At 69.1% G+C, this 57671-nt stretch carries 47 protein-coding genes and 1 tRNA gene (2 of these 48 running past the window's edge); 7 read left to right on the forward strand and 41 right to left on the reverse strand.

Going from position 1 to position 57671, the window contains the following annotated elements:
* From tssM to efp, 22 genes are all read right to left on the reverse strand, one after another.
* Nucleotides 1-745 carry the 5' end (the start) of a type VI secretion system membrane subunit TssM gene (tssM, locus tag ACGTNF_RS14135; protein ID WP_394602224.1) on the reverse strand. The gene continues 2909 nt to the left of window position 1, outside the view, so the window shows 745 of its 3654 coding nt (coding positions 1-745); its start codon is at nt 743-745; its stop codon lies off the left edge, out of view.
* Between the two features lie 46 nt (nt 746-791).
* Nucleotides 792-2240, reverse strand: coding sequence for a type VI secretion system protein TssA (tssA, locus tag ACGTNF_RS14140; protein ID WP_394602225.1), 1449 nt, complete (start codon nt 2238-2240; stop codon nt 792-794).
* 13 nt (nt 2241-2253) lie between these two features.
* Nucleotides 2254-2946, reverse strand: coding sequence for a type VI secretion system-associated protein VasI (vasI, locus tag ACGTNF_RS14145; RefSeq protein WP_394602226.1), 693 nt, complete (start codon nt 2944-2946; stop codon nt 2254-2256).
* The gene (locus ACGTNF_RS14150) at nt 2943-4529 is read right to left on the reverse strand and encodes a sigma-54 interaction domain-containing protein (RefSeq protein WP_394602227.1); all 1587 of its coding nucleotides are present in this window, start codon (nt 4527-4529) and stop codon (nt 2943-2945) included. The genes vasI and ACGTNF_RS14150 overlap by 4 nt, the downstream gene beginning before the upstream one ends.
* A 1-nt stretch (nt 4530) precedes the next feature.
* Complete coding sequence (gene tssH, locus ACGTNF_RS14155; protein ID WP_394602228.1) at nt 4531-7191, reverse strand: type VI secretion system ATPase TssH; 2661 nt, start codon at nt 7189-7191, stop codon at nt 4531-4533.
* 50 nt (nt 7192-7241) lie between these two features.
* Nucleotides 7242-8054, reverse strand: coding sequence for a type IVB secretion system protein IcmH/DotU (icmH, locus tag ACGTNF_RS14160; RefSeq protein WP_394602229.1), 813 nt, complete (start codon nt 8052-8054; stop codon nt 7242-7244).
* 3 nt (nt 8055-8057) lie between these two features.
* Nucleotides 8058-9392: a type VI secretion system baseplate subunit TssK gene (gene tssK, locus ACGTNF_RS14165; RefSeq protein ID WP_394602230.1), complete on the reverse strand. Its 1335-nt coding sequence runs from the start codon at nt 9390-9392 to the stop codon at nt 8058-8060.
* Complete coding sequence (gene tssJ / locus ACGTNF_RS14170; RefSeq protein WP_394602231.1) at nt 9392-9946, reverse strand: type VI secretion system lipoprotein TssJ; 555 nt, start codon at nt 9944-9946, stop codon at nt 9392-9394. The genes tssK and tssJ overlap by 1 nt, the downstream gene beginning before the upstream one ends.
* Nucleotides 9943-11265, reverse strand: a complete 1323-nt coding sequence (gene tagH, locus ACGTNF_RS14175; RefSeq protein ID WP_394602232.1) for a type VI secretion system-associated FHA domain protein TagH — start codon at nt 11263-11265, stop codon at nt 9943-9945. Before tagH ends, tssJ begins: the two co-directional genes overlap by 4 nt.
* 4 nt (nt 11266-11269) lie before the next feature.
* The gene (gene tssG, locus ACGTNF_RS14180) at nt 11270-12289 is read right to left on the reverse strand and encodes a type VI secretion system baseplate subunit TssG (protein ID WP_394602233.1); all 1020 of its coding nucleotides are present in this window, start codon (nt 12287-12289) and stop codon (nt 11270-11272) included.
* On the reverse strand, nt 12253-14016 hold the full coding sequence (tssF, locus tag ACGTNF_RS14185) for a type VI secretion system baseplate subunit TssF (RefSeq protein WP_035594085.1): 1764 nt from the start codon (nt 14014-14016) through the stop codon (nt 12253-12255). Before tssF ends, tssG begins: the two co-directional genes overlap by 37 nt.
* 7 nt (nt 14017-14023) lie before the next feature.
* On the reverse strand, nt 14024-14458 hold the full coding sequence (gene tssE, locus ACGTNF_RS14190) for a type VI secretion system baseplate subunit TssE (protein WP_394602234.1): 435 nt from the start codon (nt 14456-14458) through the stop codon (nt 14024-14026).
* Nucleotides 14459-14462: 4 nt separating this feature from the next.
* The gene (tssC, locus tag ACGTNF_RS14195) at nt 14463-15947 is read right to left on the reverse strand and encodes a type VI secretion system contractile sheath large subunit (protein ID WP_394602235.1); all 1485 of its coding nucleotides are present in this window, start codon (nt 15945-15947) and stop codon (nt 14463-14465) included.
* Between the two features lie 28 nt (nt 15948-15975).
* Nucleotides 15976-16494 carry a type VI secretion system contractile sheath small subunit gene (gene tssB / locus ACGTNF_RS14200; protein WP_394602236.1) on the reverse strand — a complete coding sequence of 173 codons (519 nt, stop codon included), beginning with the start codon at nt 16492-16494 and terminating at the stop codon, nt 15976-15978.
* A 754-nt stretch (nt 16495-17248) separates the two neighbouring features.
* Nucleotides 17249-18238 (reverse strand): IS481 family transposase, encoded by a 990-nt coding sequence (locus ACGTNF_RS14205; protein ID WP_394602237.1) that lies wholly within the window; start codon nt 18236-18238, stop codon nt 17249-17251.
* A 325-nt stretch (nt 18239-18563) separates the two neighbouring features.
* Nucleotides 18564-19556, reverse strand: coding sequence for a tetratricopeptide repeat protein (locus ACGTNF_RS14210; protein ID WP_394602238.1), 993 nt, complete (start codon nt 19554-19556; stop codon nt 18564-18566).
* Between the two features lie 2 nt (nt 19557-19558).
* Nucleotides 19559-22909 carry a hypothetical protein gene (locus ACGTNF_RS14215; protein ID WP_394602239.1) on the reverse strand — a complete coding sequence of 1117 codons (3351 nt, stop codon included), beginning with the start codon at nt 22907-22909 and terminating at the stop codon, nt 19559-19561.
* Complete coding sequence (locus ACGTNF_RS14220; protein ID WP_394602240.1) at nt 22897-23769, reverse strand: DUF4123 domain-containing protein; 873 nt, start codon at nt 23767-23769, stop codon at nt 22897-22899. The genes ACGTNF_RS14215 and ACGTNF_RS14220 overlap by 13 nt, the downstream gene beginning before the upstream one ends.
* Complete coding sequence (locus ACGTNF_RS14225) at nt 23754-25886, reverse strand: type VI secretion system Vgr family protein (protein ID WP_394602241.1); 2133 nt, start codon at nt 25884-25886, stop codon at nt 23754-23756. Before ACGTNF_RS14225 ends, ACGTNF_RS14220 begins: the two co-directional genes overlap by 16 nt.
* A 240-nt stretch (nt 25887-26126) precedes the next feature.
* A complete protein-coding gene (locus ACGTNF_RS14230) occupies nt 26127-26645 on the reverse strand; it encodes an Hcp family type VI secretion system effector (RefSeq protein ID WP_152478323.1) in 519 nt (172 codons plus the stop codon).
* A 215-nt stretch (nt 26646-26860) separates the two neighbouring features.
* Nucleotides 26861-27835, reverse strand: a complete 975-nt coding sequence (epmA, locus tag ACGTNF_RS14235) for an EF-P lysine aminoacylase EpmA (protein ID WP_394602242.1) — start codon at nt 27833-27835, stop codon at nt 26861-26863.
* A 211-nt stretch (nt 27836-28046) separates the two neighbouring features.
* Nucleotides 28047-28613, reverse strand: a complete 567-nt coding sequence (gene efp / locus ACGTNF_RS14240; RefSeq protein ID WP_016856108.1) for an elongation factor P — start codon at nt 28611-28613, stop codon at nt 28047-28049.
* Between the two features lie 108 nt (nt 28614-28721).
* Between efp and epmB the strand changes: the two genes are divergently transcribed.
* A complete protein-coding gene (gene epmB, locus ACGTNF_RS14245) occupies nt 28722-29747 on the forward strand; it encodes an EF-P beta-lysylation protein EpmB (RefSeq protein ID WP_394602243.1) in 1026 nt (341 codons plus the stop codon).
* Between the two features lie 15 nt (nt 29748-29762).
* Here the strand turns inward: epmB and ACGTNF_RS14250 are convergent, their stop codons facing one another.
* Together ACGTNF_RS14250 and ACGTNF_RS14255 are read right to left on the reverse strand one after the other, a co-directional pair.
* Nucleotides 29763-30719, reverse strand: coding sequence for an alpha/beta hydrolase (locus ACGTNF_RS14250; protein WP_394602244.1), 957 nt, complete (start codon nt 30717-30719; stop codon nt 29763-29765).
* Complete coding sequence (locus ACGTNF_RS14255) at nt 30709-32874, reverse strand: TonB-dependent siderophore receptor (RefSeq protein ID WP_394602245.1); 2166 nt, start codon at nt 32872-32874, stop codon at nt 30709-30711. The genes ACGTNF_RS14250 and ACGTNF_RS14255 overlap by 11 nt, the downstream gene beginning before the upstream one ends.
* Nucleotides 32875-33066: 192 nt before the next feature.
* On the opposite strand from ACGTNF_RS14255, the gene ACGTNF_RS14260 reads away from it, so the two are divergent.
* Nucleotides 33067-34062 carry a helix-turn-helix transcriptional regulator gene (locus ACGTNF_RS14260; protein ID WP_394602246.1) on the forward strand — a complete coding sequence of 332 codons (996 nt, stop codon included), beginning with the start codon at nt 33067-33069 and terminating at the stop codon, nt 34060-34062.
* A gap of 92 nt (nt 34063-34154) precedes the next feature.
* On the opposite strand, the gene leuA is transcribed toward ACGTNF_RS14260, so the two are convergent.
* The 7 genes from leuA to pgi form a co-directional block, all read right to left on the reverse strand.
* The gene (gene leuA, locus ACGTNF_RS14265; RefSeq protein ID WP_394602247.1) at nt 34155-35861 is read right to left on the reverse strand and encodes a 2-isopropylmalate synthase; all 1707 of its coding nucleotides are present in this window, start codon (nt 35859-35861) and stop codon (nt 34155-34157) included.
* 312 nt (nt 35862-36173) lie between these two features.
* A complete protein-coding gene (locus tag ACGTNF_RS14270) occupies nt 36174-37028 on the reverse strand; it encodes an ion transporter (protein WP_394602248.1) in 855 nt (284 codons plus the stop codon).
* Nucleotides 37018-38253, reverse strand: coding sequence for a phosphoserine phosphatase SerB (serB, locus tag ACGTNF_RS14275; protein ID WP_152478317.1), 1236 nt, complete (start codon nt 38251-38253; stop codon nt 37018-37020). Before serB ends, ACGTNF_RS14270 begins: the two co-directional genes overlap by 11 nt.
* An 83-nt stretch (nt 38254-38336) precedes the next feature.
* The gene (gene parC / locus ACGTNF_RS14280; RefSeq protein ID WP_152478316.1) at nt 38337-40595 is read right to left on the reverse strand and encodes a DNA topoisomerase IV subunit A; all 2259 of its coding nucleotides are present in this window, start codon (nt 40593-40595) and stop codon (nt 38337-38339) included.
* Nucleotides 40596-40839: 244 nt separating this feature from the next.
* A complete protein-coding gene (parE, locus tag ACGTNF_RS14285) occupies nt 40840-42720 on the reverse strand; it encodes a DNA topoisomerase IV subunit B (RefSeq protein ID WP_016856114.1) in 1881 nt (626 codons plus the stop codon).
* 39 nt (nt 42721-42759) lie between these two features.
* Complete coding sequence (locus ACGTNF_RS14290) at nt 42760-43386, reverse strand: YqiA/YcfP family alpha/beta fold hydrolase (RefSeq protein ID WP_016856115.1); 627 nt, start codon at nt 43384-43386, stop codon at nt 42760-42762.
* Between the two features lie 55 nt (nt 43387-43441).
* On the reverse strand, nt 43442-45130 hold the full coding sequence (pgi, locus tag ACGTNF_RS14295; protein ID WP_394602249.1) for a glucose-6-phosphate isomerase: 1689 nt from the start codon (nt 45128-45130) through the stop codon (nt 43442-43444).
* 82 nt (nt 45131-45212) lie between these two features.
* Between pgi and cmoA the strand changes: the two genes are divergently transcribed.
* A complete protein-coding gene (gene cmoA, locus ACGTNF_RS14300) occupies nt 45213-45956 on the forward strand; it encodes a carboxy-S-adenosyl-L-methionine synthase CmoA (RefSeq protein WP_394602250.1) in 744 nt (247 codons plus the stop codon).
* 1 nt (nt 45957) lies between these two features.
* A complete protein-coding gene (gene cmoB, locus ACGTNF_RS14305; RefSeq protein WP_394602251.1) occupies nt 45958-46950 on the forward strand; it encodes a tRNA 5-methoxyuridine(34)/uridine 5-oxyacetic acid(34) synthase CmoB in 993 nt (330 codons plus the stop codon).
* A 133-nt stretch (nt 46951-47083) separates the two neighbouring features.
* Here the strand turns inward: cmoB and cysN are convergent, their stop codons facing one another.
* The 6 genes from cysN to ACGTNF_RS14335 form a co-directional block, all read right to left on the reverse strand.
* On the reverse strand, nt 47084-48511 hold the full coding sequence (gene cysN / locus ACGTNF_RS14310; RefSeq protein ID WP_394602252.1) for a sulfate adenylyltransferase subunit CysN: 1428 nt from the start codon (nt 48509-48511) through the stop codon (nt 47084-47086).
* Nucleotides 48512-48513: 2 nt separating this feature from the next.
* Entirely contained in the window at nt 48514-49491 is a 978-nt protein-coding gene (cysD, locus tag ACGTNF_RS14315; RefSeq protein WP_152478312.1) for a sulfate adenylyltransferase subunit CysD, read from the reverse strand.
* Between the two features lie 139 nt (nt 49492-49630).
* On the reverse strand, nt 49631-50365 hold the full coding sequence (locus ACGTNF_RS14320; RefSeq protein WP_394602253.1) for a metallophosphoesterase: 735 nt from the start codon (nt 50363-50365) through the stop codon (nt 49631-49633).
* Between the two features lie 67 nt (nt 50366-50432).
* Nucleotides 50433-50879 (reverse strand): DUF1249 domain-containing protein, encoded by a 447-nt coding sequence (locus tag ACGTNF_RS14325; protein WP_016856122.1) that lies wholly within the window; start codon nt 50877-50879, stop codon nt 50433-50435.
* Nucleotide 50880: 1 nt separating this feature from the next.
* A complete protein-coding gene (locus ACGTNF_RS14330; RefSeq protein ID WP_152478310.1) occupies nt 50881-51528 on the reverse strand; it encodes an NUDIX domain-containing protein in 648 nt (215 codons plus the stop codon).
* A gap of 98 nt (nt 51529-51626) precedes the next feature.
* Nucleotides 51627-52280 (reverse strand): hypothetical protein, encoded by a 654-nt coding sequence (locus ACGTNF_RS14335; RefSeq protein ID WP_394602254.1) that lies wholly within the window; start codon nt 52278-52280, stop codon nt 51627-51629.
* A 150-nt stretch (nt 52281-52430) separates the two neighbouring features.
* Here ACGTNF_RS14335 and greB point away from each other — a divergent pair, with 150 nt between their 5' ends.
* The gene (greB, locus tag ACGTNF_RS14340) at nt 52431-52964 is read left to right on the forward strand and encodes a transcription elongation factor GreB (RefSeq protein WP_394602255.1); all 534 of its coding nucleotides are present in this window, start codon (nt 52431-52433) and stop codon (nt 52962-52964) included.
* 295 nt (nt 52965-53259) lie between these two features.
* Nucleotides 53260-53682 (forward strand): EF-hand domain-containing protein, encoded by a 423-nt coding sequence (locus ACGTNF_RS14345; RefSeq protein ID WP_394602256.1) that lies wholly within the window; start codon nt 53260-53262, stop codon nt 53680-53682.
* Nucleotides 53683-53769: 87 nt separating this feature from the next.
* On the opposite strand, the gene ACGTNF_RS14350 is transcribed toward ACGTNF_RS14345, so the two are convergent.
* The gene (locus ACGTNF_RS14350) at nt 53770-54786 is read right to left on the reverse strand and encodes a methyltransferase (RefSeq protein ID WP_394602257.1); all 1017 of its coding nucleotides are present in this window, start codon (nt 54784-54786) and stop codon (nt 53770-53772) included.
* Entirely contained in the window at nt 54783-55580 is a 798-nt protein-coding gene (locus tag ACGTNF_RS14355; protein WP_394602258.1) for a methyltransferase domain-containing protein, read from the reverse strand. Before ACGTNF_RS14355 ends, ACGTNF_RS14350 begins: the two co-directional genes overlap by 4 nt.
* 112 nt (nt 55581-55692) lie before the next feature.
* On the opposite strand from ACGTNF_RS14355, the gene ACGTNF_RS14360 reads away from it, so the two are divergent.
* Nucleotides 55693-55769: transfer RNA gene (locus ACGTNF_RS14360), tRNA-Arg, on the forward strand.
* 136 nt (nt 55770-55905) lie between these two features.
* On the opposite strand, the gene ACGTNF_RS14365 is transcribed toward ACGTNF_RS14360, so the two are convergent.
* Both ACGTNF_RS14365 and ACGTNF_RS14370 read right to left on the reverse strand, forming a co-directional pair.
* Complete coding sequence (locus ACGTNF_RS14365) at nt 55906-57033, reverse strand: alkene reductase (RefSeq protein WP_394602259.1); 1128 nt, start codon at nt 57031-57033, stop codon at nt 55906-55908.
* 137 nt (nt 57034-57170) lie between these two features.
* Nucleotides 57171-57671: the final stretch of a diguanylate cyclase gene (locus ACGTNF_RS14370; RefSeq protein WP_394602260.1), read on the reverse strand. The gene runs 1506 nt beyond the window's last position; 501 of the gene's 2007 nt are visible here — the last part of the coding sequence; the start codon falls outside the window, past its right edge; it ends in the stop codon at nt 57171-57173.

Here is a 57671-nt window from a genome sequence, read left to right on the forward strand (position 1 = left end):
GCACCACGCCGTCCAGCGGCCGACGCGAGCGATGCCGCTCGAGCCAGTCGACGAAGTGATCCCACAGCCGGCTCTCGAGCTCGGCCGGCTCGCCGCCCTGCAGCGCGCCCTGGGTCAAGAGTTCGCCGTCAGGGTCGATCAGCACCGCCTTGTCGCCGATCCACCAGTCGAAGCCCAGGCGGCTGCGCTTGCCCTGGCCGGACGCCTTCATCACGTGGGTCAGGGCGAAGTTCTGCCCCGAGCGGTTGATCAGGCTGGTCTTGCCGGCGTTCTCGACGCCCATCACCAGGTACCAGGGCAGCTTGTAGCGGGCGTTGGCGCCGCCGCCGAGGCTGTCGGTGAGCTCATGCAGGGTGGCGTCCAGGCTCTCCTCCTGACGCTCGACCTGGCCGAGCACCGGGTCCTGCTGACGCTGCGACTCGTGGCGGCGCTCCTCGTCGAGGGCGCGCAGGCGCCGCGCCAGGCGGATGCCCCATACCACCGCCACCACGCCCAGCAGCGCCAGGCTGGCCAGCAGGCGATTGGGCCAGGGCGCCAGCGGGCGGCTGTCGAAGACCTCCCACTGCGGCCCCAGCCACCAGATCGCCACCAGCAGGGCGACCACCAGCAGCGCCCACAGCCAGGCCCCGAGCCGCTTCAGGCCCCTGGCCTTGTTGGCGTGTCCCCGCGCCTGGTTGAGCTGGCTGTCGGCCCGGGACATGCCCGGCACCCAGCGGCTCAGCCCGGCCTTCACTTGTTTCCACATGAGCCTTGCTCCCTCATCCCTGTCGATTCCGTCGGATCGCCGCGTGTCATGCCTCGAGTGCCGCCGCCAGGCGGGCCGGCAGCGCCGGCTCCCAGCCTTCCAGCGCGAGGTTCGCCACGGCGTCCTGCAATGCCTGGTAGTGCTGCCGGGCCAGCGCGGCGAGGCCGGCCTCGTGCAGCAGATCGGCGCTGGCCAGGCGCCAGTAGACGCCCTCGCGGGGCGACGCCGCCGCCGCGAGGCCTTCGTCGAGCACCGCCAGCGCCGGCGCCAGCCCCTCCTCGGCGAGCCGCTCGCGGGCCGTCTCGAGGCCGGCCTGCCAGGGATCGCCGCCGGCCATGGCCGCCGCCGGCGCCCCGGGCCCGGCCACGTCCGTCAGCCAGGTCTGCGTCTCGCCGTCGAGGAAGGCGGTGCCGTCGCTGAAGGTCAGCGCCTCGATGCCCGGCAGGCGGTCGACGAAGCGCGCCGTCTCGTCGCGGATCGCCTCGGCGCAGCGCGGCTGCTCGAGCCGCCGCGCCACCTCGGCGCTCAGCCGATGGCCCTCGAGCCAGTAGGGGCTGAGCGCCAGGCTGTTCTCGATGCGCCGCCAGTCCTCCGGCGTCGGCCGGCCCGCGGCGGCCTCGCGGTACTCGGCGACCCGGTCGGCGGAGACCGGCGCCAGCTCGGTGCGCTGGCCGTCGCGGGTCATCGGCAGGCCCTGGATCGCGTGCCACACCGCGTGGCGACGCAGCCGATAGCCGAGCGCCTCGCCCGGCGACTGCTCGTTGAGGAAGTCGGCCATCTTGAGCAGCGCCTGGCGGTTGCCGCGATCGTTGCCGGACTCGAGCCGTGCCTCCGGGGCCTTCGCCGCGGCGGGCTCGGCCTCGGCGGCCGGCGTGGCCGGCGTGGCCGGCCGGCTCGGCTCGCCACCGCCCTCGGGCGCCGCCGAGGCGCCTACCGCCGACGGCGCCTCGGCGCTGGGCGTGGCCTGATCGAGCAGCCGCGCGAGGTCCGCCAGCGCCTCGTCCGCCAGCTCATGGCCGGCGGCCCGCTCGCGCAGCCGGTCCAGCGCCGCGCGGCAAGCGGCGTGATCCTCGGCGGCGCCGAGGAACTCCAGGCTCCCGGCCAGCGACAGCGCGCGCTGGGTGAACTGCTGGAACAGCTTGGGCCGGGCCCGCTTGCCGCGCGCCCCGGCGAAGGGATAGGCGGCCTCCCACCAGGCGTCCAGCGCGCCGGCCAGCAGCTCCAGCGACAGCGCGAAGCGCGCCGGGTCGCCGTCGTGCTGCAGGCAGTGCAGCAGGTGGCCGAGCACCTTGAGGTCCTTGCCGGTCTCGGACAGCAGCCGCGCGGCGCGGGTCTCGGCGCCGCTCCAGTCGACCGCGCCGTGCTGCAGCGAGCCGACCTTCATCATCTGCTCGTCGAGCCAGTCGAAGTCCTCGTGGTCGGCCACCGGTTCGCCGACGTCCTCGGCGAGGGGCGCGAGCAGCGGCTCGAGCTGATGGGGCTGGGTGATGCGCATGTCGTTGCTCTCCCTACCAGCGGCACATGGCGCGCAGCGGCTCGATCGCCGTGCGCCAGCCATCGAGATCGAAGCGCAGGCCGTCGACGACCGCGGTGTCGCTCGACAGCCGCAGGCGTTCGCCGCCCAGCAGGCGCTTCAGGGTGCCGATGGCCGGCAGCCCGCGCCCGCCGCTGATCACGTGGCCGCCGTCGAGCACCCGCCAGGTCTGGTCGAGGGCGACGCCCTCGCCCTCCAGCCTGAGCGACGCCCGCGAGCCCTCGAGCGGCTCGTGGAGGTGCAGCTGGAAGCGGGTGATGGCGTCGTCGCAGCTGATCACCAGCAGCGGGCGCGGCGGCACCGTGCCCAGCGCCGGGGCGCTCATCAGCACGGTGTCGGCGGTCTCGCGGGTCATCACGCCGACGTCATCGGCGTCGCGCTCGGCCTCCTGGGCGGCCACGGCGCGCCACAGCGGCGAGCGGGTATCCTCCGTCACCGCCACGGGGCGGTCGCGGAACAGGCCGTCGTAGCATTCGAGCCGACCCAGCCGCGAGGGCCGTTCGGCGCAGGCCTCGGCGGCCTGCAGGCGCGACGCCGAGGGGCTGTCCTCGACATCGCCCTGGGCCTGGGTCGCGGCCGGCGCCAGCCCGGCGGCCAGCAGCAGGGCCAGGCCGGCCAGCCGCCGGCACCCGGCGGGCCGAGCGAGGAATCGATCGTTCACGTTCATGGGCTATCCAGTTGCAGCTGTCGGCACTTGTGGGCCAGGGTCCGCTTGGGCAGGCCCAGGCTCTCGGCGGCCAGGGTGCGGTTGCCGTCGAAGCGCGCCAGGCGCTGGCGGATCAGCGTCGCCTCGTAGTCGCGCAGCGCCCGGCGCAGGTCGAAGACGTCGTCCTGCTCGGCCGCCGGCGCGACGGCGTCGGCGGCCTCAGCGTCGAGCGGCATCGCAGGCGCCTCGTCGGGCAGCGCCTCGGGGGCGATGTCCTCGCCGTCGCGGGTCATGACGCAGGCGTAGTCGATCAGGTTCCTGAGCTCTCGCACGTTGCCGGGGAAGTCCCGCGCCTCGAGGGCGCGCAGCACCGCGCGCCCCAGGCCGATGTCCTCGCGGCCCTCGCGCTGGCAGAAATCGTCGACGAAGGCCCGGGCCAGGGCCGGAATGTCCTGGCGGCGCTCGCGCAGCGCCGGCAGCGTGAGCGGGAACTGGCCGAGGCGGTAGTAGAGATCGGCGCGGAAGGCGCCCTCGCGGATGCGCCGATGCAGGGGCTGGTGCGTCGCCGCCACCAGGCGCAGATCGACCCGCCGCTCGCTGTCGCCGCCGAGGGGGCGATAGCGTCCCGACTCCAGCACCCGAAGCAGCTTGGCCTGCAGCGCCAGCGGCATGTCGCCGATCTCGTCGAGGAACAGGGTGCCGCCGTCGGCCTGGCCGAACAGCCCCTCGCGGCTGCGCTCGGCGCCCGAGAAGGCGCCCTTCACGTGGCCGAACAGCTCGGCCTCGAGCAGGCTCTCGGGGATGGCCGCGCAGTTGATCGCCATGAAGGGCCCGTCGCTGCGCGCCGAGACCTCGTGCACGCCGCGCGCCACCAGCTCCTTGCCGGTGCCGGTCTCGCCCTGCAGCAGCACCGCCAGGTGGGTCTCGGCGGCGCGCACCAGCTGCTCGCGCAGCGCGCCGATGGCCGGCGAGTCGCCGAGGATCCGCTGGGCGAGGCGCTCGCCGAGGGTACGGCGCCGCGCGCCGTCGTTGGCCTCGGCCAGCGAGTCGCGCAGCCGCGCCTGGTGGCGACGCTCGTCGCTCTGGCGAGCCAGCCAGGCCCAGAGGCGGCACAGCAGCGCCTCGAAGGCCAGGAAGTCGTCGCACTCGGCCAGCGGCGCGAGGCGCTCGGCGGGGCCCGCCAGGGCCAGCACCCCGAGCCACTCGCGCTTGCCGTCCCGCGCGCGAAGCGGACGCACCGACAGCCGCCAGGCCCCCGGCAGCCCGGCAGTGGCCGCCTGGAAGGCGGGATGATCGAGCCGCAGCCGCGCCTCGCCGAGCCCCAGGTCCATCGGCTCGCCGCGGCGGATGGCGTGGGCATAGGGATGGCGGAAGTCGTCGCAGGCCAGCCAGGCGTCGTCATCGTCCTCGCCCAGCCAGCGGCCGCTGGCGTCGAGGAACAGGCAGCGTGCCCAGGACAGCCCCAGCCGCTCGCGCAGCAGCGCGAGCCCGCGCCGGCGCAGTTCCGCCGGCGAGTGGCCCTCGACCAGCCGCAGCGCCTCGGCCATGCCGGCCAGCGCCGGGGCCTCGGCAGGCGCCGCGTCGAGCACGCCGTGATCGCTCACCTCAGCCGACCTCCGCGGTGAAGCCGTGCTCGTCCACGCCCAGCGCCACGCGGCTCACCGGCTCGCGGCGCGCCATGCGCTCGAGCAGCGCCCGGGACACCGGCGGCAGGAGCTCGCCGTCGATCACCGACTCGAGCATCCGTGCGCCGTTCTCGCTGCGGGTGGCGCGCTCGCAGATCGCCTCGGCCAGCGCCGGTGCCAGCACCACCTCGGCCTGGCGGTGGCGATCGCGGATGCGGCTGGCCAGGGTCTCGAGCTTGGCGCCGACGATGTCGTGGAGGATGTCCCGCGACAGCGGCAGATAGGGCACCACCTCCATGCGCGCCAGCAGCGCCGGCTTGAAGAAGTCGGACAGCACCGGGTAGAGCGCCTCGTCCATCGCCGCGCGGTCGTCGGCGTGGCGTACGATGGCGTCATAGCCGAGGTTCGAGGTCATGAAGAACAGCACGTTGCGGCAGTCGATGGCGCGCCCTTCCCCGTCGGCCAGCTCGCCCTTGTCGAACGCCTGGTAGAACAGGTTGAGCACGTCCGGGTGGGCCTTTTCGACCTCGTCGAGCAGCACCACCGAGTAGGGCCGCTGGCGGATCGCCTCGGTCAAGAGGCCGCCCTCGCCGAAGCCCACATAGCCGGGCGGCGAGCCGATCAGCCGCGAGACGGTGTGCTTCTCCTGGTACTCGGACATGTTGATGGTGGTCAGGAACTGGCGGCCGCCGTAGAGGCTCTCGGCGATCTGCACCACGGTCTCGGTCTTGCCCACGCCGCTGGGGCCGACCAGCAGGAAGGCGCCCAGCGGACGCCCGGGGCGACGCAGGTCGGCGCGGGCGGTGAGCAGGTGGCGGTGCAGGCGCTCGACGGCCAGGTCCTGGCCCTTGATCAGCCGGCCCAGCTCCTCGGGCAGCTCGGTGAGGCGCGCCAGCTCGTCGCGGGTCATGCGCTCCACCGGCACCCCGGTCCAGTCGCCGATCACCTGGGCGATCTGGGCCTCCTCGACGCTGGGATTGACCAGCGAGAACTCGCGCTGCAGCGCCTCGAGGCGGGCCTCGTGCTCGGCCAGCGCGGCGGTGCGGCGAGCGCGCGCCTGGTCGGCGCTCTCGCCAGCCTCGTTCTCGACTCTCGTCTCGTGGTTCTCTCCGTCGCTGGCGCCGTCGAGCAGCTCGCGATGCAGGGCCAGGATGGCATCGACGCACTCGCGCTGTTCGCGCCAGGCGGCCTCCAGGGTCTCGCGCTCCTCGTCCAGCCGCGCCAGCCGCTCGGCCAGGGCGTCGCGATGGGCGGCGTCGGGATGGCGGCCGAGCAGCGCCTCGCGCTCGAGCTGGTCGTGCTCGCGCCGGGCGGCCAGCTGCTCGCTCATCAGGTGGCTGAGGCGGCGCGGCGGCGTGTCCAGGGCCTGGGCCAGCCGGGTGCCGGCGGTGTCGAGCACGTCGATGGCCTTGTCGGGCAGCTGGCGGCCGGCCAGGTAGCGGGCCGAGAGCTCGGCGGCGGCGCGCAGGCCGCTGTCGCCGATCAGCACGCCGTGGGTCGATTCGTAGACGTCGCGCAGGCCGCGCAGGATCATCAGCGCCTGCTCCACGTCCGGCTCGCCCAGGGCCACCGGCTGGAAGCGCCGCGACAGCGCCGGGTCCTTCTCGATGTGCTTCTTGTACTCGCGCCAGGTGGTGGCGGCGATGGTGCGCAGCTCGCCGCGGGCCAGCGCCGGCTTGAGCAGGTTGGCGGCGTCGGCGCCGCCCTCGGCGTTGCCGGCGCCGATCAGGGTGTGGGCCTCGTCGATGAACAGCAGCGTCGGCACGGCCGCGTCCTTGACCTCCTCGATCACCGCCTTGAGGCGCTTCTCGAACTCGCCCTTGACCGAGGCCCCGGCCTGTAGCGCGCCGAGGTCGAGCGACATCAGCTCCACGCCGGAAAGCGCCGCGGGCACGCGGCCCTCGACGATGCGCGCCGCCAGGCCCTCGACCACGGCGCTCTTGCCGACGCCGGCCTCGCCCACCACGATCGGGTTGTTCTTGCGCCGGCGCCCGAGGATATCGAGCATCTGGTCGATCTCGGGGTCGCGGCACAGCACCGGGTCGAGCTCGCCGCGGCGCGCCTGCTCGGTGAGCGAGGTGGCGAAGCGCGAAAGCGCGCTGTCGTCGCCGCTTGCGCCGCGGGCCGCCGCCGGCCGCTCGCTCTCGCCCTCGGCGGCACTGGCGGCCTCGGCGGACTCGCGGGTCAGGCGGGCGAAGTCGCGGCGCAGCCGTTCGCGGTTGATGCCGGCCAGCAGCCGCTCGCCGCGGGGGCCCAGGTAGCGCCCGGCGTGATGCAGCAGGGCGGTGAAGATCACCCCGGTGCGCAGCTCGCGGTGCCCGAACTCGGTGCTGGCCAACAGCCAGGCGTCCTGCAGCAGCTCGACCAGCAGCGGCGAGAAGCTCGGCGTGGCCACCTCCAGGTCGCGCGGCGGCCGGGCGTCCTCGGTGAGCGCGCGGCGCAGCGCCTCGGGCTCGATGTCCTCGGCCTCGAGCAGCACCCGCAGGTCGCACAGCGGCTGGTCGAGGCCGGCCAGCAGCAGGTGGGACACGCCCACCTCCGGCGCCTGCTGCTCGGCGCACAGCGTCGCGGCCCCTTCCAGGGCCTGGCGGGCGATGGCGTTGAGTCGGCCGATCAGTGCCGGTAGCTCTACCCTGAGCATGGTGTCTCCCTCGATATCGTAAGCAAGCGGTGATTCGACCCGCCCGGCGGCTAGTCGATGATGCGTTCCAGCAGCAGGCCGACCTGGTCGGCCTGCTCGCCCAGCGTCCACGAGAAGCCGATGTAGACCAGCGCCATGGCCAGCGCGAAGAGCGCGAAGATGCCCCACAGCGGCAGGCCGTCGCCCTGGCGGCGCGCCGCGGCGAGCACGTTGTCCAGCGGGCGGGTCAGGCTGTCCTCGCCGGGCTCGTCGAGGGCCACCAGCTGGTCGCCCAGCTCGCGCAGGATCTGCTCGTATTCCTCGCGGCCGTGGGGCATGACCTTGTAGCGGCCCTCGAAGCCGAGGCACAGGCACAAGTAGATGAAGGCCAGCAGGTCGCGATAGCGGCGCGGCTCCTGGCGCAGCCGGGAGAGGATCGAGAAGACCTTCTCGCCGCCCCAGGTCTCGTTGTGGAAGCGCGCCAGCAGCGAGTGGCCGGCCCACTGGCTCTGCTGGCCCCAGCCGGTGCTCATCACCGCCTCGTCGATGAACGAGCACAGCACGTAGCGATAGGCCAGCAGCGTCGGCCGGTCGTAGCCCTGCTCGGTGAGCTCGACCTCGATGGCGACGATCTCGTCGACCACCTGGCGGTAGAGCTGGTCGATGTCATCGAGCCGGTCGAGCTGGCGGACCCGCACCACCATGCCCAGCAGCGAGCTGGCGGCGTCCACCAGCGGGTTGAGGCTGTGGCCGCGCAGCCGGAACCAGTAGTCCTCGTCGGCGTCCAGGTGGTTGGCATGGCTGTGGATCAGCCGCTCGAGGCCCTGGACGTCGATGCTGTCTTCGTGGCGACGCGCGTCGTCGCGAGTGGCGAGATCGTTCATGGCTTAGCTCCTGATCGCCCAGAACTGCATTTCCAGCCCCGGGAAGTCGCCGGCGACGTGGAAGGCGAAGCCGCTGGCGCCGTTGAGCATGCTCCAGGCCTCGCTCTGACGGTCGAGGCGGAAGTAGGTGTAGCCGGCATGGAACGGCAGCTGGCGCGGCGCCACCGGCAGCGGCTCGAGCGGAATGCCCGGCAGCTGCAGGCTGATGAGGTCGCGGATGCGCTCGACGCTGGCGACCTTGGTCTGCTGCACGAACAGCTTGCGCAGGCGCTCCGGCGGCAGGTCGGCGCGCACCGCGAGGATGAAGTCGGCGTCCTCGAGCAGGCTGCGGTCGGCCACGGTGGCGACCTTGAGCCCGTAGCGCCGCGACTGCAGCTGGATGGCCATGGCGCGCGGCTCGAGCACCGTGGACAGCGACTGGCGCAGGCTCTGCATCAGCGGCCGGAAGGCGGCCTCCGGGCGGTCGTGGTCGTAGGCCGGAAACTCCGGCGGCAGCCGCGACTCGGCGGTGAAGGTGGTCAGCTCGCAGCAGGTCTCGTGCATGTCGGCGTAGAGCCGTTCGGGATGCAGATGGCCGAGCCGGGCCAGGTGCTGGAAGCGCGGCTGGGCGCGGTTGAGCGACTGCAGCAGCATGAAGTCGGCGACGTCGGCGACGCCGGACTGGTTCGGCGTCGACAGGCGCTGGGCCAGGTTGCGCGCGCGCTCGCGCATCAGCCCGGCCATCTCGCCGACGAAGCGCTGCAGCACCGGCGCGGCCTGGACGTTGAGCAGGGTCGGCAGGAAGGCCTCGTCGAGCACCAGGCTGCCGTCGGGGCGCCGCTCGAGGATGCGCGCCACCGCCAGGCAGGCGTAGGCGCTGCGGTCTTCCTGCTCGAGCAGCAGCCGCGGGGCGACACGGGCCAGGTCCAGGTCGGCGATGTCGCCGACCCGGGAATGCAGGTCGCGCACGCCGCGGGGCTCGGCGCGATAGCGCGAGGCCAGCGACGAGGCCTCCCAGCTCACCTCGGCCACGCCGTCGGTGGCCAGCGGCACGCCCAGGTAGACCACCTGGTTGGCCACCGAGGCGTCGTCGATCTCCAGCGCCGGCGGCTCCAGGTCGTCGTCGGGCAGGTGGAAGGGCGTGCCGTCCGGCATCACGCCGCTGGCCCGGCTCAGGGCGATGCGCCCGAAGCTCAGGTACTCGGCGTTGAGCTCGAGGGTCAGGAAGCCGTGCAGGTAGCCGCCGACGCCGCGCAGGCGGGTGTCGACCAGCCCCTGCAGGCTGCGCTGCTGCTGCTGGAAATGCTGGGGCTTGATGAACAGTCCCTCGCTCCAGACCACGGGATTGCGACTGGCCATCAGGTCTCCTTCCTCAGCGCGGCCTCGCGCTCCATCAGTTGCACCAGCAGGTGGTAGTCGCGCCCCTGGGCGTCGATCTTCACGACCTTCTTCCACTGCGCCTGGTTGGGGTCGGCGTAGAAGGCGATGATGCCGATGTAGCGGGTGTCTTCCTCGACCTCGAAGGGCTCGTAGAACTTGAACTGGCCGGGCAACAGGGTGAAGTCGTCATGGGCCAGGTAGTTGGTGCCGAGCGCCTGCTCGAGGTCCTCCTGCAGCTGGCGATGGTCGGCCGACATCAGCATCGAGTCGTCCTTGAGCTGCAGGATCTGGAAGCGCAGCGGCGTGCCCGCGCCCTCGACGTTGGGGTTCATGTCGTCGGTCGCCAGCATGCTCAGGTCGACCCGCGACGGACGATCCTCCGGATAGCCGACCGGGATCGAGGGATCCTTGATCACCTCGTAGGTCTTGCCGGCGGCCTCGAAGGTGGAGGCGCAGCCGGTCAGCATCGCCAGCGCAGCGACCAGCGCCAGGCCCCGCGCCAGCGGCGCGACCCCGGCCGTGCGGGGGATCATGCTCCCTCCCGCTGCTGGCGGCGCACCGACTGGTCGTAGGCCTGCTCGAAGACCTCCCAGAACAGCTTCTCGAAGCCCTGCTGGCGACCGGAGTTGAGCTCCTGGTAGTAGTGGCGATACATCTCCCAGGCCCAGCCGTCCTCGTCCTCGCCCTGGCGGCCGGCGCCGCGGTAGGCCTGGAAGCGACGCAGCAGCGCATCCGGCGAGAAGGCGTCGAGGATCGAGCGCAGCGCGCTGCCGATGGCCTCTTCCACCGCCGCCTGGTGCTGCTGCTGGTGCTCGAGGCACTCGGCCACCGCCGCCGGCGCGGACAGGTGCACGGGGCTGCGCTGGGCGGCGAACAGGGTGGTCAGGGTCTGCTCGTAGGACTGGCCGAGGCGCAGCGGGTTGTCCTCGATCGGCTGCAGGCGCCGGTCGCGCAGCGGATAGCGGCTGCCGTCATGGACCCGGTGCAGCGCCAGCAGGCCATCCACCGTGGCCTTGAGCGTGCGCCCGGCCTCCTCGAGGAAGGCGTGCTGCTCGGCGCTGTCGCGGAAGCGCAGCTCGCCGCCGAGGGTGGTGAGCAGCGGCGAGGCGCCGACGTGGCCGACCTCCCCCGCCGCCGGTTCCTGCCAGCGATCCTCGAGCTGCTCGCCGACCGAGCGTTCCAGATCGTTCAACAGCCGTTCGTCCATGTCGGGTTCCTCGTTGCGTCGGTTACTCGGCGCGGCCGTCAGGCCCGCCGCGCCGCCCTGCCCGTCCAGGGCATCGAGCAGTTGGTGATGATCGTCCGCGCCGACCATGGGGTCGTCGGCCAGCGCGGCCATGGGGTCCTGGTGGCGCCGCGCGGGAGAGGCCTCGCCCAGCGCCTCGAGCGGATCGTGCTGGGCCCGCGGCGCGGCGGCCTCGGCGGGCAGGATCTCGGTGGCCTCGAGGGTCTCGTGCTCGTCGTCGACCAGGGTCGCCAGCGGCTGCACGCCGGCGGCGTCGGCCTGGCGGTCGCCCAGGTGCACGCGCAGGTGGTACTCGCCCACCTGCAGCTCGTCGCCGTCGCGCAGGGCCACCCGGCGCTCGCGACCGATCGGCAGCGTGGCGTGGTTGACGAAGGTCTGGCCGCTGCGGTCGATCAGGCAGAAGCGACCGTCCAGGCGCTGGATCTCGGCGTGGCCGGGCCGCACCCTGCCGGCGTGGTCCTGCAGCAGCCAGTCGTCGGCCGTCGCACTGCCCAGGGTGCCGCCGGCCGCCGGGAAGACATGACTGCTGGTGGAACGGCCCTCGAGCCGTTCGCTGTTGGTGACCACCAGGGTGATGGCCTGCTGCTGGGAGAGCGTCGCGTTCATGGGTTCACCGTGTCATCTGAATGCGTACCCGACGGCGCCGGGCCGTGGCGTGGGCCTCGGGCTGCACGAAGGTGGTCCAGCCCAGCTGGCAGCTGCCCCCCTCCCCCAGGCGCATGGGTGTGACTTCGCTTTCCAGGAGCTCGAGCTCCAGGTCGTAGGCCAGGGGCTCGCGCAGCACGAACTCCATCAGGGTGCGCAGCGCCTGGTGGTCGCGGCCGTCGGGCAGGAAGTCGCGGAAGCGCTCCAGGTCGAGGCCGTGCAGGCGCAGCGCGAACTTGCCGCTGATATCGTCGACCCGACTGCCGGCGATCATGTCCTGGCCCAGGGTCGAGGCCCCCAGGCCGGTGCGGGTGCGCTGGTCGGGGGGGATCTCGACCCGCCGATGCACCCAGCTCTCGACCTCGACGCCGTCGAGGTCGAAGCAGTGGCCGACGATGCCCGCGACCACGTCCGGCGAACGCGAGCGACCGGCCAGCAGGCCGGCGTAGGCCAGCATCTTGCTCCAGTTGATCGGCGTCTCGCCGCGCAGGCGGTCGTCGGCCAGGCCGACCAGGGCGAAGATCGCCGCCGAGAAGCCGTCCGCCGCGCCGTCCTGGTAGCGCACGTGGTGGCGATACTTGCGCCAGCCGCGATGCAGCAGCGACAGCACCCGGTGGTTGAACAGGTTCAGGAAGTCGCCGGCCGCGCCCTCGCGATGCGCCTCGGCATGGGCCATCGCCTCGAGGTAGTAGCCCGGCAGCGGCGACTGGGCGCCCTGCAGCCCCAGGAAGCTGACGCGCATGTCGTAGTGGCCGGCCGGGCTCGGCGTCAGCGAGAGGATGTCGCTGCCCGGGAAGCCCAGCGAGGCCGAGGCCTGGAAGCGCACGCGCTCGCCGGCCGGGTCGGCCTCGCGGTCGCCCTCGAGGTCGTCGCCGTGATGCCGGTGGAGCAGCTCCACCAGCTGATAGAAGTCGTAGCGCCGGGCCCCGTCGACCAGGGGAGCGAGCGCTACATCAGGGGCTGCTGGCCCGGCTGCAAGGTCCATGCGTAGCGCTCGCGGTTATGAAGATTGATGACGTGCAGCTCGTGGAACGAGTTGATGCTGGCGTACAGCGAGAAGAACCGGGCCAGCACGCTGGCGAACAAAAACAGGCTGCCCTCGTCGCCGAAGGCCTCCTGGTCCAGGGTCATCTCGGAGCGCAGCCCGCGCACCGGCAGGCCGCGATGCAGCCGGTCCACCGGCTGGGTCTGGATGTCGACGATGCCGGCCAGGCGCTTCTGGGCGATGCGCTCGGCCTGGCGGTCGACCAGGGCGCGGAAGTCGTAGACCCGCAGCACCGAACACAGGGCGTCGCGGTCGAGCAGCGACAGGTAGTTCAGCGACAGGTTGGAGATCAGCGTCCACAGCAGGCTGCCGTCCAGGGTCGGCCGCATGGCCGGGGTCGGCCGGGTGATGTTGCGAAACTCGGCGAAGGCCGGGCTGTCCTCGGTGGGCACGCAGACGTCGCCCACGGTCAGCCGCTCGGGCAGCTCGCGGTTGCTGCAGGTGAGGCTCAGCGAGATGGTCTCGCGCAGCCCCAGGCAGGCCTGCTCGTCGCCGCGCACGAAGGAAATGTCGTGATCGAAGCCGTCGCCGCGCAGGCTGTCGCGGACCCGCACCCGGTAGTAGCGGGCCTCGCGGCCGCGATCGCGCTCGATCTGGTGCTCGAAGCTCTCGAACGGCACGTAGCGGCGCGGCTCGCCGCGGATGCGGCCGGTCTCGCTCTCCAGCCAGCCGTCCACGGCATCGACGCTGAACACCTCGTAATGGGCGGGGAAGCGGCTGCTGGGGCGGATGCGATAGGCGCTGTGCTCGCCGCCGAGATCGACCGGGTCGGCGTCGTGCTCGAACAGGTTGATCGCCGGCGTGCAGTACAGCGCCAGGCTCTCGTCGCCGACCCGGGCATCCGCCGGCAGGGTGCGCGAGAAGGTGAAGCGCAGCGTGAGGCGCTGGGCCGGGCGCGACGGCAGGAAGTCGCCGAGCCGCTGCAGGTCGAAGAACTGGAAGGCCTCGGGGAAGCACAGGTATTCCTGCAGGATCCGGTAGCCCTGGTAGACGTTGCGCGGGTACGGCAGCAGGGCATCCTCGGCGGCGAAGCCCACCGGCGCCATCAGCCGCGTGGGCAGCGCCATCGGCTGGCCGTCGACCTCGAGCTCGATGCCGGCCAGATAGTGGCTCAGCCACAGGTAGAGGGTGCGCGCCGTGTAGCCGCTGCCGCCGAGGTGCAGGCGCAGGTCGCCCACGCCCAGGGCGTCGAGCGGCTGGTCGCTGTGCACCGCCAGGTCCAGCTCGACCACCGAGGCCTCGCGGGAGTGACGCGCCGCGACGCCGTCGTGGGCCAGCGGATAGAGCGTCAGCTCGTGGCAGGTGCGAAAGCCGCAGGCGGTGCCCTCGACCTCGCGGCTGGACAGGCTGGTGCCGCGGGGCACCGGCTGGGCGGCGCTCAGGCCGTGCCAGTGCGGGGTGAACTGCACCATCGTCATGCTCGGCACCGGGCGCAGGTAGTTGGGCCACAGCATGCCGATCAGCGAGTGGGTCAGCTCGGGGAACTCGTCGTCGACCTTCTCGCGCAGCCGACCGGACAGGAAGGCGAAGCCCTCGAGCAGGCGCTCGACATCGGGGTCGGTGCTCTGCTCGGACAGGAAGCGGCTGAGCCCGGGATTGCCTTCGGCGAATTCCCGTCCCTGGCGCTTCAGGAAGTCCAGTTCGTCCCGGTAGTAGCGGTTCAGCATGTCGGCCTCAGTTCAGGCACTGGTAGCGCTTGTCGTTGAGCAGCAGGTCGATGGTGGTCTGGGTCGTGTCGCGCCCCAGGTCGAGGATGGCCAGGACCTGGAAGCGCAGCTGCAGCGGATTGCCCTCGTTGGGCAGGGTCTCGACCTGGACACGGCGGACGCGCGGCTCGTAGCGCTCGATGCACTCGCGGATGGCGCGCTCGACCTTGAGTTCGAGGTCGAGCACGCCGAGCGTGGCGTCGTTGAAGTCGAGCAGACCCAGGTCCGGGGCACATTCGCTGTGCCCCGGATGGCTGTTGAGCAGGTCGACCAGATGGCGCTTGATCGAGGCCAGGGTGGCCTCGACCGCCGCATCGCCCTCCGGCACGGGCCGCGCCGGGGTCGACAGGCGCTCGAACAGCCGGGCGCCGAGCGGGCCGCTTCGATCCCTGATGGCGGTCATGGCGTCAGTCCTTGTCGAGGCGTCCCACCAGCGACAGCTCGAAGTTGGCACCCATGTACTTGAAGTGCGGACGCACCGCCAGCGACACCTGATACCAGCCCGGATCGCCCTCGACGTCGGACACCTGCACCGAGGCGGCCCGCAGCGGGCGGCGGCTGCGCACGTCGGCCGGCGGGTTCTCCTGGTCGGCGACGTACTGGCGAATCCAGGTGTTGAGCTCGCGCTCGAGATCCTGGCGCTCCTTCCAGGAGCCGATCTGCTCGCGCTGCAGCACCTTGATGTAGTGGGCCAGGCGATTGACGATGAACACGTAGGGCAGCTGGGTGCCGAGCTTGTAGTTGGTCTCGGCCTCGCGCCCTTCCGGGGTGTTGGGGAAGGTCTTGGGCTTCTGCACCGAGTTGGCGGAGAAGAAGGCGGCGTTGTCGCTGCCCTTGCGCATGGTCAGCGAGATGAAGCCTTCCTCGGCCATCTCGAACTCGCGCCGGTCGGTGACCAGCACCTCGGTGGGAATCTTGCTCTGCACCTGGCCCATGGCCTCGAAGGTGTGTACCGGCAGGTTCTCCACCGCGCCGCCGCTCTGCGGGCCGATGATGTTCGGCGCCCAGCGGTACTTGGCGAAGCTGTCGTTGAGGCGCTCGGCGAGCAGATAGGCGGTGTTGCCCCACAGGTAGTGATCGTGGCTCTCGCTGACCGATTCCTCGTAGTGGAACGACTTGACCGGGTTCTCCACCGGGTCGTAGGGCGTGCGCAACAGGAAGCGCGGCGCGGTGAGGCCCAGGTAGCGGGAATCCTCGGACTCGCGCAGGCTGCGCCAGCGGGCGTACTTGGGCCCCTCGAAGATCGCCTTGAAGTCCTTGATGTTGGGCAGCTCCTCGAAGCTGTCGATGCCGAAGAAGCTCGGCGCCACCGAGGACAGGAAGGGCGCGTGGGACATGGCGCCGACCGAGGCGGTGTACTGCAGCAGCTTGATGTCCGGCGTGGAGGGCGTGAAGTCGTAGTGACCGATCATCGCCGCCACCGGCTCGCCGCCGAACTGGCCGTACTCGGCCGCGTAGACGTGCTGATAGAGCCCGCTCTGACTGATCTCCGGGGCGAACTCGAAGTCGTCGAGCAGCTCTTCCTTGGTGGCGTGCAGCACGTTGAGCTTGATGTTCTCGCGGAAGTCGGTGCGATCGACCAGCAGCTTGAGGCCGCGCCAGGCCGACTCCAGGTGCTGGAACTGCTGATCGTGCAGGATCTCGTCCACCTGATGGCCGATCTTGCGGTCCAGCTCGACGATCATGCGATCGACGACCGACTTGTTGACCTGCTGGTCATCGTCGCTCTTGAGCAGTTCGCCGATGAAGGCGGCCACGCCCTGCTTGGCCACGTCGTAGCCTTCGTCGGCCGGGGCCATGCGGGTCTGCGCCATCACCTGGTCGAGCAGGGAGACGTCTTCGGTGCTCTCGGTGGACTGAGCCTGGGACTGGGTCTGGGTCGATTCGGTCATGGTGCGTACCTCGCCTCCGTGCGGGGAATCAGGAATCTTTCGAGGGGGCTTCGTCGTCGAGCAGCTGGAGCTCGCTCAACAGCTGGTCCCGGGCTTCCGGGTTCTCGATCAGCGCCTGCAGGCGCTCGCGGAAGGCCGGCACGTTACCCAGCGGCCCCTTGAGCGCCACCAGCGCCTCGCGCAGCTCGACCAGCTTGCGCAGCTCGGGCACCTGACGCGCCACGCTGTCCGGCGAGAAGTCCTGCAGGGAGTTGAACTCGAGCTCGACGCCCAGCTCGCGGCCGTCTTCCTCGGCGCCCTCTTCGAGACGGTTCGGCACGCTGGTCTGCAGCCCGAGACCGGCCTCGCGCATCACGGACTGGAAGTTGTTCTTGTCCACCGAGACGGCATCACGCTCCTCGATGGGCGTTTCCTCGCCGCCGCCCTTGAAGTCGCCGACCACCAGCAGTTTCTGAGGCAGCTCGGTCTCGGCCTGCTGATCCCCGGTGGCAGGAACGTACTTGATGTTGATGCGCTCTTTCGGCGCAACGGAGCCTTCCTTGGACATGGCGAACCTCTCCCTGCGAATGACGACTCGAACGTGTTTGAACCGCGACGCACCACCTCCGCCTCCAGGCGATGTGAATCGCAGGAGCGGGGATGTGGTGGGCAAATTTCATGTCGGCGAGCGGCCTTGACGAACCACCGACCGCCTTTTGAAGTGCGTGACGCTAACACCCGACAGTGCAGTCCCGCAGCATGCCCCCATTTAGCGACACACCATGTTTCAAAGTGTTTCAGGACTATTTTCGCGCCTAAAAGGCGCTAAAATTCACCATCATTCAGCAAAAGCGCAACAATTAAAATTAGGAATAAACAAGCCTACCGCCATGTAAGAGATGTCTTACACGACGATGATGCGATTGCGTACATGATGCGTCGACGCCGCAGGACACCGAACGAGAAATGAAAATCTATTTCATTGATACAGGGTGCCGACGGCAGGACCAAGACGGTATCGCAGGGCGGGGCAGCATGGCCCGATCGAGCCTCGGCGAGTGACTGCATGGGGGCTGACAAGAGGTCGAGCCATTGAGGGGAAGGCCCGGCTCAGGTACGGCCAGAACGGGAACAGGTGTGCGGGATGCGCGCCCCCATCTGACGCCCAGAGTCGGCCAAGGGCCGCTGAGTCAGCGCTCTCCCCCCTCGGCGCCGAGCATTCGCTGCCGGCCAAGCAGGCGCCTCTCCCTGGAACAGGCGCAGCATGGCATAGGGATCACCTTGTTCGGCGGCTTGTAGGTACCAATCTATGGTCTCCTCGGTTAGATGTCGGGTCCCGTGTGATTGACCACCCGCTTGGTAAATAACTCAGGACGTTTGGCCTGCCATTCCTTCATCACCACAATCGGTGATTGGTGGTGCAGCGCCTTCTGCGGGATGTGGTGATTGTACAGCCACATGTAGCGTTTCAGCGTCTGCTCCAGGTCTTCGCCCGAGGTATAGCGCCGTGTCGCCAACACGTCGCTGATACGGCCATTGAAGCGCTCGACCATGCCGTTCGTCTGAGGCCGCCCTGGCTTGATCAGGCGATGCTCGATGCTATGTGTCTGGCATTCCTGGTCGAACGGGTGGCAGCCGCTGGGCTTGCGTTCACCGGCCCTTGTGAAGCGATCCGTGAAGGATTTGCCGTTGTCGGTGAGCACCGTCTGGACCTTGAAGGGAGCCTTCTCCTTCACCTGCTTCATGAACGCACGCGCATCCTTCGCGGACTGACTGCGCCGGATCTCCAGATAAACCCAGCGCGTGGCGCGGTCGATGGCGACGTACAGGTAGCGTTTCTGCTGCTCATCAGGCATCTGAGGCAGGTGCTTGATGTCGATGTGCACGAAGCCCGGCTCATAGTCCTTGAAGGGTTTGTACCGGGGCTTCTCATCATCGCCAGCGTCCTGCCGAGCCAGTTCCACCAGTGTCGGCACCTCGCGCCGCTTGAGCATGCGATGCAGCCCGGAGCGGGACAAGCGAGGGTTCAAGAATTCCCGTGCCACGACAAGCAGATCATCCAGGCCAAGGCGCAGGAATTCGCGAGCGGCGATGAGCACCTCCTCCTGCTCGGGCGTGAGCGTGGCCAGCAGGTTGTGACGCGTGTGTGACCGGTCATGGACATCATCGCGGTACCGCCAGCGCCGGATGGTCGCGGTGGCGACGCCATATTGGCGGGACAGCTCGCTATCCGTGATGCTGGGGTGGGCTGCCTGGATCTCGGCACGGATCTTCGGTGTCGTCGTCGCTTGCTTATGCAGCTTGATGTCCATGAACCTGCTCCCGAATAAATTGCTGAAGAAGCTCTCTGGCGGCTAGCAGAGGATAACTTCTATAGGCGATTCGATCATCAGGGACCCGACAGTTAGACCTCTGCCTAGCAGGCGAGTCGCTTCACCCAGGTAGTACATGGCTTCCACATCGCCGGCCTCGGCAGCTTGTTCCAGATAGGGCTGCATCTTGATCCACTCGTGCTGGCCCCAGAGACGCATGCCTTCGTCTTTAGCGGCCTGAACCTCGGGCTCGAAGGCCCATGCCGACAGAGGGCATACTAGACATGTAACGAGTAGCAGGGCGGTACACCATGATCGCCGCATCCTAGTAACCAAAACGCGGTGGGAAGTTAGATAAAGGGGGCTCTTTTTCGACCCACTCTCTTGCTAAAATCTTGGCTTGCTCAATTTCTTCAGAGGTTATTTCGTCTTTGTTACGCCTCATTGCACTTTGCGCAGAATGGTTGCTAGTTTCTTCTACCATAGCTAACAGGATTGCCCATCCAAGAACGACGTCTTGCTTATTCTGACACATGTCGATTCCCGCTTCGGAATTAAGCTCTTGCGGATTTAAATAGCACCACCCTATCCCGAAGCGCTCCCCGACATCGCCATGTTCAGAGGCTTTTACAGTCCACTCCCAAGCTTGCTCAGGCTTCTCTTGTTTCTCCAGCACACCTGCTAGGTCACTCATCGCCGGCACATAGCCCTGCTCCGCGGCTTTACGAAACCATTCCTCGGCAGCCTCCAGGCGCCGGGACTCCAGAAAGTACCAGCCCTGACCGCCACGAATATTCATGCCCAGCCGCGTCTGAGCTTCGGGATTGCCCGCTTCCGCCGCTTTTTCCAGCCATTCGACGCCCTCTCCGCTGTCGTCCATCAGGCGATAGATATGGTAGAGCGCCAGCATGGCGTCGGTATCGCCCGCCTCGGCCTTGGGTAGAGTCTCGGCCAGTGCCTTCTCTCGCCAGCCCTCAGCGTCCTCCGGGCATTCGTCACCGGCCACGCAGGCGCCGCCCTGAAACAGGCGCAGCATGGCATAGGGATCACCCTGCTCGGCGGCCTGGAGATACCAGTTCATTGCCTCCTCGGTCAGCCCCATATGACGCAGCCGGTGCACCTCTCCCAAGTAGTACATGGCTTCCACATCGCCGGCCTTGGCAGCGGGCTCCAAATAAGGAATTGTCTCCCTTGAGATACCAAGGCCGTAAAGACGCATGCCTTCTTCCTTGGCGGCTTGCACCTCGGGCTCGAGGGCGGTAGCAATGCCAGGCAGGATCATCAGAATGCTGGCGAGTAAAATATGGGTAAGGCGCATCCTTACGACTCCCGGTAGGTTGCATATGTGCCGCCTGGAGTCGTCACCCGTTGGCAGTGGGTATCGATATCTTTCCCCAAGCGATTGGACGAGTTTCCATAGTCAAGTCGTGCTTGAATGGCAGCCTGACTATTTTTGCCCTCTAGCTCCATAAACTGATCCAGTCGATAACGGTTCTCGCAATAGGCCTGTCCGCGAGCTGCCTTATTATCGCGTCCATTATCGTTACCCTCGGCACCGGCATAATCGCCATCGGCCGACATTCGGGCCACGGCCTTCTCGAACAATCGCTGGGCGGCGCTGCGACGATAAGCCCCATCGCGATACCCCTGCTCTATCCACTCCAGGCATTGAGCAATGGCGATCTGCTGCAGATCGATGGCATCGTCATACTCGTCTCCCTTCATATAGCTCCACAGGCTCGGTCGGGTGGCCAGCACGTTCAGCAGCGGCCCCAAGGCCTCGGGGGGAAGGTGCTGTACCCAAGCGGCCAACTGCTTCCGATCACTCCCCGTACGCCGAACGATTACATAAGCCACCATCTCTGCGCGGTCGCTCTGGGTCAGCTGGTTGTAGAGCCGCCGAATGCCGTCCCGGCCACGTGCCGCCAGCAGCCCCACGTCCAGCAGCGTGGTGGTGGCCAGATAAGTCAACTGACTGATGCTATCGAAGGCGTCCTCATCGACCCAGTCGACGAAGCCATAGTCGTTGTCACGCAGGGCCTGGCCGATCATCATCAGCCAGAGATCCAGCTGCTCGAGGTCCAGCTCGACGGCAATCTTCCCGCCCACCGTGACGCCGGCGAACACCTTGGCCTTGGCGTAGGCCACGAACCGGCCATTGCGAAGCCCCAGCCGGAACCCCAGCTCGGCCCCGATGCCCACGCCGATCTCCCCACCCAGCAAGGTCTGGCCGAGGGTGCGCCACTGGTCCAGGTCGCGCCGCTGCGTCTTGAGGCTGAGCCAATCCTGGTCGGCCAGCTGGGGCAGCTGATGGGTGATATCCTCGGGCGGCTGCCAGCGCATCTCACACTGGCTCTGCAACCCGAGCGTCGCGCCGGCGAAGGCCTTGAGGGTCGCACCTTCGGCTTCGCGCTGCGCCCAATCGACGCCGGTCAACTGCAAGCCGTTCTCATTGAACGCCAAACCGGTCTCGGCACCCAGAGCCACGCTGGCACCGGCAAACCCCTTGGCCACCAATTCCATGCGGATGGAGTAGCATCCCATGCTGCGCCTTTCCCCATCGCGGTTGGCTAGGACCGCGTCGAAGGGAACGGCCTCATCCTCCCCTGGAAGATGCAGGGTGCCCAGGCTGATTTCGCCACGGGCAAGGCTCCAGGTGCCCTTGACCTCCCATTGGAAGCCAGCCTTCACCTCGGCGCCATGATCCTGCCCGGCCTGCCAGCCGCCATTCTGCCTTTCCAGGGTTTCCCGCTGCTTTTTCTCGGTGCCCAACTGACCGCCGCTGCTGCTTTCCACCTCGACGTCGAACAGCTCCAGGCTGGCGTCGCGCTCGAACAGCGTCAGTGATTCGTCAAACTCGTGGGAGAGCGCCTGATTCAGCTCCCCGTGTGGCATCCCGACCAAGCGCAGCATCTGCGCCTGGGCACTGGCGTCGAACAGGCGCAGGGTCTCGCGAGCCGGGCCGGTGAACAGCATCCGTTGCAGGGCCTCGCCCCATTGCGACCTGGCGCCTTCGTCCTGCAGCGAGGCCACCTCATACGCCTGATCGTCGAGATACCGGAAGAACGCCTCCGGCCGGAAGAACCCAAGGCCTTCATCGAACCACTCGGCCCGCCGCTCGATCTTCTCGCAACCCTGCCCCTCCAGCCATTGCGACAAGGCGGTTTCCGGGGCCTCCCACAACGTGGCCGGCAGTGCCCCGTCCGCCTCCAGTTGGCGATTCAATTGCTGTCGCTCGTCTTCGCTCATGTCTCGCTGGAGCTGATGCAGGCTGAGGTGGCTCAGCGCACGCGCCCCCTGGGGCGAGCTGAACTCGCGCAGGGGAAAATCCTTGCGTACCAGCACATCGATGCTCTGCTTCTCGTACCCCAGCGCATGGCGCTGATCCTCTAGATCGGCCTGCCAGAACAGCACACGCTGCGGCTGCATGGCCGCCACCGCCTGGTTGGCCGTGGCGTAAAGCGCATCAAGCTGTGAGGTCAGATGCTCGAAGCGGCGCCGCTCCTGAGCGAAGAGGTGCATCGGCAGGGAGGCATTACCAGCGGTGGCGGTCGTCCACTCCTCCAACCTGGCCTCGACGTCGTCGTGGATCTCCACCGCTTCCTTGAGCAGGCGGTTGTAGTGATTGAAGGCATCGATGCCGGGATCGAGGTCCGCTCTCGAGGTCTTGAGCGCTGGATCCGCCAAGGCCCACTCGGGAGTGGCGATGCCCAGCGTCGCGAGCGCCACGATACTGTCCCGGTAGGCCTTGATATCCTCGTTCATCAACTCGACGCGCTCGGAGAAGTAGTCGACGAGCGCCGTGCAACGGGACGAGTCCTTGGGAGACATGCTTTCGCAGTCGGCGAGAAAGTCTTGGTATTCCTTGAGGGCTTCCTGGAGGGGGAGCAACTCGCCAGGCTGAGTCACAGAGATAGCGTCGCCCAAGACCCTCGCTCGACAGAGGCGATAGGTTTCCAGCGCCTCGGTGATATCGTCCTCCCAGGGCCCGTAGTAGCGGCTCCCATCGATGACGTAGCCTTGCGCCTGTGCCCGCTCGCTTCCCTTGCGATAGAGCGCATTCAGTTCATCGAGTAGCTGCGTTTCTTCGGGATGTTGAGCCCGCTCATGATAGTAGGAGATCGACACGATCAGCGGGGATACCCAAAACCAGTCAGTCTCGGTCAGGCGTTCGTGCTCGGCCACGCGACGGGCGGCATCCCCCTCGGCCTCTCCGCTAAGCTCGGCCAAGCGACTCAACATGTTACGGCATTGTTGTCGCTCGCCCTCGTTGAGGAAGTTTTCCGGCCGCGCTGGCAAAAAACACTCCATCAAACCGGCGTCATCGTTCAAGTGAACCTGCCGCGCCTCCGGATCTTCCACTGCGACCCAACCCGCTAGCTCGTCTGCCGCTTCATGCAGTGACTCGGCGACGCTCTGCGTCAATAGCCAGAAGGTACCAGTGCCGGTCAGGTAGAGAATATCGGCCCAAGCATCGTCTTCACAGGGATGCGGGGCGGCTTCCTGTATTTCTCCGCCTGCCGGGGGCGGTGGTTCGAAAAGCGGCAACTGAAGCACTTTGCACTCTAGCGACGAGGAGACAGCGGAAGACTCCGCCGCGATCCAGTCACCGGGCTTGGGCCGACCGAACGAGTCCGCCGTTTGATCGTTATCCCTGATCACATCGTCCATGCGTGCGTGTTCCTATCCTGTGCCTGAAGCATCTCGATGCGTTCGCGAAGGGCCTTGACCTTGCGCCAGGCCGGCTGGCCCGAGCCGAGGATCTCGCGGCTTTCCTCGCTCTCGCGCCATGCCGCCCGCTGCACGTAGGGCAGCAGGCCCTCCAGGTGGCGGGCCCGGGTGATGCCGTGGCGGTTGAGCAAGGCCAGCCCTTCCAGCCAGTCGGCGTCGACCTCGTCGAGCCGAACCCCCAGCCGCTCGGCCAGGAACCAGGCCTGGGGGGCCGCCTTCAGCGCCGCCTCCATGTCGGGCGTCAGCCGCCGCGAGGCGTCGAGCGCATCGTTCGTCTCGGGGCGCTGCCAGGCCTGCCAGTGTCCTTGGGGCGTGGGGCTGGCGAGTTCGCCGAGCGGCGCCAGCACATGCGCCAGCGTCGCGGGCTCAGCGCTGGCCAGCAGGGCGGTCAGGGCCACCGGATCCTGCAGGTTGACCAGCGACTGCCCCCCATGCGGATCGTCCCAGACGAACAGGCCCTGCAGGTGGGCGACCAGCTCGGCAAAGGGTGTCGTCGGTAACGGCTGACAGCACCAGCCCAGGCGGCGTTCCCGACACAGCGCCTCGCCGACGCGCCAGGCGTCGCTGCCGGCCTCGAGCCACAGCGCCCAGGGGCCGGCCTCCTGCAGCGGGGCCAGCGGCGTGACGGCGAACAGCGGCACGTGTTCATGGATACCCTCATGGCCCAGCAGTGCGCGGCTCGCCTCGGAGGCGCGGCGCTGGTCGAGGACCATCACCAGGGGGCGTTCGGTCGACAGCCAGGCCTCGGGCTCGCCGCTGAGGTAGGCCCGCTCGGGCAGGCGCGCTAGCCAGCCATGCATGGGCAATCCTCCCGGCTGCACTGGGTCTCGCTGATCTTGCCGCACAGTGGCATCAACGCCGCTTCCGAGAGCTTGTAATCGAGCAGCGGAGGCAGCGCGATGGGGGCGATCGCTTCATGCACCTCCGGCTCGGCATGGCCGGGCCGCAGCGGCGCCTGGGCGCCCTGCCCGGTGCCGCTGCCGGGACTGCCGCCGGCGTTCACCTTGATGCTGGGGCCGACGATGGTGATGCCGCCGCCGTCGATCTTGAGGAAGCTGCCGCCGGCCTTGAGGGTCAGCTCGCTGCCGGCTTCCATTACCACCTTCTGGCCGGCCTTGATGTGCAGCTCGCGGCCGCTCTCGGTGAGCCAGGCCTGGCCGGCGCTGAGGTGCAGGCTGCCGTCGATGGTCAGGTGCTGGGCGCCGTCGCTCTTCTCGCGCCGCTCGCCGTGCACGCTGTGGTGGTCGTCGCGATCGATCTCGGCGATGCGGTCGCGCTCAATCTTGAGATCGCTGTCGCGGCGGATCTCCTCGGTGCGGTCGTTCTCGGTCAGCAGTTCCAGGTCCTTCTGGGCGTGTACCCAGATCTGCTCCTGGTCGTGCTGGTCCTCGAAGCGCAGCTCGTTGAAGCCCTCGCCCTGGTGGGTCTGGGTGCGCAGCACGGTGCGCGTCTTGTGCTCCGGCAGCGAATACGGCGGCGTATTGACCGCGTGGTAGGTGCGCCCGGTGATCAGCGGCTGGTCCGGGTCGCCCTCCAGGAAGGAGACGATCACCTCGTGGCCGATACGCGGGATCGCCATCATGCCGTAGCCGCCGCCGGCCCAGTCCTGGCTCACGCGCAGCCAGGCGCTGGCGGTCTCGTTGGGCTCGGCGTAGCGGTCCCAGGGGAACTGGCAGCGCACCCGGCCGTGCTCGTCGCAGTGGATCTCCTCGCCCTCGGGGCCGACCACGAAGGCGACCTGGGGGCCGTCGATGCGCGGCTTGGGCCGGGGTTCGGGGCGCCAGGCGGCGTCGTCCGGGGTCAGGCTCAGGGTGTTGTGGTAGCGGGTCATGGCTTCCGAGCCTGTCTTCCCACCTTGGCCCCGCAGGCCTTGCGCCTGAGCGGCATCTTCCTCGAGGGCCTGGGGCTGCTCGCCCTGGTGGACCACCTTGATGACCTGCCAGCCGCGATTGAACTCGGCCACGTCATGATCGGCCAGGGTGAAGCGCGCGCCCGGAGCCAGTTCCGGCAGATCGCTCTCGCCGTCGAGGGTCAGGGCGTCGTGGCGCAGGTGCTCGAGCCGGTGGCGGGTGAAGGCCCGGCCCGAGGCGTCGGCCTTGTAGCGGCCCGGATAGTCGTAGTGCTCGTAGTCCGTCCGCTGCGAGTGGGCGTCCAGCCCCGCGGCTTCCCGATCGTGCAGCTGAGCCTGATGTAACTGTGAATAGGCCGGCTGCTTGAACGAGTAGTCCTTGAGCTGGGCCCGGGCCGGGCGCACCCGAGCGGTCTGGGTCAGCCGCCGCAGGTGGCGCTGGGGCGGCGTGCCGCCGGCGCGGTGATGATAGCGGCGCTCGCCGAGGCCGGTGAGCACCTGGGGGTCGTCGGCGAACACCAGCCGGTGGGCGCCGAGGTCCGCATCTTCGAATTCATGGAAATAGAACAGTCCTTCCTCGGCGGCCAGGCGCTCGAGGAACTCGAGGTCGGTCTCGCGATACTGCACGCAGTACTCGCGCTCGGCCGGCTCGCGGGTCACCGCGAAGGCCACGTCGGTCAGGCCGCGCTCCTCGCACAGGGTGTTGAGGATGGTCAGCGGCGAGACGCGCTGGAAGATGCGCGAGTTCTGGCGCAGCGAGAGCCGCCACAGCGAGGGGCGGATCACCACCTCGTAGAAGCTGCGGCGATGGCCGCGGTCGCCGCGGCCGAATTCGGCCACGATGCCGTGGACCCGGCGCTGGGCCACGCCGTCCTGCCACACGGTCAGGCTCGCCGGTCGATCGAGCAGCGATGCCGACGAGAGGTCGGCGGCCCGGCTGGCGAAGCGCACCCGCAGGTGGAAGGGCGCCGAGAGCGCCTCTTCATGGGTGAAGTCGACGACGGCCAGGTCGGCCCTCTCGGCCCCCGCGAGGCTGAGGGTGAACTGCAGTCCATTGGCCTGGGTCATGGCATCCCTCCTGGAGGCCGTGTCCGTTCCTTGGGTCACCGGCCGCGAAGGGCCGGCGAAAGGGGTAGGTTACGCGAGTGCGGCGCCGACACAAGTCGAACGGCGGCATGGCTCAGGGCTCGCCTGACGGACGAGAACGACCAGCGCTGAGACATGCCGCCGCCAGGGCCGAGGCCCTGGCGACGAAGACGGTGCCCGCCGGCGCGAGCATGGGCGGGGCACCGCCGGGGCGCGAGGCGATCAGGCCTCGATCGGGGCGCGCCAGTCGTCGGAACCGGAGGTGCCGGCGACGGTGTGCTCCCAGTCGATCTTGCGGTAGGCCAGGGACACGTCCATCAGCTGGGTGAACTCGGAGCTGTTGGAATCCTGGGCGTGGGGCATGCGCAGGTTGATGTCGACGATGGTGGCGTCGGTCAGCGAGGTGGTGAAGAAGTGCTCCTGCTTGCCCTCGACGGAGGTGCGGTACCACTTCAGCTCGACGTTCGGCAGCATCTCGCCGGAGGCCAGGGCGTTGTACATCAGCGGCACGGCCTTGTTCAGGGCCACGGTGAAGATGAACGGCTTGTGGGCGCGCTGGCCGGCGGGCTGGCCGGACTGCGGGTCGGTCGGCACGGTGACGATGTGCTTGAATTCCTGCACCAGCATCTGGTCCTCGTGGCCCTCGACGTAGATGTTGCCGACGGACTCGGGGGTGAAGGCACCGGCGGTGATGTTGCCCTGGGTCTGGCCTTCGATGCTGATATAACACGGCGTAGGCATGTGTCTGCTCCTTGACGATGAATGACGATGTCCGATGGACGTCTATAAGGAGCATGTCTGGGGCCACAACACACACACCCATTTAAAATCAGTCTGTTATGAAAAAATCGCCGCGCAAGACTCACTATGGTTAGGCAAGATCTTGCCCGGATCGAGCAAGAAGTTGCCCAGCGGGCAAGAAGTTGCCTGGCCCTCTCAGGCTCCGCCGGATCCACTCAGGCCCTTGGCGTGGCGAAGGCCATCACCTCGGCCACGCTCGCCCTGCCCTGCGCCAGCTGGAACAGGCGATCGAGCCCCAGGGCCACGCCGCTGCCCGCCGGCATGCCGGCCTCCAGCGCGGCCAGCAGGCGCTCGTCGACGTCGACCTCGGCCAGGCCGGCGGCGCGGCGGGCGGCGTTGTCCTCCTCGAAGCGGGCGCGCTGCTCCGCGGCGTCGGTGAGCTCGTCGTAGCCGTTGGCGAGCTCGAGGCCGTGCCGGTAGACCTCGAAGCGCGAGGCGACCCACTCGCCGTCCTCCGGGTCTTGGTGGCGCCTGGCCAGCGCCGCCTGGCTGGCCGGGTAGTCCACCACCACGTCGATGCCATCGCGGCCCAGGTGCGGCTCGATGGACAGGCTGATCAACAGGTCGAGGCAGTCGTCGCGCGAGGCCGTGGCCATGTCGAGCCCGCCGGTCTCGGCGGCCCGGCGGCGCAGGGCATCGAGCGGTTCGCGAAAGGGATCGAGCCCGAGGTGTTCGCGAAACAGCTCGCGGTAGCGACGACGGCGCAGCGGGCCGGGATCGGACGGCAGCACCCGGCGGATCAGGGCATCGGTCTCGGCGATCAGGCCGTCCAGGTCGAGGCCCGGGCGGTACCACTCCAGCATGCTGAACTCGAGGTTGTGGCGCCCGCCCACCTCGCCGTCGCGGAAGCTGCGGGCGATCTGGAAGATCGGCCCGCTGCCGGCGGCCAGCAGCCGCTTCATGTGGAATTCCGGCGAGGTCTGCAGCCACAGCCGCTCGCGACCGGCCGGCGTCACCGCCTCGCAGCACAGCGAGGCCAGGTGCACGTCGGTGCTGCCGCCATGGCCGAGCACCGGCGTCTCCACCTCCCACACCTCGCGCTCGGCGAAGAAGGCCCGCACCTCGGCCATCAGCCGCGCCCGCTCGCGCAGCGTCGCGATCTCGGCGGTGGGCCGCCAATCAATGGTCATCGATCTTTCTCCACAAACGACAAAGGCCCCGGCGTAGGGGCCTTTGTAGAATACCTTGTTACTTGAGCGATCCACCGGCAACGCGGCTTTCCCGAGGGCAGGCCTTTGCGGAGGCGCTGCGACCCCTCCCTGGGCGCTACCGATGCCATCCATGGCATAGGACCTCCGCGCCGGCCTGCCCTCGGCGCCGCTCAGTGCATCACTTCAGGCGTCAGGCGCGGGAGACATACTCACCGGAGCGCGTATCGACCTTCAGCACCTCGCCCTGGTTGATGAACAGCGGTACGCGCACCACGGCGCCGGAGGACAGGGTCGCCGGCTTGGAGCCGCCCTGGGCGGTGTCACCCTTGAGGCCGGGGTCGGTCTCGGTGACCTCGAGCTCGATGAAGTTCGGCGGGGTCACGGCGATGGCGTTGTCGTTCCACAGGGTCACGGTGTAGACCACCTGCTCCTTGAGCCACTTGTCGGTCTCGCCCAGCGCCTTCTTCTCGACGGCGTACTGTTCGAAGGAGCCGTCGGTCTTCATGAAGTGCCACATGTCGCCGTCGGTGTAGACGTACTCCATGTCCAGCTCGAGCACGTCGGCGCCTTCCAGGGACTCGCCGGACTTGAAGGTGCGCTCCCAGACGCGGCCGGTCATCAGGTTGCGCAGCTTGACGCGGTTGAAGGCCTGGCCCTTGCCCGGCTTGACGTAGTCGTTCTCGAGGATGGCGCAGGGGTCGCCATCCAGCATGACCTTCAGACCGCCCTTGAATTCGTTGGTAGAATAGTTCGCCATGATGATCGTTCCATATTCCAGCGCGTCGGTGGCCGAAGCCGCGGACGCGAGCAAGCAAATGACAGTGGCCGAGGGGCAAGCCCTCGGCCGCCTCGAAGTGTGCCCCGCATGATAACCCGAAGCCCGATTCCTTTGCAGTGCCGGCCCGCCACGCCGGCGCCCGGCGCCTGGCAGGCGCAGCTGGCCGGCGCGATCCGCGACCCGCACGCCCTGTGCCGCCGCCTGGGCCTCGCCCCCGAGTGGGTGTCCGGCGCCGAGGCCGGCCATGCGCTGTTCGAGGTGCGTGTGCCGGAGGCCTATCTCGCCCGCATCCGACCCGGCGATCCAAGCGACCCGCTGCTGCGCCAGGTGCTGCCGCTCGGCGAGGAGGCCGACGCCGCGCCCGGTTTCGTCGCCGACCCGCTCGAGGAGGCCGACCATACCCAGAAGCGCGGGCTGATCCACAAGTACGCCGGCCGGGTGCTGTTGATCGCGAGCCCCGCCTGCGCGGTGAACTGCCGCTACTGCTTCCGCCGCCACTTCCCGTATGAAGAGAACGCGCCCTCGCGGGCCCAGTGGGAGGAGACGCTGTCCTACCTGCGCGACGATACCTCCATCGTTGAGGCGATTCTCTCCGGCGGCGACCCGCTGGCGGCCAGCGACCGCCAGCTTTCCTGGCTGGTCGAACGGCTGGAGGCCATCCCGCACCTCCGGCGGCTGCGGATCCACACCCGGCTGCCGGTGGTGATCCCCGACCGCATCGACGGCGCCCTGCTCGACTGGCTCGGCGGCACGCGGCTGCAGAAGGTCATGGTGCTGCACATCAACCACGCCCGGGAAATCGACGAGGCGGTGGTCGAGGCCTGCCGACGGCTGCAGGCCGCGGGCGTGACCCTGCTCAACCAGAGCGTGCTGCTGCGAGGCGTCAACGACGACGTCGCGTCGCTGGCCGAGCTCTCCGAGCGGCTGTTCGAGGCCGGCATCCTGCCCTACTACCTGCACGTGCTGGACCCGGTGGCCGGCGCCGCCCACTTCGACGTGAGCGACGAGGCGGCCCGGGCGCTGGTCGCCGAGCTGCGCCGGCACCTGCCCGGCTTCCTGATGCCGACGCTGGTCCGCGAGGTGCCGGGCGAGGCCAGCAAGACGCCGCTGTAAGCCCGGCGGCGGCAATCAGGGCGAGTGCAGGAAGGCCAGCGCCGCCCGGGTCGCCGGCCACATCACGCTGCCATGATCCTCGCCCGGAAACACCGAGAACCCGACGCGCCAGCCCGGCCGATGCACGGCCAGCCAGTCGGCGAAACGCCGGGCGTTGTCGATCATGGCCCGCTCGCGCAGCCGCTCGGCCCGCGGCGTGCCGAGATCGCCCTCGCCCGGCGTCTGCTCGTCCCCGCCGACGCCGAGCATCACCCGCGGCGCCTCGCCGTCCTCGCGCTCCAACGCGCCGAGGGCCGCCAGATGCGCCAGCGGTGCCTCGCCGTACCACCACAGCGACGGGCTGATGGCGATATAGCGCGCAAAGCGGGTCGGACGCGTCATCAGCGCATGCACCGTCAGCAGCCCGCCGTAGGAGTGTCCGAACAGCGCCTCGCGTGCGGTATCGACCGGGAAACGCGACGCGATCTCCGGCTTGAGCCGCGACTCGATGAAGTCCAGGAAGGCATCCGCCCCGCCGTGCCTGTCGTCGGCCTCGTCACGCCCCGCTACCGCCGGGGTGTAGTCGAGGGCACGGCGTTCGAGGTCGAAGCGCCGGGTGTCGGGATAGCCGATGGCGACGATCAGCCATGGGCTGCCGTCGCCATTCGGGCCCCGCCGCGTCAGGGTGTCGCGCGCGGCCTGCACCAGCGGCAGCCGCGCGTTGCCGTCGAGCAGGTAGAGCACCGGGTAGCCGCCCGCCGGCGGCGGCGCGTCGGGCAGCGACACCTGGATCAGGTAGTCGCCACCGGTCTCGGCCGAGGCCAGGCTGAACTCGCGCGACCCGGGCAGCGTCACGCCGGGTGGCGTCGCCCCCTGGGCCATGCTCGCCACCGCCCAGCACAGCGCCAGCAGCCCCGTTGACAGGGCCGCTCGCAGGGAAGCCGGGCACCACGGCATGCCGTGGTGCCCGGCGTCGAACGACTCAGAAGTCATAGCGCAGCGAGGCGACGACGCTGGCGGGCGCCCCGGCCATGTTGAAGGTGCTCACCCCGCCGACGCGATTGTAGTAATCGCGGTCCAGCAGGTTGTGGACGTTGAGCTGGCCGCTCAGGTTGGCGCCGAAGTCGTAGCCGACCATGGCGTCGACCACCGCATAGCCCGGCGCCTCGACGCCGCTGCTGGAGGCGAAGTCGCTCATCGCGGTGACCCCCCCGCCGAGGCTCAGGCCGTCCAGCGCGCCACCCTCGAAGCCGTACTGGGTCCACAGGTTGACGACGCTGTGGGGCATCAGCAGGAAGACCCCGTCGTCACGGGTGGTGGAGGCCTGCTGCACCTCGGTATCCAGATAGGTGTAGCCGGCGATCAGGTCCCATTGCTCGGTCAGACTGCCCGTCACCTCGAACTCGGCGCCCTGGATGCGCATCTTGCCCACCCCGACCACATAGTCGGCGCCGGGATCGTCCGGCGTGGCCGCCCGATTCTCGTCCTCTAGCCGGAAGGCGCTGACCCGGGCGTTCAGCGCACCGCCGAGATAGCTGCCCTTGATGCCGACCTCGAACTGTTCGCCCTCGCGCGGTTCGAGCAGATCGCCATCGGCATCACTTGAAGTCTGCGGCTTGAACACCTGTGAGTAGCTGGCATAGATCGAGTGGCTGGCGTCGAGGTCGTAGACCAGGCCGGCATAGGGCGTGAATTCCTCGTCGCTGCGGCTCTGGCGGTCGTCCGCCACGTGATCCGTCAGCTCGACGTCGTAGTGGCTCAGCCGCCCGCCGGCGATCAGCGCCAGCGATGCCACGGGGCGCAGGGTCAGCTTGCCGTAGAGACCGCTCTCCTCGAGGGTGGTCTCGGTGTCGCCGTAGCTGTAGCCGCTCTGGCCGGCCCGCGCGGCGTCGAGCACGTCGACGTAGGCCAGATCGTTGAGCCCCTCGAGGGTGACGGAGGAGGACGTCATGCTGCGTGCGCGCCCCGTCTGGGTCTCGGTGTCGTAGCGCTTGTGGTCGCTGCCGACCACGAACTCGCTGACGCTGCCGAAGGCCGAGAACGGCTGGCTGTAGCTGGCATCCAGCGACAGTGCCTGCTGCTCGACCCTGCCGGCGGCGCCGGCCACGCTCAGCGTGTCGTTCTCGTCGAGGGCGCTGCCGCCGAAGGCGTAGTTGTAGTCGGCTTCGCGGTCGGCGTAGCGCGCGGCGAGGCGCCCGACGCCGCCCCCCTCGAAGCGATGGGTCAGCTCGGCGATCCAGTCGTCGGAGCGGCTCTCGAAATCGTTCCAGTCGGCACCGTAGAAGTCCGAGCGATCGCCGTACAGGAGCTCGCCGTCGCTGCCCACCGGCTGGCCGTTGTTGACCACGATGTCCTTGCGATGGTGCAGGAAGCCGAGCCCCAGGGTGGTCGCCTCGTCGAGATCGATGTCCAGCGCCGCATAGAGATCATCCTGATCGTTGTCGTTCTGGTCGACGAAACGGGCGTGCTCGGTGTGATCGACGACCAGCCGGCCGCGGATGCGTCCGGCGGCATCGACCGGTCCCGCCACATCGACCTGGGCGCCCCGTCGATCATCGGTTCCGACGCTGCCGGTGACGTGCCCCTGGAACTCGCGGGTCGGGCGCTTGCGCACCAGGTTGACGATGCCGCCCATCTCGCTGGTGCTGTTGAACAGCCCCGAGGGCCCGCGCATGATCTCGACCCGGTCGAAGGCCGCCAGCGACGGCACCGAGCCGGTGATGCTCGACATCGGGGCCGGCAGGCCATCGATGTTGTACTCGTCGTATTCGTAGCCGCGGGCATAGATCGACGAACGGCCGTTGTCGTTGGAGAGCACCCGCATGCCCGGCGTGCGTCGCCCCAGTTCGTCCAGGGTGGCGAAGCCCTGGTCCTCGATGGCGTCGCGCGTCACCACGCTCACCGACTGCGGAATATCGCGCAGTGCGGCCGGCGTCTTGGTGCCGACGGTGGCGGCATCGATGCCATAGCCGCCGGTCGTCTCGGAGGGCAGCATCTCGTAGAGCCGGTTGCCCTCGACCGTGATGGTGTCGAGGCGCGCGGCCTCCTCGATCGACTGAGCCAGCGCGGTCTGGGCAAATCCCATCAGGGCCAGCGTACCGCCCAGCAGCGCCTTGGAGCGGAAGGTGTCGCCTTCTCGTATGATCATGTCACGTTCCCTTGTCGTGCCTTCGAGCCGCGCGGCGCCATTCTCAAATGAGAATGCGTTACACTAGCGGCGGAAGGGCATTATGTCAGCGACCCCCGCCCGTCGCCTTTGCGCCTCGGGCGAATGGCTTTGCAAACACCGCGAACCGGCGCTTCGGCGATGCGCCCGGCCGCTGTCGACGAGAGAGACCCCATGGGAGAGACCGCCTTCGATCACGGCATCGACGCCAGGCAGCTGCGCGATCTGTCCGCGCCGCTGGTCCGCCACCAGCGGCTCGACGCCCCGGACTGGGATCGTCGCACCGCCCTGCTCGACGGCCATATGCGCGTCGCCGAGATGCAGCCGGGCATGCGCCTGCGACTGGCCGAGGTCCGGGATCGCTTCGGCCTCACCAGCCGGGCGGAACTGCCGGCCGGCCTCAAGATCGCCCTGGTGATCGATGGCACGGCCCGGGTGCGCTATGGCGCCGATGAGGTCCACCTGGGCCCCGAGGCGAGCGCCACCGGCGTGGTGGTCAGCCTGCCCCGGGCCACGACCTTCGCCCGCCTCGGCCGGGCCGGCGACTTCGAGCGCACCCTGACCCTCGGCCTGTCGCCGCACTGGCTGGCGCGTCACGGTCAGGGTGACATCCTCGATACCGCCCCCGACGCCATGCCGCGACTGCGTCACTGGACACCGTCACCGGGCCTGCTGACCCTGGCGGCACAGCTGTTCGCGCCGGAACGGCTGGCGCGAGACGATGCCGCTCATCATCTACAGCTGAGTGGCCTGGCCATGGCGATGGCCGGCGAGGCGCTGGCCGTGGCGCGCCCGACGATGCCGCTTCCCGAGCGGCTCGAGGCATCGCACAGCGCCCCCGTCGACCGCCGCCTGGCACGGCTGATGGCGATGGTCGACGACGGCCAGGCCCGGGGCGCCACCCAGGACGACCTGGCCCGGCGACTGGGCATGAGCCTGAGCAACCTTCAGCGCCGCTTCCGCGCCCAGCAGGGCGAATCCCTCGGACGCTTCCTGCGCCGCCATCACCTGACGCTGGCCCGCGATGCCCTGATCCGCGAGGGCGCCAGCGTCGAGGCGGCCGCCGCACTGGCCGGCTATACCCGCGCCCCCAACTTCGCGACTGCCTTCAAGCGAGAGTTCGGCCTCACGCCGAGCGAATGCCGGGCCGGTGCGAGCGCCTCGGCCTGATCGCGCCGACGGGACGCCACGAAAAAAACCCCGCCGAGCGAACTCGACGGGGTGGGCGATGACGCGAGGCCGGCTCGGCGAGCCGGGGGCGATCAGGCCAGCGTTTCGGCGGTCACGTTGGCCGCCGGCGCCTCGGTGGAGTGCTTGCGGTTGATCGCGCTCAGCACGCCCTTGATCGAGGCGCTGGTGATGCTCTCGTCGGTGCCGACGCCGAACACCGCCTCGCCGTTGACGCGCACCTCCACGTAGGCGATCGCCTCGGCGTCGGCGCCCTGGCCGCGGGAGTGCTCGTGATAGTCGATGATCTCGACGTCATGGCCCTCGCCGGCCAGCGCCTTGATGAAGGCCGCCAGCGGCCCGTTGCCCTGGCTCTGGATGACGCGACGCTCGCCGCCTTCCTCGACGGTGGCCTCGAGGGTCACGGTGGGGCTGTCCGGCTCGGAGGACATGCGGTGGCTGATCAGGGCGAAGGGCTCGCGCTGCTCGAGGTACTCGTCGACGAAGGCCTGGTAGATCATCTCGGAGGTGATCTCCTTGCCCAGCCGGTCGGCCACTTCCTGCACCACCTGGCTGAACTCGATCGACAGGCGGCGCGGCAGCTCGATGCCGTGCTCCTGCTCGAGCAGGTAGGAGACGCCGCCCTTGCCGGACTGGCTGTTGACGCGGATCACCGCCTCGTAGCTGCGGCCCACGTCGAGCGGGTCGATCGGCAGGTAGGGCACCGCCCAGACGGCCTCCGGGTTCTCGCGGCGCTCGGCCATGCCCTTCTTGATGGCGTCCTGGTGGGAGCCGGAGAAGGCGGTGAACACCAGGTCGCCGACGTAGGGATGGCGCGGGTGCACCGGCAACTGGTTGCAGTACTCCACCTCGCGCATGATCGGCGTGATGTTGGAGAAGTCGAGGCCCGGGTGCACGCCCTGGGTGTAGAGGTTCATGGCCAGGGTGACGAGGTCGACGTTGCCGGTACGCTCGCCGTTGCCGAACAGGCAGCCCTCGACGCGGTCGGCACCGGCCATCACCGTCAGCTCGGCGGCGGCCACGCCGGTACCGCGGTCGTTGTGCGGGTGCACGCTGACGATCAAGTGATCGCGATGGGCGACGTGGCGGCAGAACCACTCCACCTGGTCGGCGTAGTTGTTGGGCGTGGCGCACTCCACGGTGGCCGGCAGGTTGACGATCATCGGCTTCTCGACGCTGCCGCCATAGGTGGCCTCCACGGCATCGACGATCTCCACCGCGAAGTCCATCTCGGTGGTCGAGAACAGTTCCGGCGAGTACTGGAAGGTCCAGTGGGTCTCCGGGGCCACCGCCATGTGCTCGCGGATGCGGGTGGTGGCGTCCACCGCGATCTGGATGCACTCGGGCTTGCTGACGTTGAACACCACGCGGCGGAACACCGGATCGGTGGCGTTGTAGACGTGAACGATGGCGTTCTTGGCGCCCTTGAGCGCCTCGAAGGTGCGGTCGATCAGGTGCGGGCGCGCCTGGGTGAGCACCTGGATGGTGACGTCGTCCGGCACCTTGTCCTCTTCGATCAGCGAGCGCACGAAGTCGAAGTCGGTCTGGGAAGCCGAGGGGAAGCCCACCTCGATCTGCTTGAAGCCGATCTTCACCAGCAGGTCGAAGAAGCGCTGCTTGCGCTCCTGGTCCATGGGATCGATCAGCGCCTGGTTACCGTCACGCAGGTCGACGGCGCACCACTGGGGCGGCGTCTCGATGCGCTGGCTCGGCCACTGGCGGTCGGGCAGGTCGACGGCCACGAAGGGACGGTACTTGGCGGAGGGGTTATCGAGCATCATGGCGGCGTTCTCCCGGGCGTTTATCGGATTCAGAAACGGCGACGCCCCGCCTGCCGGAGGGCAGACGGGGCGTCGTCGAGGTGTTCGCTCATGACCATCGCGACCCCGCAGACCGGTCGGGCGGCGCGTACGACACGGACAGGGGCAATGTTCATGGAAATGACAGTAGCGGTGCGGGACATGTGACAACCTCGAATTCGACCTGGACAAATGGGCAATGCAGACGGCATTGCCCGGCGCGCTCAGCGGCGGGCTAGTAGTCGTAGGTCGAGGACGAGGCTGTACGATGTCATGTTCATGGCCCCTAGAAAATCAGCCTGGGGGTCGCTTGTCAAGCTCGCGCGCCTCGCCGGCCTGCAGCAGGCCCTCCATGCGGGTCAGCTGGTCGCGCATCTGGTGCACGTCGGCGCGCAGCGCCTGGAGCTCCGCCGTCTCGCCCTCGCCGTTCTCCAGCGCCATCTCGGCGCTCTCCTTCTGCATCACGTCGAGCACGATGCCGATCATCATGTTGAGGAAGATGAAGGCGGTCAGGAAGATGAACGTCAGGTAGTACAGCCAGCTCCAGGCATGCAGCTCCTGGGTGGCGTACATCACGTCGGTCCAGTCCTCGAAGGTGGCGATGCGGAACAGCGTCAGCATGGCCGTGGCGATGTTGCCCCACAGGAAATTGTCGACCTCGGCGAACAGGAAGCTGCCGATGGCGGCGTAGATGTAGAAGATGATGAACATCAGCAGCGCCACATAGCCCATGCGCGGGATCGACTTGACCAGCGCCGCCAGCAGCACCCGCAGCTCGGGGATCATCGACACCAGGCGCAGCACCCGGAAGATGCGCAGCAGCCGCGCCAGCAGCACCATCTCCGACTCGTCGAGCGGGATCAGGCTGGCGGTGACGATCAGGAAGTCGAAGACGTTCCAGCCCTTCCTGAAGAAGTCCCGCAGCCGCCGCTCGGCACCCATGCGGATCAGGATCTCCACCAGGAAGAACACCGTCACCGCCGTGTCCAGCGCCAGCAGCCAGTGCTGGATGTGGCTGGACTGCTCGTAGGTCTTGGCGCCGATCAGCAGCGCCGAGACGATGATGATGGCGATCACCAGCGTCTCGAACGCCTTGTTGGCGCGCAGCCGCTCGAAGCGGTCGCGCCAGGTCAGCAGGTCAGCGCTCACCGCGTCCTTCCTCCAGGTCGCCCTGGCGATAGCCGATCAGGTAGAGCACCGCGTCCAGCCCCAGGGTCGAGAGCGAGTGCCGGGCCTGCTGGCGCACCAGCGGCTTGGCCCGGAAGGCGATGCCGAGGCCGGCCGCGGCCAGCATCTTCAGATCGTTGGCGCCGTCGCCCACGGCGATGGTCTGCTCCATGGACAGCCCCTCGCGCTCGGCGATCCGGCACAGCAGCTCGGCCTTGCGGTCGGCGTCGACGATCGGCTCGCGCACCTCGCCGGTGACCTTGCCGTCCTCGATCACCAGCTCGTTGGCGTGGACCTCGTCGAAGCCGAGGCGCTCCTGCAGGTAGTGGGCGAAGTAGGTGAAGCCGCCGGACAGGATCGCGGTGCGATAGCCGAGCCGCTTGAGCTGGCGCATCAGCCGCTCCAGGCCGTCCATCAGCGGCAGTTCCTCGGCGATCTCGGCCAGCACCGACTCGTCGAGGCCGCGGAGCTTCGCCATGCGCTCGCGGAAGCTCTGCTGGAAGTCCAGCTCGCCGCGCATGGCCCGCTCGGTGACCTCGGCCACCTCGTCATAGACGCCGTGACGGCGCGCCAGCTCGTCGATCACCTCGGCCTGGATCAGGGTCGAATCCATGTCGAAGCACACCAGGCGACGGTGGCGGCGCCAGATGGAGTCCTCCTGCAGGGCGATGTCGACGCCGTGGGCCGCGCCCAGCGCCAGCGCCTTCTCGCGCAGGGCCTCGAGGTCGACGTTGTCGCCGCGCAGCCAGCACTCCACGCAGGCGCCCTGGATAGCGTCATGCTCGCCGGGCACGCCGCCGTCCAGCGGCTCGCGGCCGGAGAGCCGGTGGATCAGCTCCACCGTCAGGCCCTGCTCGGCGGTCAGCGCGCCGACCTCGGCCAGGATGCCGGCCGGCAGGTGCGGCGCCAGCAGGGTCAGGATCAGCCGCGGCTGGCTGGCCTGCACGCTCCAGCGGTGATAGTCCTCGGCGCCGATCTGGATCGCCTGGACATCGAGCCCCAGCCGGTCGCCGGCGGCGGACAGCGCGCCCTCCAGGTCGCTGTCGTGGTCGAGCCCCACCAGGGCCTCCAGCGACACGATGCCGAAGGTCACGCTCTGGTTGATGTCCAGCAGCCGCGCGCCGCTCTGGGCCAGGGCACGGCCCAGGCCGGCCAGCTGGCCGGCCTGGGCGGCGCCGGTGGCGCGGATCAGGAGTCGTCTCGTCATGTCATCCTCGATGCTTGTGCAGCCGGTCGGCCGGGCGAGCCTCGCTGCCTTCGAGGCCGAAGGCGCGGGCTCGCCCCACCGCCCTATTTCTTTTCTTCTGTCTCGAGCCGGTCGACCTTCTGCAGGCCCCGGGGCAGCTTGCTGCCGCGCCGGCCACGCTCGCCTCGATAGTAGTCGAGATCGTCGGCCTTGAGCGTCAGCTTGCGCTTGCCGGCATGCACCACCAGCGCCTCGCCGGGCGCCAGCAGCGTCAGGTCGCGCAGGAACTCCTCGCGCCGCGCGGCCCGGGCCCCGGGGATGTCGAGCATCTTGTTGCCCTTGCCCTTGGCCAGCTCCGGCAGCTGCTCGAGCGGGAACACCAGCAGCCGCCCCTCGTTGGAGACCGCCGCCACGCTGACGCCCTCGCCCTCCGGAATCGACCGCGGCGCGATCACGTTGCAGCCCTGGGGCACGCTGAGCACCGCCTTGCCGGCCTTGTTCTTGCCGGTCAGCCCCTCGAGGCGGGCGACGAAGCCGTAGCCGCCGTCGGTGGCCAGCAGGTAGCGGGTGGTCGGCGGCGCCAGCAGCACCCCGGCCATGTGGGCGCCGGCGGCCACGTTGACGCGCCCGGTGACCGGCTCGCCCTGGCTACGCGCGCTGGGCAGGTTGTGGGCGGTCAGCGTATAGGCGCGGCCGGTGTCGTCGAGCAGCACCAGCGGCTGGTTGGTCTTGCCGCGGGCGGCCAGATGGAAGCGGTCGCCGGCCTTGTAGGAGAGCCCCTCGGGGTCGATCTCGTGGCCCTTGGCGGCGCGGATCCAGCCCTTCTCGGAGAGCACCACCGTGATCGGGTCGGCGCCGAGCAGCTCCACCTCGGACAGCGCCTTGGCCTCCTCGCGCTCGACCAGCGGCGAGCGACGCGCGTCGCCGTAGTCGGTGGCGGCCTGGCGCAGCTCCTCCTCGATCAGGTCGGTCAGCGCGGCCTCGGAGCCGAGCAGCTCCTCCAGGCGGGCGCGCTCGGCCTCGAGGTCGTCCTGCTCGCCGCGGATCTTCATCTCCTCGAGCTTGGCCAGGTGGCGCAGGCGCAGCTCGAGGATCGCCTCGGCCTGGCGCTCGCTGAGCCCGAAGGCCTCGATCAGCGCGGCCTTGGGCTCGTCCTCCTCGCGGATGATGCGGATCACCTCGTCGATGTTGAGGTAGGCCGTGAGCAGGCCCTCGAGGATGTGCAGGCGGTCCTGGACCTTGCCCAGCCGATGCTCGAGACGCCGGCGCACGGTGCTGCGGCGGAAGCGCAGCCACTCGCCGAGCAGGTCCGGCAACGGCATGACCCGCGGCCGGCCGTCGAGGCCGATCACGTTCATGTTGACGCGCACGTTCTTCTCGAGATCGGTGGTGGCGAACAGGTGCGCCATCAGCGCCTCGATATCGACCCGGTTGGAGCGAGGCTCGATGACCAGCCGGGTGGGCTCCTCGTGGGTCGACTCGTCGCGCAGGTCGGCCACCATGGGCAGCTTCTTGGCCTGCATCTGGGCGGCGATCTGCTCGAGTACCTTGGCGCCGCTGACCTGGTAGGGCAGCGCGGAGATCACCACGCTGCCCTCCTCCAGGCCATAGCGGGCACGCATCTTCACCGAGCCGCGGCCGCTCTCGTAGATCTTGCGCAGCTCGCGATGCGGGGTGATGACCTCGGCGGCGGTGGGGAAGTCCGGCCCCGGCAGGCGCTCCATCAGGTCGACGGTGGTGGCCTCGGGATGGCGCAGCAGGTGGCAGGTGGCCTCGACCACCTCGCCCACGTTGTGCGGCGGGATGTCGGTGGCCATGCCCACGGCGATGCCGGTGCCGCCGTTGAGCAGCACATGGGGCAGCCGCGAGGGCAGCACCACCGGCTCCTGCATGGTGCCGTCGAAGTTGGCGGTCCAGTCCACGGTACCCTGCCCCAGCTCGCTGAGCAGCGTCTCGCTGAACTTGGACAGCCGCGCCTCGGTGTAGCGCATGGCGGCGAAGGACTTGGGATCGTCGGGGCTGCCCCAGTTGCCCTGGCCGTCCACCAGCGGATAGCGATAGCTGAACGGCTGCGCCATCAGCACCATGGCCTCGTAGCAGGCGCTGTCGCCGTGGGGGTGGAACTTGCCGAGCACGTCGCCGACGGTACGCGCCGACTTCTTGTACTTGGCGTTGGCGTTCAGCGACAGCTCGCGCATGGCGTAGACGATGCGCCGCTGGACCGGCTTCATGCCGTCGCCGATGTGGGGCAACGCCCGGTCGAGGATGACGTACATCGAGTAGTCGAGGTACGCCTTCTCGGTGTACTCGCGGAGGGACAGGCGCTCGACGTCGCCCTCCGCCACCTGGATATCCATGGTCATACGGTGTGCCCTTGGTCAGGGTTCAAAATCTGTGTCCGCTACCCGCGGCTGTTCCGGCGACAGGCCCCGAAGTGTCGGACCATCACGGAGGCACTGTGAACCCATCCCTGGGCCCTACCTTTTCCATCCCTGGAAAGGACCTCCCCGTTCGACCTGCCCCCGGCGCCGCTCGCCTTCGTGCTTGTAGCTTGGTGCTTGTAGCTTGGTGCTTGTAGCTCGGCGCTTGTCGCTTGTCGCTCGGCGGCTAGACGTCTATGTCGGCGAGGTTGCCGTAGTCCTCGAGCCAGCTCTTGCGGTCGGAGGCGCGCTTGCGGGCCAGCAGCATGTCCATCATCTCGAGGGTGCCGTCGCCCTCCTCGCGGGTCAGCTGCACCAGGCGGCGAGTATCGGCGGCCATGGTGGTCTCGCGCAGCTGCAGCGGGCTCATCTCGCCGAGGCCCTTGAAGCGCTGCACGTTGGGCGTGCCGCGCTTGCCCTCCAGGCGCTTCAAGATCGCGGCCTTCTCGCTCTCGTCCAGGGCGTAGAAGACCTCCTTGCCCAGGTCGATGCGGTACAGCGGCGGCATGGCCACGAAGACGTGGCCGGCGTCGACCAGCGCCGGGAAGTGGCGCACGAACAGCGCGCACAGCAGCGTGGCGATGTGCAGGCCGTCGGAGTCGGCGTCGGCGAGGATGCAGATCTTGTGATAGCGCAGCTTGCCGAGGTCGTCGCTGCCCGGGTCCATGCCGATCGCCACGGCGATGTCGTGGACCTCCTGGGAGCCGTAGATGTCGTGGGCCTCCACCTCCCAGGTGTTCAGGATCTTGCCGCGCAGCGGCAGGATGGCCTGGGTATCGCGGTCGCGGGCCTGCTTGGCACTGCCGCCGGCCGAATCGCCCTCGACCAGGAACAGCTCGCTGGCCGCCGGGTCCTGCCCCGAGCAGTCGGCCAGCTTGCCGGGCAGCGCGGGGCCGGAGGTGACCTTCTTGCGCGCCACCTTCTTGGCGCTCTTCTGGCGCCGCTGGGCGGCGCTGATGACCAGCTCGGCCAGCGCCTCGGCCTGGTCGACGTGGTGGTTGAGCCACAGCGAGAAGGCGTCCTTGACCACCCCGGAGACGAAGCCGGCCACCGCGCGGGACGAGAGCCGCTCCTTGGTCTGGCCGGCGAACTGCGGGTCGAGCATCTTCACCGAGAGCACGAAGGAGACCCGCTCCCACAGGTCCTCGGCGGTCAGCTTGACGCCGCGCGGCAACAGGCTGCGGTAGTCGCAGAACTCGCGCAGCGCCTCGAGCAGTCCGGCGCGCAGGCCGTTGACGTGGGTGCCGCCCTGGGGCGTGGGGATCAGGTTGACGTAGCTCTCGAGCAGCGGCTCGCCGCCCTCCGGCAGCCACTGCACGGCCCAGTCGACGCCGTGCTCCTCGTCGGCGAAGTGGCCGACGAAGGGCGAGGCCGGCAGCACCTCATAGCCGTCGGTGGCCTGGGCCAGGTAGTCGCGCAGGCCGTCCTCGAACTGCCACACGCTCTGGGTGCCGTCGGCCTCGGTCAGCGAGACCTCGAGCCCCGGGCACAGCACCGCCTTGGCACGCAGCAGGTGCTTGAGCCGCGACAGCGACAGCCGTGGCGAGTCGAAGTAGCTGGCCTCCGGCCAGAAGCGCAGGATGGTGCCGGTGGCGCGCTTGGCGGCGCTGCCGATCACCTCCAGCGGCGAGGCCAGCTCGCCGTGCTCGAAGGCCATGCCGTGGCGCTCCCCGCCCTTGATCACCTCGACCTCGAGGCGCTTGGACAGCGCGTTGACCACCGAGACGCCGACCCCGTGCAGGCCGCCCGAGAAGCGGTAGCTCGAGTTGGAGAACTTCCCGCCGGCGTGGAGCTTGGTCATGATCAGCTCGATGCCGGAGACGCCGTGCTCCGGGTGGATGTCGATGGGCATGCCGCGCCCGTCGTCGCTGACCTCGACGCCGCCGTCCTCGAACAGCCGCACGCCGATCTTGCCGGCGTGGCCGGCCAGCGCCTCGTCGACGCTGTTGTCGATGACCTCCTGCACCAGATGGTTGGGGCGCGCGGTGTCGGTGTACATGCCGGGGCGCTTGCGCACCGGTTCGAGCCCGGCGAGCACCTCGATCGAGCTGGCACTGTATTGGGTCATGGCGTCGTCTGTGTCCTATGCATGTTCGTATCCGCGCGCTCAGCCGCGGGGCGCCACCCGCCCGGCTTCCAGGGCATGGCCGCCCTGGGCGAAGATCGCCGGCAGGTAGTCGGCCAGCGTCGAGAAGCCGTGATCGCCGCCGGGCTCGAGGATCGTCCGGGCGCCGCGATAGAGCGCGAAGGCGTCGCGGGCGTCCAGGGTCTCGTCGGCGGTGCCCAGCAGCAGCAGGTAGCGTGCCGGCGTGACCCGCTCGGGCGCCAGCGTCTCCAGCGCCTGCCGATGGGCGATGCCCACCGTGAAGCGCTGGCCGTGGTAGGGATTGACGAAGACCTCGCCGATCCAGGCCTCGACCAGCCGCGCCGGCGCCACCGCCGGGTTGATCAGCGCCGCCGGCAGGTCGTGGCGCTCGGCGAGCACGGTGGCCAGGAAGCCCCCCATCGAGCTGCCGACCACCAGCGGGCGGTCGCCCAGCTCACCGAGCCGGGCCTCGGCCTCTTCCAGGGCCCGCTCGGGGCGATGCGGCAGGTCCGGCGCGGCGCAGGGCAATCCTAGCGCCTCGCAGGCCTCGCGCATCAGCGCCGCCTTGGGCGAGGCGGCGCCGCTGTTGAAGCCGTGCAGGTAGAGCACGCCGCTGGCCGGCACGCGCGGCAGAGCGGCGCTCAGCATACCCGAACCCCTGTATAAATGGCCAGCCCGGCACAAGGAACGGGCGCCATAACGCTCACGCGCCCGCCTGGGGCTCGGCCGCCCATACCGCCTCGATCAGCCCGCGGGTGGAGTCGTCCATGCCCTCGAGGCCGGCCTCGTGCTGGAGGATGCGTTGGGTCTCGCCGGCCATGGTCTTGCCCAGCTCCACGCCCCACTGGTCGAAGGGATTGATGTCCCAGATCGTCGCCTGCACGAACACCTTGTGCTCATAGAGTGCCACCAGCGCCCCCAGGGTCTGGGGCGTGAGGCGATCCAGCAGCAGGGTGCTGGAGGGCTGGTTGCCGCGATAGCGGCGGTGGCCCGGGCGCGGGCCATCCTCGTCGTCGGCCACGGCGGCGTCGCCGAGCATCAGCGCCCGGGACTGGGCGAAGCAGTTGGCGAGCGTCAGCCGGTGCTGGCCCATGAGGTGGTCGCGGGTGGCCGGGTCCGGCACGTCGTCGTAGCGCACCTTGGGCGCAATGAAGTCGCACTCCACGGCCTGGGTGCCCTGGTGCAGCAGCTGATAGAAGGCGTGCTGGGCGTTGGGCCCGAGCTGGCCCCACAGCACCGGGCAGGTGGAGTAGCTCACGCTCTCGCCGTCGTGGGTCACCGACTTGCCGTTGGACTCCATCTCCAGCTGCTCGAGGTAGGCGGCGAAATACTCGAGCCGGCCGTCGTAGGGCAGGATGGAGTGGGCGCGGATGTCGAGGAAGTTGACGTTCCAGATGCCGGCCAGCGCCAGCAGCACCGGCAGGTTGTCGGCAAGCTCCGCCTCGCGGAAGTGGCGGTCCATCTCGTGGGCGCCGGCCAGCAGACCGCGGAAGTGCTCCATGCCGACCACCAGCGCGATGGGCAGGCCGATGGCGCCCCACAGCGAGTAGCGCCCGCCGACCCACTCCCAGAATTCCAGCTGGTGATCGTCGGCGATGCCCCACTCGCTCATCTTCTCGGGGCTGGCCGAGACGCCGATGAAGTGCTGGCGCATCAGCAGCGCCTCATCGACGCCCTCCTGGCCGCTGCCCAGCAGCCGCGCCTTGAGCCAGTCTCGCGCGGTGCGCGCGTTGGACAGGGTGTCGATGGTGGTGAAGGACTTCGACGACAGCACGAACAGCGTGGTCTCGGGATTCAGCCGCGCCAGATAGTCGGCCAGCTGGGAGCCGTCCATGGTCGAGGCGAAGTGGACATCGATGCGCTGCTCGACGTCGGGACGATAGTCGGCCAGGGCGTGGGTGACCATCAGCGGCCCCAGATCGGAGCCGCCGACCCCGAGGTTGACCACGTCGCGGATCGGCTTACCGGTGGCGCCGCGCCACTGGCCGTTGTGGAAGCGCTCGACCATGGCCTCCATGCGATCCAGGGTGGCGTGGACCGAGGCGACCAGGTCCTGGCCCTCGACCTCGAGGCGGGCGTCGGCGGGCAGGCGCAGCGCGGTGTGCAGCGCCGGGCGGTCCTCGCTGCGGTTGACGCGCTCGCCGGCCAGCAGGCCGCGGATCGCCTCGGGCACGTCGGCCTCGCGGGCCAGGTCGAGCAGCAGCTCGAGGGTCTGGTCGGTCCAGCGCTGCTTGGAGAGGTCGAGGGTCAGCCCCGCGGCGCTGCGGCCGAAGGTGTCGTAGCGGCTCGGCTGCTCGACGAAAAGATCGCGCAGGTGCCGGCGCCCCATGCCGGCGGCATGCTCGGCGAGGGCACACCAGGCCCTCTGCTGATCGATGGGGGTATGGCTCATGGAATTTCTCCTGGACATCCTGTCGTGTAGCCGACAACAGGGGAGTAGAATGTCGGGCTTCCAGCCCATGAATCCCTGCGATATGAGTGACGCATCTTACCGTGACGCCATCTTTTCCACACCCCTGGACCGGGTGGCGCGCTTTTCGTTCGACGAGCGGGTGGTCTCCTGCTTCCCCGACATGATCCGGCGTTCGGTGCCGGGCTATGGCCAGATACTGGCCATGCTCGGCCCGCTGGCCCGGCGCCACCTGCGCCACGGCGGCCACGTCTATGACCTGGGCTGCTCGCTGGGCGCCTCCGGGCTCGCCCTGGCCGGCCAGCTGCCGCCGGCGGCCTTCCGCTATACCGGGGTCGACCTGTCCCCGGCCATGGTCGAGCGCGCCCGCGAGACGCTTTCCACCGAGAGCCCGGACCACGACCTGACGGTGATCGAGGGCGACATCCGCGCCCTCGACTACGCGCCGTCGGGGATGATCCTGCTCAACTTCACCCTGCAGTTCCTGGCGCCGGAGGATCGCGACGCCGTGATCGCGAGGCTCTATGAGGCCCTGGAGCCCGGCGGCGTGCTGGTGCTCTCCGAGAAGATCAAGGCCGCCGACGAGCAGGAGAACGCCTGGCTGGTGGAGCGCTACCACGACTTCAAGCGCGCCAACGGCTACAGCGACCTGGAGATCAGCCAGAAGCGCACCGCGCTGGAGAACGTGCTGGTGCCGGACACCCTGGACACGCACAAGGAGCGGCTGGCCCGCGCCGGCTTCTCGCGCTCGCTGGTGTGGTTCCAGTACCTGAACTTCGCCTCGCTGATCGCCTTCAAGGAAGACTGACGTGCCGATTCCCGACGCCCATCGCCCGCTCTATCGGGCCTTCCTCGACCAGGGGCTCGATACCTGGCTGGCCCGGCTGCCCGAGCAGCTGGCCCGCGGCCTCGACCGCTCGCGCTTCGGCGACCTGCCGGCCTGGGAGAAGGCGGTGGCCAAGCTGCCGCCGCTGCCGGAGGGCCGCGAGGTGCGCCTCGATGCCGACCACGTCACGGTTGACGCCGAGCTGGATGCCTCGCGCCGCCGCCAGAGCGAGAGCCTGCTGCGCGTGCTGGCGCCGTGGCGCAAGGGGCCGTACAGACTCGGCGGGGTGACCATCGACACCGAATGGCGCTCCGACTGGAAATGGCAGCGAGTGGCGCCGCACCTGGCGCCGCTGGCCGGCCGGCGGGTGCTCGACGTGGGCGGCGGCAACGGCTATCACGCCTGGCGCATGGCCGGCGACGGCGCCGGCTTCGTGCTGGTGATCGACCCCTCGCCACGCTTCTACTGGCAGTTCCAGGCGGTGCGCCACTTCGTCGGCGACGCCGATGACGGCGCGGTGCACTTCCTGCCGGTGGGCATCGAGGACGTGCCGGAGGAGCTGGCCTTCTTCGACACCGTGTTCTCGATGGGCGTGCTCTACCACCGCCCCTCGCCGCTGGAGCATCTGGCCCAGCTCAAGGCCGCGCTGCGCCCCGGCGGCGAGCTGGTGCTGGAGACCCTGGTGGTCGAGGGCGACGCCACCACGGTGCTGCTGCCGGGCGAGCGCTACGCCGCCATGCCCAACGTCTACTTCCTGCCCTCCTCCGCCGCGCTGTGCGGCTGGCTCGAGCGCGCCGGCTTCGACAACGTGCGGGTGGTCGACGAGGCCGACACCTCGCTCGACGAGCAGCGCGCCACCGAGTGGATGACCTTCCAGTCGCTGGCCGACTTCCTCGACCCCGACGATCCGACCAGGACCCGCGAGGGCCATCCCGCGCCGCGCCGCGCGGTGCTGGTCGCCAACCGGCCGCGCTGATACCGCTTTCCGCTGCCCCGGCGGTCATTCTTCAGCCTTGGCCGGGGTCTGACCCCATAAAGCCCTCGGAAACAACGAGGCCCCGCCGCTTGCGCGACGGGGCCTCGTGCTACCCGCAGGGCGGATCAGGGCATCAGCGGCCGAGCAGCTGGCTGATGTCCTTGGCCTCCCAGTGCGGGAAGTACTTGCGCACCAGGGCGTTGAGCTCGACCTCGAAGCCGGCCCAGTCGACCTCGCCCGCGGCCACGCTGCCGGCCTCGGCCGCGCCGCGGATCATGCCCGCGCCCACGGTGATGTTGGACAGCCGGTCGATGACGATGAAGCTGCCGGTGCCCGGGCTGCGGTCGTAGCTGTCGATCGGCACTTCGCCGGTCAGCGCCACGCGGCAGCGGGCGATGGCGTTGAGCTCCAGGCGCTCGGCCTGATGCTGCTCCAGGGTGTTGACGTCGACCTGGTAGTGGATGGTGTCGACGCTGCCCGCCACCGAACGGCCGGCGAGGCGGATGTCGACCTGGCGGCCCGGCTCGAGGGCCTGCTCGCTCATCCACACGATGTCGGCGTCGAAGGCCGCGGCCTCGGTCACCTCGGCATCGGCGGCCACGATCCAGTCGCCGCGGGAGATATCGATCTCGTCCTCGAGGGTCACGGTGATCGCCTGACCCGGGTAGGCGTCGTCCAGATCGCCGTCGAAGGTGACGATGCGCTCGACCGTGGAGGTCTTGCCGGACGGCAGCACCTTGACCGCCTGGCCGGGGCGCAGCACGCCCGCCTCCAGGGTGCCGGCGTAGCCGCGGAAGTCCAGGTTCGGGCGGTTCACGTACTGCACCGGCAGGCGCAGGTCGGTGAGGTTGTGATCGGCGCGGACCTCGACGCTCTCGAGCAGCTCGAGCAGCGCCGGGCCGTCGTACCACTCCATGGACTCGCTCTTGTTGACGACGTTGTCGCCCTTGAGCGCGGACAGCGGCACGAAGTGGATGTCGTCGGCGCCCAGCTGCTCGGCGAAGGCACGGTACTCGGCGACGATCTCGTCGAAGCGCGCCTGGCTGTACTCGACCAGGTCCATCTTGTTGACCGCGATCACCAGGTGGCGGATGCCCACCAGGTCGGCGATGAAGCTGTGGCGCTTGGTCTGGGTCTGCACGCCGTAGCGGGCGTCGATCAGGATCACCGCCAGGCCGGCGGTGGACGCCCCGGTGGCCATGTTGCGGGTGTACTGCTCGTGCCCCGGGGTGTCGGCGATGATGAACTTGCGCTTGTCGGTGGAGAAGAAGCGATAGGCCACGTCGATGGTGATGCCCTGCTCCCGCTCGGACTGCAGGCCGTCGACCAGCAGCGCCAGATCCACCTCTTCACCGGTGGTGCCGCTCTTCTTCGAGGCCTGGGTGATGGCCGCCAGCTGATCGTCGAAGATCATCTTGGAGTCGTGCAGCAGCCGGCCGATCAGGGTCGACTTGCCGTCGTCGACGCTGCCGCAGGTGATGAAGCGCAGCAGGTCCTTGTTCTCGTGCTCGTGCAGGTACTGCTCGATGTTGTCGGCGATGAGTTCGGACTGATGTGACATGTTTAGAAATACCCCTCGCGCTTCTTCTTCTCCATCGAGCCGGCCTGGTCGTGGTCGATGGCGCGGCCGCTGCGCTCGCTGGTGCGGGTCAGCAGCATTTCCTGGATGATCTCGGGCAGCGTGGTGGCGGTGGACTCCACCGCGCCGGTCAGCGGGTAGCAGCCGAGCGTGCGGAAACGCACCCACTTCTCTTCCGGCACCTCGCCCTCCTCGAGCGGCAGGCGGTCATCGTCGACCATGATCTGCATGCCGTCGCGCTCGACCACCGGACGCGGCGCGGAGAAGTACAGCGGCACGATGTCGATGTTTTCGAGATAGATGTACTGCCAGATGTCCAGCTCGGTCCAGTTGGAGAGCGGGAAGGCGCGAATCGACTCACCCTTGTTGATGCGAGCGTTGTACAGGTTCCAAAGCTCGGGGCGCTGGTTCTTGGGGTCCCAGCGGTGGTGCTTGTCGCGGAAGGAGAACACCCGTTCCTTGGCGCGGCTGGCCTCTTCGTCGCGGCGCGCGCCGCCGAAGGCGGCATCGAAGCCGTACTTGTCCAGCGCCTGCTTGAGCGACTGCGTCTTCATCACGTCGGTGTAGCCGCTGGAGCCGTGATCGAAGGGGTTGATGCCCGCCTCGACGCCTTCCTGGTTGATGTGCTCGATCAGCTCCATGCCGGATTCCGCGGCCATGCGGTCGCGGAACTCGATCATCTCGCGGAACTTCCAGGTGGTGTTGACGTGCATCAGCGGGAACGGCGGCGGCCCGGGATAGAAGGCCTTGCGCGCCAGGTGCAGCATCACCGAGGAGTCCTTGCCGATGGAGTAGAGCATCACCGGGTTGGCGAACTCGGCGGCCACCTCGCGGATGATGTGGATGGACTCGGCTTCCAGCTGCTGCAGATGCGTCAGCCGCCGCGGCGTCAGGCCCGCAGCGGCACTGCTGCCCTCGGCCGTGACGGCACTATCGCGTGTCGGTGCATGAAGACTGTTCATGGCCCGGCTACCTCGCATGACGTGGGCGGAAAAAGGATCATGCGCCAGAGGGTACCCCGAGGGCGATAATAACGTAAAAGAATTAATATCTATCTTTTTAGACACAAAAGCGCTATCGCCAATCGGGCTCGACGAACGCTCAGAGTTCGACGCGCTCCACCCAGGTCGCGAACGCGCCGCGACTCAGGTCGACGACCCGGAAGCCGGGACGCGAGGCCTCGTCGACGGCGAAGTCCTCGGCGCCGGGCAGGAACTGATCGCTGGTCGAGGGACAGCCGTAGACGGGCGCGCCGCCGGCGGCCTCCGGGCCGCGGCCGGCGAAGGCCTGATGGATGTGTCCGCAGAGCACCGCCTCGACGTGCGCGTGGTCGGCCACGACGTCCCAGAAGGCCACGGCGTCGGTCAGGCCGAGCGCGTCCATCCAGGCGGAGCCCACCGCCACCGGCGGATGGTGCATGAGCACGAGCGTCGGCCGGTCGTCCTCGGCGAGCCGGGCGGCGAAAGCCGCCAGCCGGGCCTCGCCGAGCTCGCCGGCCTCCTGGCCGATGCGCTGGGTGTCGAGCAGCAGCAGGCGGCGCGCGTCCAGGTCCACGGCATCGAGGAAGGGCCGGCAGTCGGCCATCAGGCCGGGGTCGTCGTGGTTGCCGGGCAGCCAGAACCAGGGGCAGTCGAGCGGCGCCAGCAGGCGCTCGGCCTCGGCGTAGGAGGCGGCGGTGCGGTCCTCGCTGATGTCGCCGGTCAGCAGCACCATGTCGGGCCGCAGGCCGGCGGCGGCGGCCACCACGCGTTCGAGCTGGCGATGCGGCAGGCCGGTGCGGCAGCGGGCGGCAGGATCGGCGTGCAGGTGGCAGTCGGTGATCTGGATCAGTCGCATCGGGCCGGGGCGTCCTCGATGACGGCCCTGTGGCGGGGCCTGGGTGTTTCCGGGGGCATGCGGCGCGTCACGGCAGCTCGGGCAGGTCCATGGAGTGGCCGTGGGCCAGGCCGTGATCGAGCCATTCGCCGAGGAAGCGGTTGAGCTGCAGCTTCTCGTCGGGCTGGTGCATGCGCGCATTGGGATAGCGATAGCGGCCGTCGAAGTGGCGCTGGCGCTGGAAGTCGTTGACCTCGGCCATGCGCACGTCGTGATAGAGGTGCACGCGCATGCGCGGCGCCTCGAGCACGCCGTCGAGCACCCCGCGCTGGGACACTCGCACGATGCTGGTGTAGGGCGCTCGCTCGAGGAGCTCCAGGCACAGCGCGCCGACGCGGCGCCCATGGCTGACCAGCTCCACCTCGCGAGTCTCGCCGACCTCCATGTCGCCCAGCAGACGGGTCAGCCGCACGTAGTTGGCGGTGCACTCGCCCTGCAGGGTCTTCAGGTCAGTCACATAGGCGTTTCTCGACACGCTACCTCCTCGCTCGCAATGAGGCCCGCTCCGCCGCCAGCCAGTGGAAGGCGATCAGGCACATGGCATTGTCGAGTCTTCCGGCCAGCATGAGTTCCCAGGCCCGGGGGAAGGGCATCACGTGCACGCGGATGTCCTCGTGCTCCTCGTCGAGGCCGTGAATGCCGCCCAGGCCCTGGCTGTCGATCAGCCCGCAGAACAGCGTGACCCGCTCGTCGCAGGCCCCCGGGCTGGGGTAGTAGGTATGCAGCTCGATCAGCTCGCCCACCGGGCAGCCGGCCTCTTCCTCGGCCTCGCGGCGGGCGACGTCGGCGCGGCTCTCGCCGTGCTCGACCAGCCCCGCCACGACCTCGAGCTTCCAGGGCGAGGCCGGATCGTCCAGGGCGCCGGCGCGAAACTGCTCCACCAGCGCCACGGCGTCCCGTTCCACATCGTAGAGCAGCACGCCCACGGCGTCATGCCGGCGATGCACCTCGCGCGTGACCGGCGCGCTCCAGCCGCCCTCGAACAGGCGGTGGCGCAGGTGCATCTCCTCGAGGCGGAAGAAGCCCTGATGCAGGCAGCGCCGCTCGATCATCTCCACGTCGCCGGCATCGAAGGGCGCGGCATCGAGCGCATCGGCGGCGTGCTGTGGATCCTGTTCCGACATGAACTCTCCGGTGATCGCGAAAGCGCCCATTATCCCGGTGCGACGGAATCCTGCCAAGCTCGCCGCTCGCCTCGCCCTTCATGCCGATAGGCGCCCGCCTACTCCTCGAGTCGAGCGACCATGGCCCTGGCCTCGTCGCGCAGCGCCGCATCGGAGGCCTCGCGCCCCTGGCGAGCCACCCCTTCGGCCGCCCGCCGGGCATGCGCCAGCGCCTCGGCGTCCCGCCCCTCGTCCTCGAGGAAGGCGGCGTAGTAGAGGTGGACGTCGATGCCGTCGGGGCGGATGGCCTCGGCGCGGCGGAACATGCGCTCGGCGGTCTCCTCGTCACCGAAGGCCACCGGCCAGCCCGGGGCACGATCATAGAGCGCCCCCAGGGTCACGTAGGCCGAGCCCTGGAGCCCTCGAGGGTCCCGCTCGAGGGCCGATTCCAGCACCCGGCGCGCCTCCTTGGCCGCCCCCAGGGCGTCGAGGCCACCGCTCTCCCGGGCCAGGGAGGCCAGGATGATGCCGCGCCAGACGCTCGCCTCCGTGCTCTCGGGGTGAGACTCGGCCAGCGTCTTCGCCTCCGCGGCGAGGGACGCGAGGGCATCGACGCGACGCGCCTCCGGCATCGCGGTGGTGGTGTGCTCCCAGCGGCTGCGCAGCGAGAACAGCTCGTCCTGCGGGGCCTGGGCCTGAGCTTGGGCCTGGAGCAGCGGGGCGAACACGAGCCCCATTCCGAGAACGAGAGTCGGCAGGCGGCGGGTGGACATGGCGCTTTCCTCATGCGTTGTGATTGTGGTTGTCCGGATGACGCCATGAAAATGTAACGAACGTTTGAATCAATCGCCAATCTGGCCTCGACTGCCTCCTCGCCTCACAATGGAAGCCTTTGCTTCGCATCCCACAGGAGGGCGCCGACGATGAAAGGCCGCAACATGACCCGCTGGCGCGATCCCGCCAAGGACCCGCGCCAGGAACCCAAGAGCAACCTGATCACCGCCGAGGGCGCCGATCGCCTGCGCGGCATCCTCGACCACCTGTCGCGGGTCAAGCGCCCCGCCCTCTCGACCAAGGTCGGCGAGGCCGCCGCCCTGGGCGATCGCAGCGAGAACGCCGACTACACCTACAACAAGAAGGAGCTGAACCGGGTGATCGCCCGGATCCGCTACCTGACCAAGCGCCTCGACGAACTGCAGGTGGTGGACCGGCTGCCCGAGGACACCGACCGGGTATTCTTCGGCGCCTTCGTGACCCTGGAAGACGAACACGGCGAGGAGATGCGCCTGCGCATCGTCGGCCACGACGAGACCGACACCGGCAAGCACTGGATCAGCGTCGACGCGCCGCTGGCCAAGGCCCTGCTCGGGCGCCCGCTGGACGACGAGGTGACGGTGACCGCACCGGGCGGCGAGACCACCTATATCATCACCGAGATCGACTACCGCCGGCCCTGAGCGGCCTCCCTCCCGCGTCACCGGTGAGCGATGTCGCGGCGATACGCGCGATGGCGACAGCAATAAAACCTTTGATATCAGTCACCTGAACGAAGAATGAACGACAGACCGTCGCCGGGGGCCAACGCTTACGGCCACCACGGGACCATGCAGGCTCGCCACGTGCCGGCACAGATCGAGCCAAGTGACTGTTATGGCGGAAAATATCATACCGATGGCATGGCGCTGGCTTGAGAGAAGGCAGACGAGCCCATCGGCTCGTGGTACGCCAAGCACGCATCCCAGGAGGAATCCCATGAAGACGCTGCTGAAGACGAGCCTGCTTCCCCTCGCCCTGCTCGGCGCCGGTGCCGCCATCGCCAACCCGCCGTCCTTCGACCGGCTGGACCTCAACGGCGACGATATCCTGAGCGCCGAGGAGGCCCTCGTCGTGGACGGCATCGACCTCGAGAGCGCCGACACCAACGGCGACGGCTCCCTCAGCCGCGAAGAGTTCGAGGCCGCGCGTCAGACACTGCCCGGCGGCGCAGAGGGCGGCATAAGTGGCTCCGGCGAGATGGGCGGCTCGGCCGGCATGAGCGGTTCCGGCAACATGTCCGGCTCGGGTGACATGAGCGGTGCCGGGAACATGAGCGGCACCGGCGAGATGGGGGGCTCCACCGGCATGGGTGGCTCCACGGACATGAACAGCCACGGCGGCCAGACCACCGCCCAGTAAGCCCTCACCCGGCCATCGGGCCCGCTCGACCCAGGCCCGCCGGGGACGCCCGGCGGGCCTGGGTCGCATCGTTCGTGACCGCGTCGCTCATGACGTTCGCCCGGCCTGGACGCGGGCCGAATAGACTCGGAAACGTCGATCGTCGGCAAGCACCTCGAAGCCGCCGAAGGCCCGCTCCAGCAGCTCGGGATACGGCAGGAAGGCGTTGGCCACCAGCACCAGCCGCCCGCCCGGGCGCAGGTGCTTCGGCGCCTCGGCGATCAGCCGCCCCGCGGGGCCGTAGTCGATGGCCCGCTCCTGATGGAAGGGCGGGTTGCTGACGATGGCGTCGAAGCGTCGGGCGCCGAGGCCGTCGAAGACATCGCCGGCCAGCACCTCGCCGTCGAGGCCATTGGCGGCCAGGGTGCGCCGGGTGGCCTCGACGGCGAAGCCGTTGACGTCGACGGCGGTCACGCCATGGCCGCGGTGCGCCAGCCAGGCGGCGAGGATGCCGTCGCCGCAACCCAGGTCCAGCACTTCCCCCGTCGCCGGCAACGCCTCGGGCAGCCGCTCGAGCAGCAACCGGGTGCCGTCGTCCAGCTTGCCGTGACCGAACACGCCCGGATGGCTGGCCAGGGTCAGGCGTTCGCGGCCGAGCTCCGCCTCGAACGAGGTCCAGGCCGCGTCGGGGTCGAGGGCGAGGCGGTCGAGGCTCGAGGCGAACAGGGTGCAGCGCCGCGCGCTGTCGACCTTGCGGCACCCGAGGCCCAGCGCCGCCAGCACCTTGAGCACCCGCTTGATGCCGCCCTGATTCTCGCCCACCACCTGCAGCGGCGTGCCGGCCGGCAGCCGCGCGCACAGCCACAGCAGCCACCATTCGCCCAGGGCGTGGGCCTTGGGCCAGAACAGCATCACGCCGGGCGGCGCCGGGGTATCGTCGTCGAAGGGCGAGAGCGCCGGGCGGCCGCGCCGGCGCCAGGCCGTCAGCAACGCCTGGTCGGCGGCCAGCAGCTCGCCCTCGCCGCCCTCCAGCCAGGCATCGCGGGGCGGCGCCACCCACAGCCAGCCGCGATAGTCGGCGTCCTGGCGCTGCAGCAGCTGGCAGACGGGGGTCTCGGCATTCATCGCACGGGCTCCTCGGGGCGAATCAGGGTGTAGAGCAGGTAGCGGCCCAGCCGCCAGTGGGGATCGACGCGGCAGTACTGCCACTCCAGCGCCAGCAGATCGCGGCGCTCGGCCTCGGTCTGGGGCGGCTGGCGAAGGTAGTCATGGAAGACGCGCACGCCGGCCGTGGCACGCACCACGAGCCCCATCTCGGCGGCCCAGGCCACGATCTGGTCATGGGTCAGCGGCGAGATCGGCGTCAAGCGCTTGCGCTGGCCCTTGCCCTCCAGCCGGTCGGCCAGGGCCTTCTCGAGGTTGCCCTTGACCACGTTGGACAGCCTGAGCGCATCGCGATTGAAGACCATCAGCGACAGCTGGCCGCCGGGGGCCAGCAGGCCGGCCAGGGTAGCCAGCGCCGCCCGCGGATCGCCCAGCCATTCGAGCACCGCGTGGCAGGTGATCAGCGGCCAGGGGCCGGGAGCCGCCTCGGGCAGCGACTGCAGCGGTGCCTCGACGAAACGCACGGGATGGTCGGCCAGCGCCTGCCGAGCGCGCTCGCGCATCTCGTCGGCGGGCTCGCACAGGGTGACGGCATGGCCGCGCTCGACGAGCCAGCCGGCCAGTTGACCGAGCCCGCCGCCGACCTCCAGCGCCGGCTGGCCGTGCAGGTCGAGCATCTCGGGCAGCAGGCGGTCGAGCAGCGCCAGGCGCAGCTCGCCGCGCAGGCCCCCGTAGAGGCTGGCGGCGAACTTGTCGGCCAGGCCATCGAAGTGGCGGTCTCCCGCCGGGGAAAGAAAGGAGGACGGCTCGGGCATGCCACTTCATCCGCATCGGTGATGACGGCATTCTACCCGGGAAGGCGCCGCCACGGCACCGCCGCGACGGGTTTATCTTGCCAGCTCAGGCGCTTATACTAGCGCTCGTTTCGCCCCTATAGCTCAGCTGGATAGAGCGTCCCCCTCCTAAGGGGAAGGTCTCAGGTTCGAATCCTGATGGGGGCGCCACGCCTTTCCCCCCTGCCTTATCTCTCGATGCCCCCTGCTATCGACACCTGCTCGCGGGTAAAGCCGCGCGTTTATCGGCAGCCACGCCGATGGTCCCGACCGCCGACGCCGCAGCGCCGACGGCCGGCAAGGCGACTCAGCCCTCGCTGCCCAGACGGTCGTGGCCGTTGTCGAGGAACGGATAGTCGGTATAGCCCTCGGCCCCGCCGCCATAGAAGGTCTCCGGATTCGGCTCGTTCCAGGCCGCCCCGGTGCGGATGCGCTCAACCAGATCGGGGTTGGCGATATAGGGCCGACCGATGGCCACGGCATCGGCGATGCCCGCCTCGATCAGGCGCTCGGCACGCTCGGCGTCGTAGTGGCCGCAGAAGATCAGGCTACCGGCGAAGCGCTCGCGCATGCTGCGGCGGAAGTCGTCGGTGAACTGGATCTCGCCGCCGGCCCAGTCGGGCTCGTTGAGATGCAGGTAGGCGATGCCGCGCGCGGACAGCTGCTCGGCCAGATAGTGCGCCATGGCCTCGGACTCGTCATCGGTGAGGCCGAACAGTTCGATGAAGGGCGTCAGCCGCACGCCGACGCGCTGCGGCCCGACCTCCTCGGCGACGGCATCGATGACCTCCAGCGGGAAGCGCGCCCGGTTCTCGAGCGAGCCGCCGTAGCGGTCGGTGCGATGGTTGGTGCCGGTGGCCAGGAACTGGTTGAGCAGGTAGGCGTTGGCCGCATGCACCTCGACCATGTCGAAGCCGGCGCGATCGGCGCGCTTGGCCGCCTGGCGATAGTCCTCGACGATGCCCGGCAGCTCGTCGGTCTCGAGCGCACGGGGCTTGCTGGTGGGATGGCGGCCGGCGCTGCCGTCCGGGAACTCGACGAAGCACTGCGCGCCTTCCGCGTCCATCGCGCTGGGCGCCACCGGGGCCTGACCGTTCGGCTGCACCCATTCATGAGAGACGCGGCCGACGTGCCACAGCTGCAGCGCGATGCGCCCGCCCTTGGCGTGGACCGCCTGGACGACGCCCTTCCAGCCGGCCTCCTGCTCGTCGGTCCAGATGCCCGGCGTATAGACGTAGCCGCGCGCGGTGGGCGAGATGTTGGTCGCCTCGCTGATGATCATGCCGGCACCGGCCCGCTGGCCATAGTAGGCCTGCTGCGCCTCGCCGGGCACGCTGTCCGGCGTGCGGGCGCGGGTCAACGGCGCCATGAGAATACGGTTGGGCAGCGTCAGTTCGCCGAGGCGAAACGGGGTCAACAGGGTATCGACGGACATGTCGCGTCTCCTTGCACAGCATCGGTTGAGCGGCATCGCGACGCCGGGAGCCTCCGGACACCTCTTGGCGCGCGTCGCGATTTGCCAGGGATATGGAGACGACGAGCCGATCGCACAACCCCTTCACACGCTTATTTTTACTTCAGTAACGAACTGTCATCCGATGCCTCATGGCAGACCACGGCGCGATTGCGACCGGCTCGCTTGGCACGATAGCTGGCGGCATCGGCGCGTTCGATCACGGCGGCGATGCGCTGGTCGCCCTCGCGCAAGCTGGTCAGTCCCAGGCTCAGCGTGACCCGATACGTTCGGCCTTCGTGTTGAACGTCGACGCGTCCCACGGCATCGACCAGGGCCCGGGCGATCTTCTCGGCGTGCTGCGGCGTACAGCTGGGCAGCAGCACCGCGAACTCGTCGCCGCCCTGGCGCGCCACGTGATCGCTGCCGCGCACCTCCCGGTCGATCACCCGGGCAATACGCCTCAGCATCTCGTCGCCGAGGGCATGCCCCCCCTCGTCGTTGATCGGCTTGAAATGATCCAGATCGAACAGGATCAGCGAGGACGGCGTGCACGTCTTGCGCCAGTCGACCAGCGCCTCCTCGAGGCGGCGCTCGAAGCCGCGACGATTGAGCAGCCC

Origin of the sequence: Halomonas sp. B23F22_10 (assembly GCF_043496975.1) — a bacterium.
GTDB classification, from domain to species: domain Bacteria; phylum Pseudomonadota; class Gammaproteobacteria; order Pseudomonadales; family Halomonadaceae; genus Halomonas; species Halomonas smyrnensis.

Coding starts and splice junctions, on each gene's coding strand:
- epmB (WP_394602243.1), top strand. CDS start 28,722: ATGATAACCCGAAGCCCGATTCCTTTGCAGTGCCGGCCCGCCACGCCG.
- ACGTNF_RS14220 (WP_394602240.1), bottom strand. CDS start 23,769: ATGCATGGCTGGCTAGCGCGCCTGCCCGAGCGGGCCTACCTCAGCGGC.
- ACGTNF_RS14230 (WP_152478323.1), bottom strand. CDS start 26,645: ATGCCTACGCCGTGTTATATCAGCATCGAAGGCCAGACCCAGGGCAAC.
- ACGTNF_RS14250 (WP_394602244.1), bottom strand. CDS start 30,719: ATGACTTCTGAGTCGTTCGACGCCGGGCACCACGGCATGCCGTGGTGC.
- tssF (WP_035594085.1), bottom strand. CDS start 14,016: ATGCTGAACCGCTACTACCGGGACGAACTGGACTTCCTGAAGCGCCAG.
- ACGTNF_RS14210 (WP_394602238.1), bottom strand. CDS start 19,556: ATGCGCCTTACCCATATTTTACTCGCCAGCATTCTGATGATCCTGCCT.
- ACGTNF_RS14330 (WP_152478310.1), bottom strand. CDS start 51,528: ATGTCGGAACAGGATCCACAGCACGCCGCCGATGCGCTCGATGCCGCG.
- parC (WP_152478316.1), bottom strand. CDS start 40,595: ATGACCATGGATATCCAGGTGGCGGAGGGCGACGTCGAGCGCCTGTCC.
- leuA (WP_394602247.1), bottom strand. CDS start 35,861: ATGATGCTCGATAACCCCTCCGCCAAGTACCGTCCCTTCGTGGCCGTC.
- ACGTNF_RS14335 (WP_394602254.1), bottom strand. CDS start 52,280: ATGTCCACCCGCCGCCTGCCGACTCTCGTTCTCGGAATGGGGCTCGTG.
- tssJ (WP_394602231.1), bottom strand. CDS start 9,946: ATGATCCCCCGCACGGCCGGGGTCGCGCCGCTGGCGCGGGGCCTGGCG.
- greB (WP_394602255.1), top strand. CDS start 52,431: ATGAAAGGCCGCAACATGACCCGCTGGCGCGATCCCGCCAAGGACCCG.
- efp (WP_016856108.1), bottom strand. CDS start 28,613: ATGGCGAACTATTCTACCAACGAATTCAAGGGCGGTCTGAAGGTCATG.
- ACGTNF_RS14320 (WP_394602253.1), bottom strand. CDS start 50,365: ATGCGACTGATCCAGATCACCGACTGCCACCTGCACGCCGATCCTGCC.
- cysN (WP_394602252.1), bottom strand. CDS start 48,511: ATGTCACATCAGTCCGAACTCATCGCCGACAACATCGAGCAGTACCTG.
- ACGTNF_RS14365 (WP_394602259.1), bottom strand. CDS start 57,033: ATGTCCGTCGATACCCTGTTGACCCCGTTTCGCCTCGGCGAACTGACG.
- pgi (WP_394602249.1), bottom strand. CDS start 45,130: ATGAGCCATACCCCCATCGATCAGCAGAGGGCCTGGTGTGCCCTCGCC.
- tagH (WP_394602232.1), bottom strand. CDS start 11,265: ATGAACGCGACGCTCTCCCAGCAGCAGGCCATCACCCTGGTGGTCACC.
- serB (WP_152478317.1), bottom strand. CDS start 38,253: ATGACGAGACGACTCCTGATCCGCGCCACCGGCGCCGCCCAGGCCGGC.
- tssG (WP_394602233.1), bottom strand. CDS start 12,289: ATGGACCTTGCAGCCGGGCCAGCAGCCCCTGATGTAGCGCTCGCTCCC.
- vasI (WP_394602226.1), bottom strand. CDS start 2,946: ATGAACGTGAACGATCGATTCCTCGCTCGGCCCGCCGGGTGCCGGCGG.
- ACGTNF_RS14345 (WP_394602256.1), top strand. CDS start 53,260: ATGAAGACGCTGCTGAAGACGAGCCTGCTTCCCCTCGCCCTGCTCGGC.
- ACGTNF_RS14355 (WP_394602258.1), bottom strand. CDS start 55,580: ATGCCCGAGCCGTCCTCCTTTCTTTCCCCGGCGGGAGACCGCCACTTC.
- tssB (WP_394602236.1), bottom strand. CDS start 16,494: ATGTCCAAGGAAGGCTCCGTTGCGCCGAAAGAGCGCATCAACATCAAG.
- ACGTNF_RS14290 (WP_016856115.1), bottom strand. CDS start 43,386: ATGCTGAGCGCCGCTCTGCCGCGCGTGCCGGCCAGCGGCGTGCTCTAC.
- cmoA (WP_394602250.1), top strand. CDS start 45,213: ATGAGTGACGCATCTTACCGTGACGCCATCTTTTCCACACCCCTGGAC.
- parE (WP_016856114.1), bottom strand. CDS start 42,720: ATGACCCAATACAGTGCCAGCTCGATCGAGGTGCTCGCCGGGCTCGAA.
- tssK (WP_394602230.1), bottom strand. CDS start 9,392: ATGGCCAGTCGCAATCCCGTGGTCTGGAGCGAGGGACTGTTCATCAAG.
- tssE (WP_394602234.1), bottom strand. CDS start 14,458: ATGACCGCCATCAGGGATCGAAGCGGCCCGCTCGGCGCCCGGCTGTTC.
- tssC (WP_394602235.1), bottom strand. CDS start 15,947: ATGACCGAATCGACCCAGACCCAGTCCCAGGCTCAGTCCACCGAGAGC.
- ACGTNF_RS14215 (WP_394602239.1), bottom strand. CDS start 22,909: ATGGACGATGTGATCAGGGATAACGATCAAACGGCGGACTCGTTCGGT.
- tssH (WP_394602228.1), bottom strand. CDS start 7,191: ATGCTCAGGGTAGAGCTACCGGCACTGATCGGCCGACTCAACGCCATC.
- ACGTNF_RS14225 (WP_394602241.1), bottom strand. CDS start 25,886: ATGACCCAGGCCAATGGACTGCAGTTCACCCTCAGCCTCGCGGGGGCC.
- ACGTNF_RS14350 (WP_394602257.1), bottom strand. CDS start 54,786: ATGAATGCCGAGACCCCCGTCTGCCAGCTGCTGCAGCGCCAGGACGCC.
- cysD (WP_152478312.1), bottom strand. CDS start 49,491: ATGAACAGTCTTCATGCACCGACACGCGATAGTGCCGTCACGGCCGAG.
- ACGTNF_RS14255 (WP_394602245.1), bottom strand. CDS start 32,874: ATGATCATACGAGAAGGCGACACCTTCCGCTCCAAGGCGCTGCTGGGC.
- ACGTNF_RS14260 (WP_394602246.1), top strand. CDS start 33,067: ATGGGAGAGACCGCCTTCGATCACGGCATCGACGCCAGGCAGCTGCGC.
- icmH (WP_394602229.1), bottom strand. CDS start 8,054: ATGAACGATCTCGCCACTCGCGACGACGCGCGTCGCCACGAAGACAGC.
- epmA (WP_394602242.1), bottom strand. CDS start 27,835: ATGACCATTGATTGGCGGCCCACCGCCGAGATCGCGACGCTGCGCGAG.
- tssA (WP_394602225.1), bottom strand. CDS start 2,240: ATGCGCATCACCCAGCCCCATCAGCTCGAGCCGCTGCTCGCGCCCCTC.
- ACGTNF_RS14205 (WP_394602237.1), bottom strand. CDS start 18,238: ATGGACATCAAGCTGCATAAGCAAGCGACGACGACACCGAAGATCCGT.